This window comes from Paenibacillus sp. JT22N12 (genome assembly GCF_056269365.1).
On record NZ_JBWDNU010000004.1, the window covers coordinates 173015 to 230685 of the forward strand.

The 57671-nt window shown below is 53.5% G+C and carries 48 protein-coding genes (1 of these 48 cut by a window edge); 41 read left to right on the forward strand and 7 right to left on the reverse strand.

Annotated elements, in window-relative coordinates; all coding sequences use genetic code 11:
- Positions 1-114: 114 nt before the first annotated feature.
- The 4 genes from pdaA (at position 115) to AC0YOA_RS16435 (ending at position 5044) form a co-directional block, all read left to right on the forward strand.
- On the forward strand, positions 115-906 hold the full coding sequence (gene pdaA, locus AC0YOA_RS16420) for a delta-lactam-biosynthetic de-N-acetylase (protein ID WP_210044975.1): 792 nt from the start codon (positions 115-117) through the stop codon (positions 904-906).
- A gap of 513 nt (positions 907-1419) precedes the next feature.
- Positions 1420-2409 carry an ABC transporter permease gene (locus AC0YOA_RS16425; RefSeq protein ID WP_475787505.1) on the forward strand — a complete coding sequence of 330 codons (990 nt, stop codon included), beginning with the start codon at positions 1420-1422 and terminating at the stop codon, positions 2407-2409.
- Positions 2410-2426: 17 nt separating this feature from the next.
- Complete coding sequence (locus tag AC0YOA_RS16430) at positions 2427-3338, forward strand: carbohydrate ABC transporter permease (RefSeq protein WP_210044973.1); 912 nt, start codon at positions 2427-2429, stop codon at positions 3336-3338.
- A gap of 113 nt (positions 3339-3451) precedes the next feature.
- Positions 3452-5044, forward strand: coding sequence for a type 2 periplasmic-binding domain-containing protein (locus AC0YOA_RS16435; protein WP_475787506.1), 1593 nt, complete (start codon positions 3452-3454; stop codon positions 5042-5044).
- A 233-nt stretch (positions 5045-5277) separates the two neighbouring features.
- On the opposite strand, the gene AC0YOA_RS16440 is transcribed toward AC0YOA_RS16435, so the two are convergent.
- Positions 5278-7596: a helix-turn-helix domain-containing protein gene (locus tag AC0YOA_RS16440; RefSeq protein WP_475787507.1), complete on the reverse strand. Its 2319-nt coding sequence runs from the start codon at positions 7594-7596 to the stop codon at positions 5278-5280.
- A 246-nt stretch (positions 7597-7842) separates the two neighbouring features.
- Between AC0YOA_RS16440 and AC0YOA_RS16445 the strand changes: the two genes are divergently transcribed.
- The 25 genes from AC0YOA_RS16445 (at position 7843) to infC (ending at position 37416) form a co-directional block, all read left to right on the forward strand.
- Positions 7843-8688 (forward strand): SDR family oxidoreductase, encoded by an 846-nt coding sequence (locus AC0YOA_RS16445; RefSeq protein ID WP_475787508.1) that lies wholly within the window; start codon positions 7843-7845, stop codon positions 8686-8688.
- A 160-nt stretch (positions 8689-8848) separates the two neighbouring features.
- Positions 8849-9751, forward strand: a complete 903-nt coding sequence (locus AC0YOA_RS16450; RefSeq protein WP_475787509.1) for a LysR family transcriptional regulator — start codon at positions 8849-8851, stop codon at positions 9749-9751.
- Positions 9752-9859: 108 nt separating this feature from the next.
- Entirely contained in the window at positions 9860-12145 is a 2286-nt protein-coding gene (metE, locus tag AC0YOA_RS16455) for a 5-methyltetrahydropteroyltriglutamate--homocysteine S-methyltransferase (RefSeq protein ID WP_475787510.1), read from the forward strand.
- Between the two features lie 606 nt (positions 12146-12751).
- Positions 12752-14563, forward strand: coding sequence for a sensor histidine kinase (locus tag AC0YOA_RS16460; RefSeq protein ID WP_475787511.1), 1812 nt, complete (start codon positions 12752-12754; stop codon positions 14561-14563).
- Complete coding sequence (locus AC0YOA_RS16465) at positions 14556-16181, forward strand: response regulator (RefSeq protein ID WP_475787512.1); 1626 nt, start codon at positions 14556-14558, stop codon at positions 16179-16181. Before AC0YOA_RS16460 ends, AC0YOA_RS16465 begins: the two co-directional genes overlap by 8 nt.
- A gap of 163 nt (positions 16182-16344) precedes the next feature.
- Entirely contained in the window at positions 16345-17691 is a 1347-nt protein-coding gene (locus AC0YOA_RS16470) for an ABC transporter substrate-binding protein (protein ID WP_475787513.1), read from the forward strand.
- Between the two features lie 35 nt (positions 17692-17726).
- Positions 17727-18608: a carbohydrate ABC transporter permease gene (locus AC0YOA_RS16475; RefSeq protein WP_210044964.1), complete on the forward strand. Its 882-nt coding sequence runs from the start codon at positions 17727-17729 to the stop codon at positions 18606-18608.
- Between the two features lie 29 nt (positions 18609-18637).
- Positions 18638-19474 (forward strand): carbohydrate ABC transporter permease, encoded by an 837-nt coding sequence (locus AC0YOA_RS16480; protein ID WP_210044963.1) that lies wholly within the window; start codon positions 18638-18640, stop codon positions 19472-19474.
- Between the two features lie 75 nt (positions 19475-19549).
- Positions 19550-20653 (forward strand): Gfo/Idh/MocA family protein, encoded by a 1104-nt coding sequence (locus AC0YOA_RS16485; RefSeq protein ID WP_475787514.1) that lies wholly within the window; start codon positions 19550-19552, stop codon positions 20651-20653.
- A gap of 112 nt (positions 20654-20765) precedes the next feature.
- Positions 20766-21608 carry a phytanoyl-CoA dioxygenase family protein gene (locus AC0YOA_RS16490; protein WP_475771213.1) on the forward strand — a complete coding sequence of 281 codons (843 nt, stop codon included), beginning with the start codon at positions 20766-20768 and terminating at the stop codon, positions 21606-21608.
- A 111-nt stretch (positions 21609-21719) separates the two neighbouring features.
- Positions 21720-22088 (forward strand): hypothetical protein, encoded by a 369-nt coding sequence (locus AC0YOA_RS16495; RefSeq protein WP_475787515.1) that lies wholly within the window; start codon positions 21720-21722, stop codon positions 22086-22088.
- A gap of 94 nt (positions 22089-22182) precedes the next feature.
- A complete protein-coding gene (locus tag AC0YOA_RS16500) occupies positions 22183-23541 on the forward strand; it encodes an MATE family efflux transporter (RefSeq protein ID WP_475787516.1) in 1359 nt (452 codons plus the stop codon).
- A 373-nt stretch (positions 23542-23914) separates the two neighbouring features.
- A complete protein-coding gene (locus tag AC0YOA_RS16505; protein WP_475787517.1) occupies positions 23915-25084 on the forward strand; it encodes an ROK family protein in 1170 nt (389 codons plus the stop codon).
- A 16-nt stretch (positions 25085-25100) separates the two neighbouring features.
- Entirely contained in the window at positions 25101-26099 is a 999-nt protein-coding gene (locus AC0YOA_RS16510) for an asparaginase (RefSeq protein WP_475787518.1), read from the forward strand.
- 24 nt (positions 26100-26123) lie between these two features.
- Positions 26124-27782 carry a peptide ABC transporter substrate-binding protein gene (locus tag AC0YOA_RS16515; protein WP_475787519.1) on the forward strand — a complete coding sequence of 553 codons (1659 nt, stop codon included), beginning with the start codon at positions 26124-26126 and terminating at the stop codon, positions 27780-27782.
- A 76-nt stretch (positions 27783-27858) separates the two neighbouring features.
- Positions 27859-28794: an ABC transporter permease gene (locus AC0YOA_RS16520; protein ID WP_475787520.1), complete on the forward strand. Its 936-nt coding sequence runs from the start codon at positions 27859-27861 to the stop codon at positions 28792-28794.
- Between the two features lie 7 nt (positions 28795-28801).
- Positions 28802-29719, forward strand: coding sequence for an ABC transporter permease (locus tag AC0YOA_RS16525; protein ID WP_210044956.1), 918 nt, complete (start codon positions 28802-28804; stop codon positions 29717-29719).
- Positions 29720-29739: 20 nt separating this feature from the next.
- Positions 29740-30750 carry an ABC transporter ATP-binding protein gene (locus AC0YOA_RS16530; RefSeq protein WP_210044955.1) on the forward strand — a complete coding sequence of 337 codons (1011 nt, stop codon included), beginning with the start codon at positions 29740-29742 and terminating at the stop codon, positions 30748-30750.
- Entirely contained in the window at positions 30750-31775 is a 1026-nt protein-coding gene (locus AC0YOA_RS16535) for an ABC transporter ATP-binding protein (RefSeq protein ID WP_475787521.1), read from the forward strand. Before AC0YOA_RS16530 ends, AC0YOA_RS16535 begins: the two co-directional genes overlap by 1 nt.
- Positions 31765-33246 (forward strand): dipeptidase PepV, encoded by a 1482-nt coding sequence (gene pepV / locus AC0YOA_RS16540; RefSeq protein WP_475787522.1) that lies wholly within the window; start codon positions 31765-31767, stop codon positions 33244-33246. Before AC0YOA_RS16535 ends, pepV begins: the two co-directional genes overlap by 11 nt.
- 387 nt (positions 33247-33633) lie before the next feature.
- Complete coding sequence (locus tag AC0YOA_RS16545) at positions 33634-34002, forward strand: GntR family transcriptional regulator (protein WP_210043703.1); 369 nt, start codon at positions 33634-33636, stop codon at positions 34000-34002.
- Positions 34002-34895: an ABC transporter ATP-binding protein gene (locus AC0YOA_RS16550; RefSeq protein WP_475771278.1), complete on the forward strand. Its 894-nt coding sequence runs from the start codon at positions 34002-34004 to the stop codon at positions 34893-34895. The genes AC0YOA_RS16545 and AC0YOA_RS16550 overlap by 1 nt, the downstream gene beginning before the upstream one ends.
- Positions 34895-35575: a hypothetical protein gene (locus AC0YOA_RS16555; RefSeq protein ID WP_475787523.1), complete on the forward strand. Its 681-nt coding sequence runs from the start codon at positions 34895-34897 to the stop codon at positions 35573-35575. The genes AC0YOA_RS16550 and AC0YOA_RS16555 overlap by 1 nt, the downstream gene beginning before the upstream one ends.
- 194 nt (positions 35576-35769) lie before the next feature.
- Positions 35770-36834: a metallophosphoesterase gene (locus tag AC0YOA_RS16560; protein WP_475787524.1), complete on the forward strand. Its 1065-nt coding sequence runs from the start codon at positions 35770-35772 to the stop codon at positions 36832-36834.
- A gap of 96 nt (positions 36835-36930) precedes the next feature.
- Complete coding sequence (gene infC, locus AC0YOA_RS16565) at positions 36931-37416, forward strand: translation initiation factor IF-3 (protein ID WP_475787525.1); 486 nt, start codon at positions 36931-36933, stop codon at positions 37414-37416.
- A 283-nt stretch (positions 37417-37699) separates the two neighbouring features.
- Here infC and AC0YOA_RS16570 read toward each other — a convergent pair whose 3' ends face one another.
- A complete protein-coding gene (locus tag AC0YOA_RS16570) occupies positions 37700-37915 on the reverse strand; it encodes a hypothetical protein (RefSeq protein WP_475787526.1) in 216 nt (71 codons plus the stop codon).
- Between the two features lie 78 nt (positions 37916-37993).
- A complete protein-coding gene (locus tag AC0YOA_RS16575) occupies positions 37994-38707 on the reverse strand; it encodes a FadR/GntR family transcriptional regulator (RefSeq protein ID WP_475787527.1) in 714 nt (237 codons plus the stop codon).
- A 238-nt stretch (positions 38708-38945) separates the two neighbouring features.
- Here AC0YOA_RS16575 and AC0YOA_RS16580 point away from each other — a divergent pair, with 238 nt between their 5' ends.
- Positions 38946-40361, forward strand: a complete 1416-nt coding sequence (locus AC0YOA_RS16580) for an FAD-binding oxidoreductase (protein ID WP_475771226.1) — start codon at positions 38946-38948, stop codon at positions 40359-40361.
- Positions 40354-41706, forward strand: coding sequence for a (Fe-S)-binding protein (locus tag AC0YOA_RS16585; protein ID WP_475787528.1), 1353 nt, complete (start codon positions 40354-40356; stop codon positions 41704-41706). The genes AC0YOA_RS16580 and AC0YOA_RS16585 overlap by 8 nt, the downstream gene beginning before the upstream one ends.
- A gap of 493 nt (positions 41707-42199) precedes the next feature.
- Here the strand turns inward: AC0YOA_RS16585 and AC0YOA_RS16590 are convergent, their stop codons facing one another.
- Positions 42200-42859, reverse strand: coding sequence for a GntR family transcriptional regulator (locus AC0YOA_RS16590; protein ID WP_210043633.1), 660 nt, complete (start codon positions 42857-42859; stop codon positions 42200-42202).
- A 327-nt stretch (positions 42860-43186) separates the two neighbouring features.
- On the opposite strand from AC0YOA_RS16590, the gene AC0YOA_RS16595 reads away from it, so the two are divergent.
- The 4 genes from AC0YOA_RS16595 (at position 43187) to AC0YOA_RS16610 (ending at position 47106) form a co-directional block, all read left to right on the forward strand.
- Positions 43187-44305: a mandelate racemase/muconate lactonizing enzyme family protein gene (locus AC0YOA_RS16595; protein ID WP_475787529.1), complete on the forward strand. Its 1119-nt coding sequence runs from the start codon at positions 43187-43189 to the stop codon at positions 44303-44305.
- Between the two features lie 17 nt (positions 44306-44322).
- Positions 44323-45108 carry an SDR family NAD(P)-dependent oxidoreductase gene (locus AC0YOA_RS16600; protein ID WP_475787530.1) on the forward strand — a complete coding sequence of 262 codons (786 nt, stop codon included), beginning with the start codon at positions 44323-44325 and terminating at the stop codon, positions 45106-45108.
- Between the two features lie 114 nt (positions 45109-45222).
- Complete coding sequence (locus tag AC0YOA_RS16605) at positions 45223-46263, forward strand: zinc-dependent alcohol dehydrogenase (RefSeq protein ID WP_475787531.1); 1041 nt, start codon at positions 45223-45225, stop codon at positions 46261-46263.
- A 342-nt stretch (positions 46264-46605) separates the two neighbouring features.
- On the forward strand, positions 46606-47106 hold the full coding sequence (locus AC0YOA_RS16610) for a hypothetical protein (RefSeq protein ID WP_475771231.1): 501 nt from the start codon (positions 46606-46608) through the stop codon (positions 47104-47106).
- A gap of 262 nt (positions 47107-47368) precedes the next feature.
- On the opposite strand, the gene AC0YOA_RS16615 is transcribed toward AC0YOA_RS16610, so the two are convergent.
- The 3 genes from AC0YOA_RS16615 to AC0YOA_RS16625 all read right to left on the reverse strand — a co-directional run bounded on the left by AC0YOA_RS16615 (position 47369) and on the right by AC0YOA_RS16625 (position 49473).
- Positions 47369-48181 carry an MBL fold metallo-hydrolase gene (locus tag AC0YOA_RS16615; RefSeq protein ID WP_475787532.1) on the reverse strand — a complete coding sequence of 271 codons (813 nt, stop codon included), beginning with the start codon at positions 48179-48181 and terminating at the stop codon, positions 47369-47371.
- A 302-nt stretch (positions 48182-48483) separates the two neighbouring features.
- The gene (locus AC0YOA_RS16620) at positions 48484-49176 is read right to left on the reverse strand and encodes a PspA/IM30 family protein (RefSeq protein ID WP_475787533.1); all 693 of its coding nucleotides are present in this window, start codon (positions 49174-49176) and stop codon (positions 48484-48486) included.
- 63 nt (positions 49177-49239) lie between these two features.
- Positions 49240-49473: a PspC domain-containing protein gene (locus AC0YOA_RS16625; protein ID WP_210043595.1), complete on the reverse strand. Its 234-nt coding sequence runs from the start codon at positions 49471-49473 to the stop codon at positions 49240-49242.
- Positions 49474-49719: 246 nt separating this feature from the next.
- Between AC0YOA_RS16625 and AC0YOA_RS16630 the strand changes: the two genes are divergently transcribed.
- The 6 genes from AC0YOA_RS16630 to AC0YOA_RS16655 all read left to right on the forward strand — a co-directional run.
- Positions 49720-50322 (forward strand): carbohydrate-binding family 9-like protein, encoded by a 603-nt coding sequence (locus tag AC0YOA_RS16630; RefSeq protein WP_210043586.1) that lies wholly within the window; start codon positions 49720-49722, stop codon positions 50320-50322.
- A 297-nt stretch (positions 50323-50619) separates the two neighbouring features.
- Positions 50620-51582 carry a sugar-binding transcriptional regulator gene (locus AC0YOA_RS16635; protein WP_475787534.1) on the forward strand — a complete coding sequence of 321 codons (963 nt, stop codon included), beginning with the start codon at positions 50620-50622 and terminating at the stop codon, positions 51580-51582.
- A 31-nt stretch (positions 51583-51613) separates the two neighbouring features.
- Positions 51614-52900 (forward strand): tryptophan synthase subunit beta, encoded by a 1287-nt coding sequence (trpB, locus tag AC0YOA_RS16640; RefSeq protein WP_475787535.1) that lies wholly within the window; start codon positions 51614-51616, stop codon positions 52898-52900.
- Positions 52839-53654 carry a tryptophan synthase subunit alpha gene (trpA, locus tag AC0YOA_RS16645; RefSeq protein WP_475787536.1) on the forward strand — a complete coding sequence of 272 codons (816 nt, stop codon included), beginning with the start codon at positions 52839-52841 and terminating at the stop codon, positions 53652-53654. The genes trpB and trpA overlap by 62 nt, the downstream gene beginning before the upstream one ends.
- Before the next feature lie 483 nt (positions 53655-54137).
- A complete protein-coding gene (locus tag AC0YOA_RS16650; protein WP_475787537.1) occupies positions 54138-57005 on the forward strand; it encodes an S-layer homology domain-containing protein in 2868 nt (955 codons plus the stop codon).
- Positions 57006-57215: 210 nt separating this feature from the next.
- Positions 57216-57671: the 5' portion of a guanylate kinase gene (locus AC0YOA_RS16655; RefSeq protein WP_210043570.1), read on the forward strand. It continues 132 nt past the right edge of the window; 456 of the gene's 588 nt are visible here — the first part of the coding sequence; it begins with the start codon at positions 57216-57218; its stop codon lies off the right edge, out of view.

Below are 57671 nucleotides of genomic sequence, written 5' to 3' on the forward strand. Positions count from 1 at the left end.
GATGGCTAATCTATGTTGGATGAGGGCATATTTTCCGGCTGCCGTGGCATAATACCGCTGTACATACCATACGGACAGCCTCTTACACGGGCCTGTTCATTAAGGCGGGATTTCATGACAAAACGATATGCAGCAGGTGCAGGCGCTTTTCTCATCGCAGCCATTGTTCTCTTTGCAAGCATAGGAGCCGTATCCGCCGCACCGGGCGGAACATTCCATTTTGGCTTCAAGAAAAGTGTAAAGGGCGCGCTGCCCTCCATCAGGGAAGAAGGGTTTCAGAGCCTTCTTCAAAAACAGGATGCCATCTTCCTGGGAGATACGGCAAAGAAAGAGCTGTATCTTACATTCGATAACGGCTATGAGAATGGCTATACGGCAGGAATTCTGGACGTGCTGAAAGAGAAGCAGACGCCGGCGATCTTCTTCGTCACCGGCCACTATATTAAGGATCAGCCTGAGCTGGTCAAACGGATGGCCGCCGAAGGGCATCTGATCGGCAACCATTCATGGAGCCACCCGGATATGAGCACGATCACAAGCGAGCAGATTGCAAATGAACTCGCGCGTGTGAAAAGGGGTGTGACGGAGCTGACAGGGCAGGAGGAGATGAACTATCTTCGCCCTCCACGCGGCATCTTCAGCGAACGCGTGCTCACAGCGAGCAGGGAGCAGGGCTATATCAGTGTCTTCTGGTCTGTGGCCTACAAGGACTGGGATACGAAAGCACAAAGGGGCTGGAAGCATGCCTATGACAGTGTCATGTCGCAGCTTCACCCGGGCGCAGTTATCCTGCTGCATACCGTGTCGGAGGATAACGCCAAGGCGCTGGGCAAAATCATAGACGATGCCCGTGTACAGGGGTACACCTTCAAGCGTCTGGATCAATTGGCTGCAAAAAGCTATTAACGGATATCGAAACTTAAGATATTACAATACGGGCATCCTGCGGGATGTCCTTTTTCTGTGTGGCAGTCCGCGGCGCATATATTTTTACGCTTCATGGACCGGGGGAAATTGCTTTATTTCTAAGATGAAGAAGCTTGACTTATCCGCCAAAGGACGGTACCAGCCGCTTCATCCTGGGATGAAGGGAAGCGTTTGGACCTTGAGAAAATTCAAAAATAGCGGCAAAATACGCTGGAATCGTTTACTTATCCTGTGCCGCAGTGCAATATGTCAAATATGAATATATCATTTATGCGTAAATTCTACATATTCCATCTCGATAAAGCGCTCTCAATAATCCTTATGCCATATGGCTTCGGGTGTGTTTGGACATGACAATTCATATTCTACATATTTACCGGCCCTGGCCGGTCTGTCTACAATTTGATTGCCGGCATCAGTGCGGTGCAGGTATATATTCCGGCAGAAGTACATGACACACAGGATCAAATTAGAAACGAGGGGATGGATGCCATGAAACGAAATGACCAGGATGCTCTCGCGTTCGAGACCGCCGCTTCCAAGGAGGCTGTTCTCCCGCTCGAAGCGGGGCAGCTGAACAGGAGAAACCGGAACCGGATTTTGCGGAACTGGGAACTGTATTTATTTATGACTCCCGCACTGCTTTATTTTATTATTTTTCATTACATACCCATGTACGGCATTCAGATCGCTTTCAAAAATTTCATTCCCACAAAGGGAATTGCCGGAAGTCCATGGGTCGGCTTCGATCACTTTGAACGCTTCTTCCATTCGTATTACTTCCGGGACCTGCTGTGGAACACCTTCAGCATCAGCCTCTACGAGCTGGCAATCGGATTTCCGCTTCCCATTATTCTGGCGCTGGCCTTCAACGAAGTGCGCAGCGGGTTTTTCAAGCGATCTGTGCAAACGATTACTTATGCGCCGCATTTCATTTCGGTTGTCGTGATGGCGGGAATGATTATTACCTTCCTGTCGCCGACCTCGGGCATCATTGTGCGTATTGTTGAGGCGCTTGGTTTCCAGGCGGCTGACTTTCTGACGGACCCGGCCTGGTTCAAGACGGTTTATGTCCTCTCCGGAGTCTGGCAGAGCGCAGGCTGGGGTACGATTATCTATCTTGCCGCCTTGTCCAGCGTTGACCCGCAGCTTCATGAGGCCGGCATCATGGACGGCGCAAGCCGCTTTAAACGAATGCTGCATATTAACATTCCAACCATTGTGCCAACCATCACGATCATGCTGATTTTGAATATGGGGAATATTCTGGGCGTTGGCTTCGAGAAAATTCTGCTGCTGCAAAATCCGCTTAATATGAGCGCTTCGGATGTCATATCCACCTTTGTCTACCGCTCGGGTCTGGTCAGCGCCCAATACAGCTTCTCAACGGCTGTAGGGCTGTTCAATTCGGTGGTCAACGCCATCCTGCTCATTGCCGTCAACCGGATCGCACGCCGTACCAGCGAAACAAGTCTTTGGTAAAGGAGGAGGTTTGAAGCATGCTTTCAGGTGTGAAAGAAACAAGAGCCGACAAGCTGTTCGTCCTCATGAACTACATCTATCTGTTCATTGCGCTGATCGTGGTGCTGTATCCCGTTCTGTTCATTATCAGCGCGTCGGTCAGCGATCCGAAATATGTCAGTTCGGGCGAAATGTGGCTGCTCCCCAAGGGTCTGAATCTGGACGGGTATAGCCGGGTATTCGGAAACTCCAAAATCTGGAGCGGTTACCTGAATACCGTCATCTACACCGTGCTCGGAACAGCGCTGAATCTGTTTGTTACGCTGCCTGCGGCATACGCCTTGAGCCGTTCCGATTTCGCAGGCCGCGGATTGTTCATGGGCCTGATCCTGGTCACGATGTTCTTCGGCGGCGGACTGGTGCCCACCTATCTGCTGGTGAAAAGTCTCGGCCTGATGAATACGATGGGCGCCCTGATTCTGCCCGCTGCCGCAAGCGTTTGGAATATTGTCGTGGCGAGAACCTTTTTCCAGACCACGGTCCCAAGAGAGCTTCAGGAAGCCGCCCATATCGACGGCTGTACGAACACGGGGCTGTTCCTGCGCATCATCCTGCCGTTGTCGGGACCGATTATTGCCGTGATGGCGTTGTTTTATGGCGTCATGCATTGGAACAGCTATTTTAATGCCCTGATCTACCTCAACACGGAGTCCAAATATCCGCTGCAGCTTATTTTGCGCCAGATTCTCGTGCTTCAGGAAATGTCCGCCGAGACAACCGGTGCTGCGGTCAGCGGAGATATGGCGGCAGCGATGAATAATAAAGCCGAGGTGGCTTCGCTGGTGAAATACGCGGCGATTGTTGTGTCCACGCTGCCGATTATAGCGGTCTATCCTTTCCTGCAGCGCTATTTTGTTCAAGGCGTGATGATCGGCTCGGTAAAAGGCTAGCCCGGACCATCCTCTCCGGCACCGGCCGGGAGATGAATGACGGCTGCTAGGGAGTTATTTTATGCATTAGCAGTTTGGCCAGATCACATATGTTTAAGGAGAGGGGTTTAAGTATGCGGGCATTTAAAAAAAGCACAATTCTGATCGTTACGGCTGCGCTTATCATCACATTGGCCGGCTGCAGCTCATCGGATTCCGAGACCGGAGGGGCTTCGCAAGAGTCGGAGCTGGTTCACAAGGAAGGCTTCCCTATTGTGGATGATCCATTAACCTTAACGATGATGGCCCCCGACGTAGGGATTCAGAATTGGAAGGATATGCCTGTTATTCAGGAAATGGAGAAGCTGACGAACATCCGCCTGGAATTTCTGAATGCGCCCAAAGACAGCTTCGAGACCAAAAAAAATCTGGTGTTCGCCAGCGGTGAATACCCTGATATTTTCTTTGCCGCCGGTCTGACTCCCGCGGAAGAGCTGAATTATGGAAGCCAAGGCATCCTCATTCCGCTTGAGGATTTGATCCCTCAGTATGCGCCGAACGTGAACAAAATTCTCGAGGACAATCCTGATATCCGCAAATCCATTACCGCACCCGATGGACATATCTACTCGCTGCCGAAGGTTGATCTGGCTCAGCCGTGGTACCGCAATCCGCTCTGGTACAACGGCGATTTTCTGAAGGCGCTTAAGATCGATAAGCTGCCCGAGACGACCGAGGAGCTGTACACTTATTTGAAGCGCGTCAAGGAAGAAGACCCGAACGGAAACGGCAAACAGGACGAGATTCCGCTGTCTCTGGTCAAGCTTAAGGAAATCCGCGCATGGCTGCTCGGGGCCTTCGGCATCTATGAGGACAAAATTTATGTCGACGATCAGAGCAAAGTGCATTATACCCCGATGGAGGAAGGCTACAAGGCCTATCTGACCTATCTGAACCGCTTGTGGAGCGAGGAGCTGCTGGACCACGAGACCTTCTCCCAAACCGCGGATCAAAAAAAGGCAAAAGCCGGTAACAACCAGATCGCGCTCTTCTCGGACTGGCATGCTTACTTCACCCTGGGCGGAGAGCCAAGCACCGACGATCCGATGTTCAGCCCGGTCAGGAGCGACAGCGTCGATAAGCCTGCCATCGCCAGGAATAAGGGCGTTACAGGCGGCGCTTACGCCATTACCAACACCAATCCATCGCCCGAAGCCAGTCTGCGCTGGGTGGACTACATGTACGCTTACGATGGCGCCGTATTGTTTGACAAGGGTCCTGAAGGAACGCTTTGGAAATATACCGATAAAGCTGCACACACCAAAGAATGGCTGCCTGTTCCCGGCGGAATCGAACGGGAAGACTTCCGTGCCACTCTTACGCCAAACTACGGGATTCCGACTCCCGGCATGATGACCGGAGAGATCGGCAAAGGCCTGGCGACGGATTTTGACAGATGGGTGGAGAAAGAGTCCCAGGAAAAGCTGCTTGACCGCGGAGCGCGCATTCCTTTCCCTGTCTTGTTCCTGACGCCGGAAGAGCAGGCCGAGGTTACCAGTCTGCAGTCTGATCTTGACACTTATGTCGAGCAGATGGAGGCCAGGTTCGTTACCGGACAGGAGCCGCTGAGCAGTTGGGATTCCTATATCGGGACGATCCGGAAGATGGGCGGCGAGCGTATGGCCGAAGTGTATCAAACGGCGTACGACCGCTGGAAAGCGAACTAGCCGAAATGTAAGGAAAAAGCCAGCTCCCTAGACTCTGCTCAGAGGCTAAGGAGCTGGCTTTCTTAAAATATAAGAAAGGTTAAAATTCCTCCATACTTTGCTTCTATTTCTAAGGGAAGAACCTGCTGCGCCGCCAAAAGGACGGCGGCAGCAGGTTCTTCTTGAGCCTTATAAAATGTAAAGGTTTCATACCCCTCAAGGATACCCGCTTGCTTACCGGTAACCGGCAGGCTTCAGCCGCCTTCACCTGTTCTCAGCTTCCTGTATTGGCCGGGTGTATATCCGGTTTCCTTCTTGAACTTGCGGATAAAATTGGGCGTATCCAGATACCCGACCTGCTCAATGACATCCTTCAGGGGAGCATCGCTGCTGACCAATAGACGCATCACCTCTTCCATGCGGAGCCGCCAAATGTACTGGGAGAAGGTGGAGCCCGTCTTGTCCTTGAAGCTGCGGCTTAAGTACGAAGCCGAGATGGAGAATTTCAATGCCAAATGCTCCAGACTGAGCGTATAGTCGGCATACTGCCGGTCGACATAGGAGACGATGTCGTCCAGCAGCGAATGCTGCTGGATTTCGGCTTGACGCTCAACCTGTCCGCAAATTTGGGCAGCCAACGCTTCCAGCTTGCGTTCCAGCTCCTCCAGCGTTTCAAAAGCGGTCAGGTTCGGAATATCGTGGATAATGCCGTTCATTCCGAGCTCAGAGGCGTTCTTGAGCAGCGCGTTCAGCACATCGAAGCATATGCAGCGCATCAGGGCAGCCGATAGCGTCTGAGTCCGCAGATCCGCGATGATCGATTGAATCATCTGAAACGCCACCGTTTCATTGCCCTGTTTGAGGCTTTGCTCCAGCTTCAGCAAAGATTTTTTGGATATCCAGAAGGTCTCGGACTCCGGGGCGCTAAGCTTCTCAAAATAAGTAACGCTTCCAAGCTCCCCCAGCATGCGGAACTCCAGTGCCGTTGCTGCCTCGATGAAGGATTGGTTGAGCTCCCCGAGATTGCCGTACGGCGACCCCACTCCAATGGATGGCTGAAGAGATGACCGCTGAAGGATACTGCCGCGGATGTGGTCCACAATTTCTTCTATGCGATCCTGTGAGCTGCGGGCGGCATTGGGTGCAAGACTCATCATGACCGCAAATTGATCGGCCGGTGAAAAATCGATGCCGTAAGCACGGGCTTTCAGCTGCGGCATATCCAGGTCGTGCAGCAGCTGGTGGATGTCTCTGCGGTCCGGGCCCGCGGTGGAAGTGCCGGAGAACGCATCCCATTTCAGCAGCATGACCCAATACTCGCCCTGCGTTCCGGGAAGCTCCAGGCCAACACTCTTGATCAGCTGCTCCAGGTCGCGGTCATTCGGACTCCCGTGCTTGAGCAGCATCATCAGAAACTGGGTGCGCGCATAAGGCTCCTGAAATTGGATGCGGGCGCTGTAATCATGGATGGTTTGCCTGATCCAGTCCCATTCGCTGGTCGATTTGGCAGAATCGGACGTCCTGGAGCCTGTCTTAAGCCGCGTAAACTCCATCAGGTCCTTGACCGGATGATACTGGCGCTTTGCCAGCATGACAGCCGCCGTAATTCCCGTAAGCGCCACGATGAAGAACACCAGCAGAATGAGCGTCTGGATATGAAAGATGCGGCTGAAAAACTGGCTGCTTGGCATCGTCGTCACATAAGTCCAGCCGTTCTCTTCCGACTGCACGGCGACGACCGACTGCTGCTTGCCGTCCAGCATGAGGCTGTGGATACCTGCATCAAGAGAGGAAAGTACGCTTAACTCATTGCCCGGAATGGCTTCACCGCGCCGGTTCTTCGTCAACACCCGGCCCTGATCATCGAAAATGTAGCTGTTGCCGGAAAATTTATTGAGGATGGAGTCCATCACGCCGGTCAGCTTCTCTTCTTCCATCAAATAAACGACGGTGCCGTACGGATAGGGGTCATTCGGTTTGATCGGCACCAGAAGCGCCAGCATGGACTCCTGTCTGGAATTGACAATTACCTGCCCGGCGGGACGCATGAGCGGATGCTCCGCATCATTGAGATCCTGGAGCACCTGAGCGGCAGGCCAATCCGCAAACTTGTATTTCTGCCTGAAGATGGTGCTGACATCCGTCATCCCCTCCGAGGAGTAAATCACCGAATCGTCGTGATAGTAGAGGAACAGATTGTCGAGAATTTGGCTGTTGGCTTTGTAATTGGCCAGTGTGTCGATCGCTTCCTTGCTGTAGTAGGGATGGCGCACCATGTAAGGTGTGAGATGCACGTCAAAGGATATCCGGCTTGCGGTCTCCAGAAGCTCAGCCATCCGCGCGTCAATGTTCATCCGAACCTGGTTCAGCTGGTTCACATTGGATTGCTCGATTTCCGAACGCAGATTGTCGACGGCATTCTTGTATACAAAAATGGTTACTCCGGTGAGCGGAATCAAGAAAATAAGGATGTAGGACAAGGCATAATTCAGCAGAAGCTTGGACTTGAAGTAATTCCAGTTCATCCGGCCTGGGGCAAATCCGGACAGCTTGCGGAGCGGTAACCTTATCAAATGTACTCCCCCGGTCTTATAAATGTAGTAGGATTACATCCTTTGTAAGCTATGAAAGCGTTATATTTTTCTTTTTTTATCATTATGCAACAAAAAGTGCGTCAGGAAAAGGAAAAGCCCTATAAAGACTGCAATTGGGTGCAAAATCGCGGGTATCTGACATTTGACTTTTCTGATACTCGGACCATGGGATTAATGGTATAGTAGCTGCAAGAGATTGATACGGGAACGAAGGAGATCAATCATATGCAGACAAAGCAGAAGGTTATGATTGTTACAGGGGCCAACTCCGGTATGGGGCTGGCGACCGTTGTCGCCTTGGCCCGCGAGGGCATCCGCGTCATTATGGCGTGCCGCAGCCGGAAGCGGGGAGAGGCTGCGCTCCAGGATGCGGTTCGCCAGAGCGGCTCGCAGGATATTGAGCTTATGCTTTGCGATCTGGGCTCGGCTGCCGGCATCCGCGAATTTGCGAGGGTTTTTCTGGCCAGATATGAGCAGCTGGACGGACTGATCCATAATGCAGGGGTGTTTCCGATCAGGCGGGAGACCACTGCGGACGGGTTTGAGCTGGGAATCGGCGTCAACCATTTGGGGCATTTTCTGCTGGCGCATCTGCTGCTGGATGCGCTTGCCCGTGCCCCGCAAGGGAGAGTCGTGGTGGTCTCCTCCAATGCGTACAAAGCCGGCCATATCCATTGGAGCGATCCGCATTTGACGAAGGGCTATGTTTTCTGGAGAAGCTATGCGCAGTCCAAGCTGGCCAACATTTTGTTCACGAAGGAGCTGGCGCGGCGGCTGAAGGAGACGAGGGTAACGGCGAACTGTCTGCATCCCGGCGCAGTTGCGACACAAATTGGCGTGAACCGCAATACCGGCTTTGGCAGGCGCATACTGGCCATGATGAAGCCATTCTTCCTCACACCGGAGAAGGGGGCGGAGACGGCGGTATATTTGGCGACAAGCGATGAGGTTATGTCGACAAGCGGGGAGTATTATTACCGCAAAAAGCCGGTCCGGCTGACAGCCAAAGCGGCCGATCCGGAAGCGGCCAAGCGTCTGTGGGCATGGAGCGAGCGGGAGCTGGGGCTCTAAGAAGCAAAGGCATTCGCGGCCAAATGGAGCCATTCCCTCCGGAATAGGCTTCTTTTTCTTTTCTGCGCCGGCTTCTTCCCTTGAAGATGGGAAAGGTGTAAGACAACAGAAACCGCGGTAAAATAGAGGTACCCAGTAATGAATGAGAGGATGATGACCGATGACGCTGCAGCAGCTGAGGTATGTGATTGAGGTTGCCAACCGCGGTTCCATGAATGAGGCCGCCAAGCGGCTGTTTATATCCCAGCCCAGTCTCTCCAACGCCATCAAGGAGCTGGAGGAGGAAATTCATCTTACGATTTTCGAGCGCACCAACAAGGGCATCTCGCTGTCCAAGGAAGGGGCGGAGTTTCTCGGCTACGCCCGCCAGGTTATCGAACAGGCTGAGCTGCTGGAGAACCGGTATCTCAATGCCAAGCCCTCGCCGCAGCATTTTTCGGTGTCTACCCAGCATTATGCCTTTGCAGTGAACGCTTTTGTGAAGCTGGTTCGCGAGTATGGACAGGATGAATATGAATTGGCGCTGAGAGAGACCAAGACGCATGAAATCATCCAGGATGTCAAAAGCCAGCGCAGCGAGATCGGCATTTTGTATATTAATGAATTCAATGCCAAGGTTATCAGCAGGCTGCTCAAGGACGCAAATCTGAAGTTCACCAGTCTGTTTACGGCCAAAGCGCATATTTTCATCAGCGTTAACAACCCCCTGGCCAAGCACTCCATGGTTACGCTCGACCAGCTTCAGGACTATCCGTACCTGTATTTTGAACAGGGGGAGTATAATTCGTTTCATTTTTCCGAGGAAATTCTAAGTACGCTGTCGCATCGAAAAAGCATTCGTGTAAATGACCGCGCGACCCTCTTCAATCTGTTGATCGGCTTGAACGGCTACACGATTTCCACAGGGGTGCTGAGTGCGGATCTGAATGGCAACGAGATTATTCCTGTTCCGCTGGCAAGCGACGAGACGCTCCATGTCGGATGGATCAGCCACCAGAATGCCGCGCTCTCGAAGCTCGCCTCCGCTTATATCGAAGCGCTGCATCAGACCATATCCGAGTAAAATTGTTTGGTATAGCTTCAGGCTATAGCCAGCTATAGTTAATGGGAGTTACGCTATAGCTGGAAAGGTATGTTATCTTTCTCGTATCGAGAGGAGAGAACAAATCTTATGAAAAGCGGCAATCTGGGTTATCCCCGCATCGGGCGGGGTCGGGAATGGAAGAAAGCGCTGGAGGCCTATTGGTCCGGCAAGCTGGAGGAGGAGGCTTTCCATGCGGAGCTGAAAGCGATCCGTCTAAGCAATCTGAAGGCCCAGCAGGACCGGGGAATCGAAGTTATTCCTGTCGGGGACTTCACGTATTACGATCATGTGCTGGATACGGCGGCCATGTTCGGCCTCGTTCCCGGGCGGTTCGGCTATGAGGGGGGAGAGCTGAGCCTGTCCACCTATTACGCCATGGCACGCGGCAATCGCGAGGCTACAGCCTGTGAGATGACAAAGTGGTTCAATACGAACTATCACTATATTGTACCGGAGCTCACGGATATCAAACCTGTTCTGACCCGCAACCGTCTCCTGGATGCTTACCGCGAGGCGAAGTCGGAGCTTGGCATCGAAGGAAGACCGGTCCTCGTCGGCCTGTTCACCTTTCTGAAGCTGTCCAAGGGCTATGCCCGGAATGAGCTTGACGGCTGGATCGACCGTCTGCTGCCGCTGTACGCGCAGGTGCTGCGCGAGCTGGAAGCGGAAGGCGTGCAGTGGGTTCAGGTCGATGAGCCGATTTTGTCCACAACGCTTGAGCCGGGGGATCTGGCCCATATCGCCCGTATATATGAGAGGCTCACACAAGAAGTGCCAGGCATCAAGCTGCTGCTGCAGACGTACTTCGAGTCCGTCGACGACTACAAGACTGTCATCTCGCTTCCTGTTCATGGCATCGGTCTGGATTTTGTGCATGATGGCGGGCGTAATCTGCAAGCCGTCCGCGAGCATGGCTTCCCCGCGGACAAGGTTCTGGGCGCGGGGCTGATCGACGGCAGAGGAATCTGGAGAGCCGATCTGCAGGCCAAGCTGGCGACGTTGAAGGCGCTTGGCGAAGCCGTGTCAACCGACCGTATTCTTGTGCAGCCTTCGAGCAGTCTGCTGCATGTTCCTGTTAGCGCTGCGCAGGAGAGCGGGCTTGAGCCGACGCTGCGCGAAGCGCTTGCCTTTGCCGATGAGAAGCTGGAAGAGATTGTGCTGCTGACCAAGGCGGGCAATGAGGGCGTTGAAGCGATTGCTGCCGAGCTGGCGGAAGCGGACCGCAGCCGCAAGGCGCTGCAGCAGTCGCCGTCCCGCGCCCACAAACAGGTGCATGAACGCATCGCCGCACTGGCATCGCAGCCGTCGGCAAGGCCAAGCAGCTTTGAAGTCCGGAGCGAGGTGCAGAAGCAGAGATGGAATCTGCCGCTGCTGCCGACGACAACGATCGGAAGCTTCCCGCAGACGCCCGAGGTTCGCAGCGCCAGGCAAAAATGGCGCAAAGGGGAATGGAGCGGCGCACAGTACGAGGCGTTCGTCAAGGAACAGATCAAGACGTGGATCGACATTCAGGCGGAGCTGGGACTGGATGTGTTCGTCCACGGAGAATTCGAGCGGACCGATATGGTGGAGTTCTTCGGCGAGAAGCTGGCCGGCTTCGTTTTCACTGGATTCGGCTGGGTGCAGTCCTACGGCTCCCGCTGCGTAAAGCCTCCCATCATCTATGGAGATGTGGAACTGGTAACGCCGATGACGGTCGAAGAAACGGTCTATGCCCAGTCGCTGACGGAGGTTCCGGTCAAAGGCATGCTGACAGGTCCGATCACGATTCTGAACTGGTCCTTTGTCCGTGACGACAAATCGCGCGAAGAGGTGGCTTATCAAATTGCGCTGGCGCTCCGAGGCGAGGTGGAGGCGCTCGAAGCGGCGGGCATCGGCATGATCCAGGTGGATGAACCTGCGCTGCGCGAAGGGCTTCCGCTCAAGCGCAAGCAGTGGGCCGATTATCTGGATTGGGCCGTGCGGGCATTCCGCCTGTCCACCTCAACAGTGAAGGACGAGACGCAAATTCACACGCATATGTGCTACAGTGAATTTCATGATATTATCGACTCGATCAGCGCGCTCGACGCCGACGTCATCTCGATTGAGACATCACGCAGTCATGGTGAATTGATTGGAAGCTTTGAGGCGTACACATATGACAAAGGCATCGGCCTTGGCGTCTACGATATTCACAGTCCGCGCATGCCGTCGGTCGGGGAGATTGGCTCGATGATCGACCGCGCCCTGCGGGTGCTGGACCCTGCCCAATTCTGGATCAACCCGGACTGCGGCCTCAAGACGCGCAAATACGAAGAGACGGTCGCTGCGCTGCGCAATATGGTTGAGGCGACCGAATTGGCCCGCAAGAAGTACGCCGTCAAGGCGTAAGGAGCGGCTATCCCATTTAAGCTTCCCAAGCGTCACTGTGCCAGTCTTGATATGGGAGGATTCACAGGTGAGAATGAACCTGCCTGCTTCATAGAAATTTAATTTTATCCAGCAGGGCTTCCTGCTCTTACTATAAACAAAGGCGTGTCTCTTCGGAGACGCGCCTTTTTTCAAAGCACAAGATTGTATAAAATCCCTCCATCTTTGCTTTATCTGTGTGAAGAAACCTGCTGTGCCGTCAAAAGGACGGTGACAGCCCGGCCGTTTCTTCTTGAATATCAGAAATCATAATATGTGGCTTCTGCTTTTCTGAATTTTAAATGGAAATAAACGAACTTGCCCGCCATATAACTGCCAAGCCGTTTTTCTCTAATGCCCTTAAATAACATATCAAGCCAATGCTGCTTGTATGATTGGGTGAAAGGGCTTCCGGTGTACGATCCTTTACTCGAATTTAACGTGGTTAAAGAAGGAAATCACGGGAGGGGAACCGAAGTACTAGCGGATCTTCCATGGAAATATTGGGCGATTGCATTCCAGAACTGCAAGCGCTATCATTTTTGTGTATGATCCATCATCCCCGAAATATTGCTAGGAGGCAGAACAATGATGAGGTTATGGTCGCTGCTGGCGATGCCGTTTCGCGGGTTGCTGATCCGCAACAAAATTATCGCGGTCTATATACCGCTGATCATTGTTCCGCTGTTTGCGCTGGGGTACTTCACAAGCCATTTGTTTACCGGCTCCCTGATCGACAAGACGAAGCAGAATGTACGGGATGAATCCGCACTGATTCTGATCCGCATCGATTCGATGATCCACAATTCGGAGAGCAGCGCGAACATTATGATGGAGGATTTCAATCATATCTATGAGAACTACTCCGCCGCCTCAACTCCATTCGAGGAAAATCAGCTGCGCATTCAAATCCAGTCGCAGTTCGGGGTTGATCTGCTCAATTTTCCGGATATCGATTCGGCTGCCTTCATCGATACGCAAGGCCGGCTTTACACCTCATATTTCCCGTCCAGGGAGAAGGACAAGGAGGTATTCACGAGCGGCCTGCTCGACAAGATTGACGATCTGCCGGGTTATGGCACCAACAACTGGTTTCCCATGCAGCTCCGGGACTATCTGGTTACCGACCCGAACGTCCCGGTGCTCTCGATTGGCAAGCAGATTATCGATCTGAAATACGGCCGTTCGATCGGCATTCTGATCGTGAACATCAAGGAAAGCGCCATTTCCAACGTATATGCCGATATGGGCGAGAGCGCGAACGAGCGCTATATGATTATTGACACTCAGGGTACGGTCATCTCCTCGTCCGACAAGTCTGAGCTGTTGAAACCGATGCAGGATGAACGTCTGCGCAAGCTTGTTCTGTCCAGGGATTCGTTCTCGGAGACGCTCCGCACACAGACAGGGAAGAATCTCGTGACGACCACGGATTACGGAAAAATGGGCTGGAAGCTCATCAATATTGTGCCCCAGAAGGCGATTACGGCGGACATCCGCAAAAATAGCCGGATGACGGTTCTTATCGGCGCGGTATGTCTGGTCTTCGCCCTGCTGGGAGCGGGCATTCTCTCGCGGGTAATTGTTCAGCCGCTTCAGAAGCTGGCGAAGGCGATGCGCCGGGTAAGGGAAGCCGAACTGAACGTCTCGGCACGGATCGATACGGCGGATGAGATCGGCCTCTTGGCGTCGGTCTTCAACTCCATGATCGCCCGTATGAAGGAACTGCTCCAGCGGGTGGAGGAGGAGCAGCGGAGAAAGAAGGAATATGAGCTGGCGCTTATCCATGCCCAGATCAAGCCTCATTTTCTGTACAATACGCTGGATCTGATCTATCTGCTGAATGATCTGGGGCGCAGCCGCGAGGCGCGCGACACGACCAAATCGCTGGCGGACTTCTACCGCGTTGCGCTCAGCAAAGGCAGCGAGATGATCACCGTCGGCGAGGAGATCAGGAACGCCAGAGATTATCTGTCCATTCAGCATGCCCGTTATCCCGATGTGTTCAACTTTGATATCGACCTGCCTCCGGATATGCTGGGGACGATGATTCCGAAGCTGTCGATTCAGCCTCTAGTGGAGAATGCGATCTATCACGGTCTCAAGCTGAAGGGAAGTCCGGGGCATCTGCAGATCGGAGGATTCCGCGACGGGCAATCGGCGGTAATCGTCGTCAGCGATAACGGCGTCGGCATGCCGGAGAGCAGGCTGGGCGAGATCTGGAACCGCTCCACCGGAGACGACAAGCCGGTCTCGTTCGGTATATTCAGCGTGCATGAGCGGATCCGTCTTTATTTTGGAGAGGAATATGGGGTATCCATCGAGAGCCGGGAGCATCTGGGCACCGAGGTCAGAATCCGGATACCCTTGGAGAGAAACCGGAGGGATTGGATTGTATAAGGTCATAATTGTCGATGATGAGCCGTTGTTTCGGGAATATTTGCAGAAGAAATTCAATTGGACGGCACTTGGCATGACCGTCGTTTGCGAGGCCAGACACGGCATTGAGGCGCTGGAGCTGGCGGAAGAGCACAGGCCGGATATTGCGCTGGTCGATATTAATATGCCCTTTATGGATGGGCTGGCTCTGTCCGAACAGCTCAAGCTGCGTTATCCGGATATATCCATTGTGCTGGTGACCGGACACAATGAATTCGAATATGCCCGCCAAGCGATCCGGATGGGAGTCAGGGACTATCTGCTCAAGCCCTTCGACGAGGAGGAGTTCGTGGTAACGCTGGGCAAGGTGAAGAGCTTCATGGAGGCGGCGCGCGAGGAGAAGGTCAGCTCGCAGGATCAGTCCGCCCTGCTGCGCGAGAGCTTCCTGCTCAAGCTGATCAGCCGGGACAGCGACATGAAGCGGGAGGAAATCGAGACCGCAATGGCGCGGTTGAGGGTATCTCTGCCTCCGGGGCGCTGCCTTGTAGCCGTGACCGAGATTGACCGGTGGCGCGCGCCTCAGTCCGGCATGACGGTGGCGGGTCCACACGGGCCGGACAATCCGGATGACCAGTCCTTGTGGAGGCATACGGTGGACAATATGCTCCGGGAGCTGGTCGCGGCTTGCGGCGAGCATTATCTGTTCCACGATGCCGAGGGCCGCAGCGTCTCGATCATCGTCTTCGACGACGACGCGGAAGGCAGAGCCTTCGACGGACAGCCCTTCGAGAGGCTTGGGCAGATGGTCGAGCGTCATTTCAAATTTACGGTTACGGTTGGTCTGGGCCGGTTAACCGACGATTACATGGAGCTGCGCCAGTCTTACCGCGATGCTCTCCTTGCTATTCGCAGCAAGCTGACAGCGGGCCAGGGCGGGGTCATCTGGCATGAGCGGCTGGGCGGCGATCCGGGACGGTTCGAATTCTTCTCCGTGGAGCTGCAGGAGAAGCTGATCTATCATCTGCGGATGAAGGACCGGGCGGGGGTCGAGGAGGGTCTTGACCAGGCGTTCGCCGATTTGGGCAGAGCCCGGGTGACGGTGGATAACGCGCTTACCGGCCTGATGGGGCTGGTGTCGCTGATCCTCTCGTTCGCCATCGAATCCGGTCAGGAAATTGACGAACTGTTTGGTCCCGGCTTCGCGCCTTATCGTGAGCTGCGGCGGATGGCGACGATCGGGCAGTGCCGGGAGTGGATGACGGAGCTGTACCGCTGTGTCATGGAGTCGAGCTTCGGCCATCGGTCTTCAAAGTCGCATAAGCTTTACGAGGCGGCGAAACGGCTCATTCATGAGCGGTTTGCCGACTCCGAGCTGTCCATTGACGCGATCGCCGGAGCGCTGTATATCGATTCCAGCTATTTGCGGAAAGTATTCAAACGGGAAGGGGGCATGTCGGTGTCCGACTACCTGACCTATGTCCGCATGCAGAAGGCAAAGGAGCTGATCGGCGTTGGAGAGCTGAAGCTCACGGTCATTGCCGAGCAGGTCGGATACAGCGAAGCCGGCTATTTTAGCAAATGGTTCAAGAAGCATTTCGGTGTGACGCCTTCCGAGTACGAGAACAGGAAACGGCGGTGACCACTGGCAGCGGGTGAGTTGGCCCGTTTTGTACAGATTCGGCCCGATTATTCCGTGTTCTCCCTGAGGTCCGGATTCTATAATGGGAAAAAGCCGATGAAACCGCTTGCATGATTGGAATACTCCTGGCTTTTACAATTCAAACGGAAGAAGGGGAAACGATATGAGAAACAAACGTTTCAAAGCATTAGCAATAGCAGCCATGCTGCTGCTCGCTTTCTCTCTATCCGCCTGCGGCAGCGGCGGCGAGAAGGCGGCGGAGAACACGAATACGCCCCCACCGGACAATGCGGCGGCACCGGCCGACCCGGCTGCTTCTGCGGCGGATGAACCAGTCAAGCTGAGAATCTATGCTGCGTACTTCGATGACGACACCAAGAAGCCTTACGATTACGCGGTAGCGGAACTGAAGAAAGAGATGCCGAATGTCGAGCTGGTACTGGACCCGGCCATGCAGGATGATGGACAAAAGCTGCGGACCTACGCGGCCTCGGGCAATATGCCGGATATTTTCCAAGCTGATTTCAAGACAATGAAAGCGTTCGCAGAGTCAAAAAATATCGAGATGCTCGACAACGCTGCACCGACGGCGCAGTTCAAGAGCGACCTGAATCCGGGCAATGAGCCAATTATGATCGCCCCGGACGGACATATCTACTCCTATCCGTTTGCCGGCATCGAATTCCAATTGCTGTATTACAACAAGAAGCTGTTCGCCGAAGCGGGCGTAGAAGCTCCAATCAAGACTTACGATCAGTGGAAGGACGCCATTCAAAAATTCAAGGCGAAGGGCATCGTGCCAATGGCCATTTTCTCCAAAGAGAAATGGATCGGCAATTCCTTCTACAAGGGTCTTCTGACAAGGGAAGAGCCGCAGGGCTACGCCGCACTCACCGGGACAGAGCTGCCGGATTCCTTCAAGCTTGCGGCGCAGCAGTTCAACGAGCTGAAGGAAGCCGGACTGTTCGACGCGAATGCTACGAACACGAACTATGACCAGGCATCCTCGATGTTCTATACCGGCAAGGCGGCAATGTTCGTTAATGGTCAATGGGAAATCTACAGCTCAGACAAAAACCTCGGCGCAGACGTGGACTGGATGTACTGGCCGGCCAAGGATGAGGCAACCTACGACGCCGCCAAATTCAATATGGACGGTTCGGGTGAGCCAGGCGGATTCTCCATCGCGCCGACGAGCAAGAATAAGGATACCGCGATTGAGGTTGCTGCGTTCCTGGCCCGCAAATACGCGGAATACAAGTATACGCAGCTTGGCAATCCGATCGTCTCGGTGAAGATCGACAAACCGATCGTCGCCAAGCCCCCTGCCATGATGCAGCGTCTGATCGATGAAACGCTGCCGAATATCAAGAACTTCGCGAAGCTGAACGAGAATATCAAGATCAATACGGCTATCGATGATAATACACAGAATTTGATCGTCAAAGGCTTCAGCGACCAGGATTTCACGAAAAACTTGAACCGGGTACTGGCTGACGCCAATAAATAACGGGGGAACTAACCAATAGATTGGAATGAGCAACGATGAGAAACTATTTTGGCAACAAATGGGCGATTGCCGCATTTGCCCTGCCGGCGCTGCTGCTCTATTCGCTGGTCGTCTCCTATCCGGTGGCGCAAACCCTGTACCGGAGCTTCTACGACTGGGACGGGATCGGAGAGGGAACCTTCAACGGATTGAGCAACTACGTCGAGCTGTTCAACGATCCTTTGCTTGTCACCTCGCTCCGGAACGGCGGATTGTTCGCCTTGGTGCTGGTTGTCTTTCAGATCGGGCTGGGCACTATCCTGGCCCTGGTCTGCTCCGATATCAAAGTCAAGGGACGGAAGGTGCTGAAGGTCGGCTACTTCATTCCGGTTGTGCTGTCCGTCACAGTGGTCTGTCAGCTGTGGATCGCTATTTATGATCCCACCAATGGATTGGTCAACCGATTGTTCGATATCCTGGGGATTTCGTACCGTCAAAACTGGCTCACCTCGCCATCCGTCTCGATAATCGCGATTGCCTTCGTCAATGCATGGCAGTTCATGGGCTATCAATTCAGCCTACTCTATGCGGGAATCAAGTCGATTCCGGAGCAGTATATGGAGGCTGCGATTATCGACGGCTGTACGAAATGGCAGGCGCACCGCAAAATCACGATTCCGCTGATGGCGGAAACATTCAAATTTTGTCTGATCGTCGCCATTACGGGAGGGATCGGAGCGTTCGTCCAGATGCTTATCATGACAAGCGGAGGGCCGGGAACAACCAATTACACGCTGACGTACATGATTTACCGCTACGCCTTCAGCGAATTCGATTATGGCTATGCCTGTGCGGTATCTGTATTTCTGGTTGCGATCAGCCTGCTTGCCACCGTCATCATCAACCGGTTATTCCAACAAGAACGAATAACCCACTAATTCGGGAGAAGGGGGCTGACGGTAATCTCATGCTTACCAGAATCAGGACCGGACAAACGCTGCTGCAGAGTCTGCTGTGGATTTATTTTCTGATTTCCGTCTATCCGCTCTTTTGGATGGTTTCGTATTCGCTTAAAAATAACGATGAAATCTTTGTTACGAACCCGTTCGGCATACCACTTCATCTACATCTGGAGAACTATGTTAATGCGTGGACGCAGTTTAATGTGCCCCGCTACTTTCTGAACAGTCTGGTCGTCTCGACGGTGAGCACCGCCGGCATTCTGATCCTGTCGGTGATGTTCTCCTACGCGGTGGCCAGGATGGAGTGGAGGCTGCGGGAGAGCGCGCGCATCTATATGCTGATCGGGATGTTCATCCCGCTGCAGGTCATTATGATTCCGCTGGCCATTCTGGTGAAGAATTTTCATCTGGCGAACACGTACGGCGCTCTGATCGTGCCGTATATCGCCTTCGGTCTGCCGTTCTCGTCGCTTATCTTCTACGGCTTCATGCGGAGTATTCCGGTGGAGCTGGAGGAATCGGCGTGTATGGACGGAGCCAGCATTTACAGAACTTTTTTCCGTATTATCGTACCGATCGTAAAGCCGGCAGTCGCGACCATCGCCATCTTTCAATTTCTGGGGGCGTGGAATGAATTCTTGCTGGCGTATATTTTGATTTCCGACGAAGCGATGAAGACGCTGCCGCTAGGGCTGCTTTTCTTCCAGGGACAGTACAGCACCGACTGGGGCGGAATGGGCGCCGTCATGACGATTGCGAGTCTGCCGATGGTTATTGTCTTCTTGTTCTTCAGCGATCAGGTAGAACGGGCGCTGACAGTCGGTTCCGCTGTCAAAGGATAGGATCTGTACCCGGATGAGCCTTGTTTGTGACAGTAGAGAAGAATCGAGAAGAATCGAAAAGGATGTGACGAAAGGATGAGTAGACCACTTGGTATCGGCGTTGTCGGTGCGGGAGCCATTGCGACAAGAATAATGGCACACCTCGGCCTGCCGGATGCGGCGGAGAAAGTCAGGCTTGCCGCCGTATGCGATCCTGTTCCGGAAAGAGCGGCTGCGGCTGCGGCCAAGTTCGGGGTAGCTGCAGGATATGAGAGCTATGAGGAATTGCTGCGGGACCCGAATGTGGATCTGGTAACGATCTGCAGCCCGATCGGCCTTCATTACGAGCAGGGCGTTCAGGCGATCGAGGCAGGCAAGCATGTTCATTTCAATAAAACGATGACGACGACGGTAGTGGAGGCGGACGATCTGATCCGCCGGGCGGCCTCCGGGAATGTGCGGATCGTGGCCTCGCCGGGGATGATGATCAATCCTGCGGCCAGACGCAAGCGCAAGCTCTATCTGGAGGGGGCGCTTGGACAGCTGTCCTGGGCGATTACGGGCACCGCAATGGGAGACGGCTCCTATCATCTGAGCGAAGAGGTCCGCACAGGTGACGACGTGCTCAGCAATGTGAATCCCGGCTGGTATTTCCGCAAGCCGGGCGGCGGACCGATGTATGACGCCACGGTCTATCCCTTGCATGATCTGACGGGGATTGTCGGACCGGCCAAGCGCGTCACCGCCCTGTCGGGTATCGGCATACCGGAGCATTTGTTCGGCGGGGAGCGGATCCTGACGGAGATGGATGACTCTACGATCCTGCTGATTGATTTCGGCAATGCGTTCCACGCCGTTGTGTACGCGACGATTGCCGGCTCCGTTACGGAGTGGACTCCAAATATTTATGGAACCAAGGGGGCGATCATCGGCTCCAAATTCGGCGATACGGATCTGAAGCGCGAGGACGACCGCCTGCCGCATGTATCCGACGCGCACAACGGTCTTCGCGAAGCGCATGTCTATGAGGATATTATGCAGCTTGTCGACTGGATACAGGAGGATATGCCTTCCGTGGCATCCGCCGAGCATGCGCGTCATGTAATCGATATTATCGAATCGGGCTACAGGTCGGCGCAGACCGGGCAGACCCAGGTGCTGACCACGACCTTCGAGCCGCTGCCTCTGTCCGACTTGTAGGATTTGCAGGGTACACCGGACCAATTTTTCAGTTAGCGGCCAGGAGAGCTTATCACGCGGGGCGGAATCCTCCTTACAAACCTCATTTCATTCAAAGGGTGGTAATGAAACGATGAAAATCAGCCAAGCCGAGATTGACAGCGGCCGTCTTTTGCCGGAAACGGTGGAGCTTGCCGTCAATCTGATTGAAGTCAACGGATATGTCATATTCGAACGGGTACTGCACGCCGAGAAGGTGGAGAAGCTCTATACCCGCTACATGGAGATTCTGGAGCCCTATCTGGAGGAGCATGGCGAGGAAGTTTACAATCCTAACAACGGCTTCAATGACGGAACGAACCATATCCGCCTGTATTTGCCCTTCGAGCAGCCCTTCATCGACGAATCCATCATCGCGCATCCGTTCGTTACGGCAGTGCTGGACCGCCTGCTGGGAGAGGACTGCATCCTGCATTATCTGGCGACCAACACGTCGCTGCCGGGCGGACGCAACAGCCAGCCGGTGCATGCCGACACAAGCGCCCATTTCGGTGACCGCTGCGGGGTGAACCTGCCGATCTCCAATCTGGTCGTCAATTTCCCGCTTGTCGATACGGACGAAACGAACGGGCCCATGGAAATCTGGCCAGGCGGCACGCATCTTCATCCGGATTTCCGCTACAGCCGCAGCGCCTACAGTAAAGAGAAGCTCGCCGAGCATATGCATTTCATCAAGGCGCTTATGCCTGCCGGCTCGATCATGATACGCGACGACCGAATGTGGCATCGCGGTACGCCGAACCGCTCGGACCGGCCGCGGCCGAATATCGCGATGATCTATGCGCCGGCGCCGAACGGGAAGCACAGCGGAACGATCCAGATTCCATCGGACACCTACGAGAATCTCCCGGAACGCGCCCGCAAGCTGCTGCGGTTTGAGAAGATCGGCTTCCCGGTCATTGAGCCGTTCCATTAGGCGCTGGCGGGATTACATTTGCAAAACTATAGTAAGAGGCTGCTATTGAAGCGGGAAAATACCTGCTTCATGAGCGGCCTCTTTTTCCTATGAGCCTGCTGACTGGAAAAGATGCACGAACATGGTCGATTAATCCAGCTTGCCGAAGATCCTGGTGATCTTGGCGACCGCATAATCCAGATCCATCAGATCCTCCTCGTCAAGTCCGCTGATCCGCTCGCTCCACTCGCAATGGACATTCAGCCAGCGCTCTTCCGCAATAGCAGCTGCTTTGGAATCGTTAATGTGGATAATGAAGTTTATCTGGAATACGCAGAATATCTGAAGGAAGCGAACAATCTCCGGCTCGATGAATGTTTAGGAAGGTTAAGCAAGAAAGCGTGCCTGTCCATCGTTTCCTCCGGATGCAATGCGGCAAGATTGGGCTCCATCATGGCTGCGCATTCCCTCCCTTTTTGTGCTGATGACTTTGCCCATTAATATACACAAATTCTCATCACTATTTCAGCCGGAATTGTGATACGATAGCGATTGCTGAAATGAATGACTCCTTAGGAAAGAACCAGGTGATGATATGGAATCCGGTATGAAGCTGTTCAAGCTGACATGGCCGATATTTTTGGAATTATTTTTGTTTATGCTGATGGGTACGGCCGATACGTTAATGCTGAGCGGCGTCTCCGACGATGCGGTGTCGGCGGTCGGGGTCGTGAACCAATATATGTTTATCTGCATTCTGATCATGGAAGTGATCGGCAACGGAGCTTCCATTGTTGTGGCTCAATATATCGGTGCGCGCAGAATGGCGGAGGCTTCCAAAATCGCGGGATTGTCCATTACGCTGAATCTGTTAGTGGGGCTTGCGGTCAGTTCTTGCCTGTTTTTGTTTGGTCCGACGATATTGGGTGAGATGAATTTGCACGGGCAGGTGCTTGTCCATGCCAAGACCTATATGAGCATTGTCGGCGGATTTCTTTTTGTGCAGGCGCTCATCAACGCGTTCTCCAGTGTGATCCGGACGTATGGATTCACCAAGGAATCCATGGTGGTCTCGCTAGGCATGAATGTCCTGCATATCGTATTCAATTATGCGCTCATATTCGGCCACTTTGGTTTTCCGGAGATGGGTGTCGCCGGCGCGGCGGTATCCACGGTGGCCAGCAGGGCCTGCGCGCTCGTTGTGTTTATCTGGATGCTGTACCGGGTGATGGAGGTCAGAATCGCTTTTCGCTACTATCTGACGTTCTCCAGGGAATATATCCGCAAAATGCTCAAGGTGGGCATTCCGGCGGCGGTGGAGCAGATTACCTACCACTGCTGCCAGATGGTGTTTCTCTATTATGTTACCTTCCTGGGCTCTAATGCTTTGGCCTCCAGGCAGTATGCGATGTCGATTTCGCAGTATGTGTTCCTGTTCAGTATCGCGATCGGGATGGGTACCTCCATCGTAGTCGGCCGTCTTATCGGAGCCGGACGCCAGGAGGATGCGTACCGCAGAGTTCTAAGCAGCCTGAAATGGAGTGTGGCGATTACGCTGCTGGTGGATGTGGCCGTCATTATTTTCCGCGTTCCCATCGTGGGACTGTTCACCGATAACCATCAAATTATCCTGCTGGCTTCGCAGGTCATCATCTTCAGCATGGTGCTGGAAAGCGGGCGGTCCTTCAACCTGGTTCTCGTCAACTCGCTGCGGGCTGCGGGCGATGCCAAGTTCACCGTATATATGGGTTTCCTGTCCATGGTCTGCATGAGCCTGCCGCTTGGCTATCTGCTGGTGTTCAAGCTGGATATGGGTCTGCCCGGCGTATGGCTCGCCATTGCGGCTGATGAATGGATCCGCGGCATCATTATGTGGTTCAGATGGAGAAGCAGAGCCTGGGAGAAACAGGCGCTGGTGGAGCCGGCGGAACAGCCGGCGGCGCTTCAGTCGTAGTCCAGCCCGGGGCTCTGGCACACGCGGCAATCGTAATCGGCGGAGGAACCGGCAGCCTGTGAGGCGGCCGGTTTTTGCTTTTTCCTACGATTATCGTTCGATGCGGTTAGACGTTCCGGAGAGAAAGTGTCATATAAACTAACGCTAGATTAAAAAATATATAACATAAATATTACATACCAAAGAAAAGGAATTGACGAATGGAAATAGGGCTGTTACTATTGCATTATTAACATGATGTTATTAATTATTAGCGAACATGCTCTGTGATTGTCCAACAGGGGGGCAAAAAATCGGTTTATTGTGGAAATTTATTTTTTTTCGGCCTAATTAATAACACCGTGTTATTAAATGGATGGAGGTTGTTTTGGGAGTGGATATAAAGCAAATGGTGAAGCAGGACCAAGAGGTAATCAAGCTGCATAACAAGCAATTGGTACTCGAGGTCATCCGCAAACACCGGCCTATCTCCCGCGCAGAGATATCCAAGGCAACAAAAATGAGCGCCACTTCAATCGGTCGTATCGTGAACGAGCTAAGCGGGGAAGGTCTGGTTAAAGAGACGTCACTCACCTCCACCGGCGTAGGGCGCAAAGCGATCAAGCTGGACATTGAACCGGGCGGAAGATATTCCATTGGTGTGGATATCCAGAAGAAGCGTATCCTGATCGGCGTTATGGACTTCAGCGAGAAGCTCGTATTGACGGAGCAGGTCGTCCATACCGCCGAGGAGGCTGCGCCGGAAGCAACGGTTGCGCTTATCGCACAGACCGTCCGGCAGTGTCTGGAGGATCGGGGAATAGAGCGCTCCAAGGTTGCCGGCATCGGGGTCGGGACACCCGGGGTGATCGATCATGCCGGAGGCATTGTCCTGTTGTCCGCGACATTGGGATGGAGGAACATTCCCTTGTCGGCGATGCTTTTTGAAGCAACCGGCTTCAATACCGTGATCGACAACGATTTGAAGGTGAAGATTCTAGGGGAGTACTTGTTCGGCTCAACCAAAGGCCTGGATAAGACCGTGCTGATTAATGTCGGTACCGGGATCGGGGCTTCCCTGATTATTAACGGAGAGATCTTCCGCGGGGGTTCCAACAGCGCCGGGGAGCTGGGCCATACAACCCTGGATCCGAACGGCAACTTGTGCTCATGCGGCAAAAGGGGCTGTCTGCAAACCTACATCGAGGAATCCGCTCTGCTCGCCGAAGCCCGCAGAATCAAGCCGATCGAGGATATTATGCAGCTGTTTGAAGCCGCGAGGGCCCAGGAGACGTGGGCAATGGAAATTATGCACCGCACATCGCTTTACATCGGGATCACGATCAATAATATTGTCTGCCTGTACAACCCCGACACGGTCATTATCAGCGGAGACCTGGTGGAGAATTACGGAGAAATTCTGGAGCTGATTCAGGAACAGTGCAGGACCGTGATTTGGGAGCAGTTCAGGGACTCGCTGAAGGTGATCGCTTCCGAGCTTGCGGGGCAGGCGATCGTGATGGGAGCCGGCGCACTCGCTTTACAGTTAGACAAACAACCTTAAAGAAAGTGTGAGAAAAATGAAATTGAGCGCTTTGGTCGAGCAGTACCGCGGCAGCGTACTGGAAAATGTTCATATGGGTGTTCTTTGCGGCGTGAATGAATTTGGTGAGGTCCTGTACGAGGTCGGCAACGCGGACCATCCGGCATTTCTCCGTTCTTCCGCCAAACCGTTCCAGGCCATTCCCGTTATGCAGGGCAAGGTTGTCGAGACATTCGGATTGGCCGGGGAAGAGGCGGCGCTCTTCGCAGCCTCGCAAAGAGGCGAGAAATACCAGATAAGCGCGCTGGAGTCCATTCTCCGGAAAACGGGCATATCGGAATCGCAATTGATTACCCACCCCACGATTCCCCTGAACGACGAGCCGAAGCTCGATTACCTGATGAAGGGCCTGCCTCCAAGGCGCATCTGCCACAATTGTTCCGGCAAACATTTGGGCATACTTGCCTTATGCAAGGTGATGGGATATCCGACCGAAAATTACGGTGACATCCAGCATCCCGTGCAGCAGCGCATTTTGAAGGTTTTGTCCGAATTATCGGGATGTCCGGTTGAAGATATTCATATCGCTGTCGACGGATGCGGCTTTCCCGTATTCGCCTTGCCTCTGAAATTCAGCGCAAGCGCCTATCTGAAGCTTGCCTGTCCGGATCTGATTGCCGATGAATCGGTCCGCGAGGCGGCTATTCAAATTACGGGTTATATGAACGCCCACCCGGATATGGTCGCAAGTCACGGTTTCATCTGTTCCGAATTGCTGCGGGATCCCAATATTGTAGCGAAAGGCGGAGCGAAGGGCTTCTATGCCTTTGGTCTCAAAAAAGAGCGGATCGCTTTCGCGCTCAAGGTCATTGACGGCTCGGAGAACCCTTGGCCGATCATTGTCGCTTCAATTCTGGAGCAAATCGGATACTCGAATAAAGAGACGATTCGCCGCATGTATAAACTAACCCCTATAGAAATCCGCAATGATAACGGCATTATAGTCGGCGAGAACAAAGCAGCCTTCCGGCTGTAAAAAAAACATCATGAGGTGAACGGAATGAAGAAGAACAAATGGTTAGCTTCGCTCAGCTTTGTCTTGATTCTTACGGTCGTTCTGACAGGCTGCAATTTCTCGGGAGGCAATACGAATTCGCCGTCCACAGGAACGGATACGAATGATACGAACGCTGCGCCGCCTGCCGCGGCTCAAACCTTGAATTTGTATGTCGAGAACGAGATGAAGGATTTGAACCAGCTGTCCGCTTCCGACGATATTTCCTGGACGATTCTGAACAATGTCGGAGAAGGCCTGTACCGTCTGGATAAAGATAATAATCCGGTAGAGGCGCTGGCTCAAGGAGTCAGCATCTCGGATGACAAGCTGACTTACACGTTCACGCTCCGGGACGGTCTCAAATGGAGCAACGGCACGCCGATTACGGCGGCTGACTTCAAATATGCATGGCTGGCTGAAATGAACGCCGAAACCTCCAAGAACGGTTATGCTTTTATCATGACCGATTACATCACCGGCGGCGAAGAATACGCAAGCGGCAAGGGCAGCGCCGATCAAGTGGGCATTCAGGCCAAAGATGACAAAACCCTGGTCGTTCAGCTGAAAAAACCGACTCCTTATTTCCTTCGCTTGACGGCGATGTCGGTCTTCTTCCCGCTGAATGAAGAATTCGTGAAGTCCAAAGGAGCAGGCTACGGATTGGATCCGCAAAGCGTGCTGTATCAAGGACCGTTCGTTCTGACGAAATTCGATCCGGCTTCCGGAGCGACCCTTGAGAAAAACAAAGATTATTGGGATGCGGCAAATGTCCATCTGGATAGTGTAAATGTCCGCGTGATTAAAGAACAAAGCACTGCGCTGAACGCATACAAAGCCGGAGATCTGGACCGTGTCCTGCTCAGCGCTACCGATGTGGACAGCAATAAGGATAATGCGGAGTTCTCCCAATTGATTAATTTCCGGACGACCTATCTGCAGTTCAACCTGAAGGCGGACGGCGTGTCCAATGTGAATATCCGCAAAGCGCTGGAGCTTGCTTACGATACGAGCTCGCTGGCTGATAATGTCCTGAAGAACGGCGCTAAAGGCGCAGTCGGCATGGTTCCAGAGATGATGAGCGGCGATGGCGAGAAGACCTTCCGCGAGCTTCAAGGCGATCTGTTCAAGGTGGATGCCGCGCAAGCGAAAACCTACTGGGAGCAAGGCGTGAAGGAATTGGGTAAAACGCCGAAGCTTACGCTGCTCGTAGCGGATGATTCGGAGACCAGAGACGTCGCTACGTTCCTGCAAAGCGAGTTCAAAACGAACCTCGGCATCGATGTTGCCATCGATACCAAAACCGTAAAAGCGCGCAATGAGCTGATGGACAACAGCAATTATCAATTCGGGATCACCGCCTGGGGCGCCGATTACGATGATGCTATGACTTACCTGGATCTGTGGAGCAATCATTCACCGTACCGCGGCAACTACGAGAGCAAGCAGTATGACGGGTTGATTGCCTCCGCCAAAAGTGAAACGGATGATAAAAAACGTACCGATCTTCTGCTTCAAGCCGAGAAGCTACTGGTTCAAACCGATGTGGTTACGGCTCCGATCTATCACAGAGGGGTAGCGCAGTTGATTAAACCCAATGTGGAAGGTTTGATTTACCACCCATATGCCAACCCGGTTGAATTCAAATATGTAACGAAAAAATAAGGATTGCGCAAAGGATTATGAGGGAAGGGGAGGAGATTCTCTCCTTCCCCATTATTCGGTGCAAAGGGGTGAACAAATGAAGCGGTATCTCGTTGTCAGGATTATTTATTTGATTCTGACTTTATTTATCATTCTGACGGCTACCTTCTTCCTCATGAAGCAGCTGCCGGGAACGCCGTTCGATGAGGAGAAGCTGGCCAAGCTTCCTGTCGAGCAGCGTGAGATCATTTACGAGCGGTATGGCCTGAATGATCCGGTCATGGTGCAGTATGTGAAATATGTGGGCAATGTCGCCAAAGGCGATCTGGGCACCTCTTTCTTCTATACGGGGCAGCCGGTCAAAGACATTATTTTCAACCGCATCGGCCCGTCCGCGTTAATTGGACTGCAGGCGATTGTACTGGGGCTTGCGCTGGGTCTGATACTCGGGATGATTGCAGCCTATCGCCATAATACGATGTGGGATTACTTCACGACCGTTGTCGCTGTGCTTGGGGTATCGGTTCCCAACTTCGTGCTCGCTGCGCTGCTTCAATATTATGCAGGTCTCAAATGGGGGCTGTTTCCCGTCGCCTTCTGGGAAAGCTATTCAAGCTCCGTGCTCCCTTCGCTCGCCCTGTCCGTCGGGGTCATCGCGGTCATTGCCCGGTTCGTCCGGACAGAGATGATCGAGGTGCTGCAGCAGGATTATATTACGACAGCCCGGGCCAAAGGGCTTGGCCGGATGACGGTGCTGTTCCGCCACGCGATGCGCAATTCGCTTATTCCCGTTATTACCGTTCTGGGACCGATCGTCGTCGGTTTATTGACCGGCTCCCTCGTCATTGAGAACATCTTCGGAATTCCCGGCATCGGCAGCTTGTTTGTCGATTCCATCAAGATGAACGACTATTCGACGATTATGGGAATTACCATTTTTTATAGCGCCTTTTATGTACTTGTTATGCTGATTGTAGACGTGCTCTACAGTCTGATCGATCCGCGCATCCGTCTTGCGGGAGGAAAGGAGTGAGTGAAGCTTGCAGCACAATATAGACAGCTTGTTTGTTCCCGCCAAGGCGAAGGCGGAGGATCAGGAGAAGATTTCCCGCCCGCCTTTATCGGCCTTCCAGGACAGCTGGATACGCCTGAAGCAGAACAAAGCAGCCATGATCAGCCTGTTCATTCTTGCCATACTGGTCATTCTGGCGATTATTGGACCATGGTTGACCTCTTACAGCTATTTTGCGACGGACTACTCCGTTGCCTTCCAGAAGCCCAATGCCGAGCACTGGTTCGGCACGGATAAATTCGGCCGCGATCAATGGGCAAGAGTCTGGTACGGAACCCGGATATCGCTGCTTATCGCCGTACTCGCAGCCGCGCTGGATTTGATTGTAGGTGTGGCCTACGGCGCCATCTCCGCTATTGCCGGCGGCAAAGTAGACAACGTCATGCAGCGTATCGTTGAAATTCTTATTGGCGTTCCAAGCCTGATCATCATTATTTTGCTGCTCATGATCATGAAAGCGGATATATTTACCATTATGATTGCGATGTCCATTACAGGCTGGGTGAACATGGCCCGTCTGGTGCGCGCGCAGGTGCTGAAGCTGAAGTCGCAGGAATTCGTGCTGGCTGCAAGAACGCTTGGCACATCGGGGACGCGGATCGTGTTCAAGCACATGATTCCCAACACGATCGGGATCGTTGTCATCAATACGATGTTCACCATCCCGACCGCGATTTTCACGGAGGCGTTCCTGAGCTTCATTGGACTTGGGCTTCAGGCGCCGAAAGCATCGCTTGGCGTCCTCATTCAAGACGGCTTCCAAATGATTAACTCGCACTATTATTTGCTGATGATGCCGGTCGTTGTTATTGTGGCGTTGATGGTAACATTTAATATTCTCGGAGACGGCCTGCGCGATGCGCTTGATCCACGAATGAGAAAATAAAGGCGGAGAGGAGGAATACCATGGGTGCATTGCTGCAGGTTAAAGATTTGGAAGTCAGCTTCTATACCTATATCGGTGAAGTTCATGCGGTCAGGGGAGTCGACTTCTCTCTGGAGAAGGGTGAAACGCTGGCAATTGTCGGTGAGTCCGGTTCGGGCAAATCGGTGACCTCGAAAAGCATCATGGGGCTGCTGGCCCGCTCCGCCCGCATCAAGCAGGGGGAAATCCGGTTCGAAGACAAGGATTTGGCTTCCCTGCCGGAGAGACAAATGCAGGAGATCCGCGGTTCGGAGATCTCGATGATCTTCCAGGACCCGATGACTTCGCTCAATCCGACGCTAACCATCGGCAAACAGATCCTGGAAGTGATTCAGAAGCACCGGAAGCTCGGCAAGAGCGATGCGGTCCAAAGAGTCATGGAGCTGCTTGCCCTGGTCGGGATTCCGAATCCGGATAAGCGGATGAAGCAGTACCCGCATCAACTGTCCGGCGGGATGAGACAGCGCGTCGTGATCGCCATGGCGCTTGCCTGCGATCCGAAGGTGCTGATCGCAGATGAGCCGACCACGGCGCTTGACGTTACGATTCAGGCCCAGATTCTGGATTTGATGCGCAGGCTCCAGAGGGAGACGGGAACTTCGATCATTCTGATTACGCATGATCTGGGTGTCGTCGCGAATATGGCGGATCGGGTCGCGATCATGTATGGGGGAAAGATTGTCGAGACCGGAACGGTAGACGAAGTGTTCTACGAGTCCCGTCATCCTTATACATGGGGGCTTCTGGCATCCATGCCCAAGCTCCATGAGAAATCGGACGAGCTGATATCTATCCCGGGTACGCCTCCGGATATGATGCATCCGCCTGTGGGATGCCCGTTCGCCGCGCGCTGCGCACATGCGATGGAAGTTTGCTTTGCCCATATGCCGGAGCAGACGGAGCACTCCCCCACGCACCGGGCGGCATGCTGGCTGCAGGACCCGCGCGCGCCGAAGGTTGCCCGTCCGGCAAGTGCAGGAGGTGAGCAATAATGCCGAAGGATAAAAAAGTTCTGGTTGAAGTGGATCATTTGAAAAAATATTTTCACGTAGGCGGCGGACAGACACTGAAGGCGGTTGAAGACGTCACATTTGACATATACAAGGGGGAGACCCTAGGACTGGTCGGTGAATCAGGCTGCGGGAAGTCCACGCTTGGACGGACGCTGATCCGCCTGTATGAAGCGACGGGAGGCTCCGTCAAGTTCGCGGGGGAGCCGGTCCACGGCAAGAAATCGAAGGCTGAATTGAAGAAGCTGAGCCGCAGCGTCCAGATGATTTTCCAGGATCCCTATGCGTCCCTGAATCCGAGGATGTCGGTAGAGGATCTGATAGCCGAAGGCATGGATGCGCACGGATTGGCGAAGAACCGCACGGAGCGTCATAATAGGGTCATCGAGCTGCTGGAGCTGGTCGGACTGAACAAGGATCATGCCAAACGCTTCCCGCACGAGTTCTCGGGCGGACAGCGGCAGCGGATCGGCATTGCCCGCGCGCTTGCGGTAGATCCGGAGTTTATTATAGCGGATGAGCCCATCTCGGCGCTGGATGTGTCCATCCAGGCGCAGGTCGTGAACCTGCTGCGCAAGCTGCAGCGCGAGCTGGGTCTGACTTATTTGTTCATCGCGCATGACCTGTCGATGGTCAAGCATATCAGCGATCGCATCGGCGTTATGTATCTGGGCAATATGGTGGAGCTGGCGGACAGCGATGAAATATTCGAAGAGCCGCTGCATCCTTATACACGGGCGCTATTGTCCGCGATTCCCGTGCCCGACCCTCATCTGGAACGAAGCCGTGAAGAGCGGGTTCTGCTGCAGGGTGATTTGCCAAGCCCCATCGATCCGCCGAGCGGGTGCCGGTTCCGCACGAGATGTCCGTTCGCTACGGAAGAGTGCGCGAAGACGGTGCCGCAGTGGCGGGAGGCGCGTCCGAACCATTGGGTAGCCTGCCATCTGTATGGAGATGGAGAGATGGCACAGAACCGCCTGAAGCAGGAGGCAAGCGATGGACAATAATTCCGGCATCGATTGGTTGGATGAAGTGATGAGGAGCAAAGATCGGCTGCTGGCCGATCTTGTTGCTTTATTGCGCTACGAAAGCGTGAAGGATCCGGGTTCGAGCGCTGTGGGACAGCCCATGGGGAAAGGGATCTCCGAGGCGCTGCAGTTTATGCTGGATTTATCCGCAAGGGAAGGATTCCACGTCCGCAATCTGGAAGGCTACGCCGGTTATGCGGAGTACGGGCCTTCCGCTCCCGGAGCTAAGGAATATATTGCCTTGCTGAGCCATCTTGATGTTGTTCCGGCGACGGGTGCATGGTTAACTCCTCCCTTCGAGCCGTCCATCCGGGACGGCCGGATTTTCGCCAGAGGCGCAATTGATGATAAGGGGCCGGCGATGGCCGCTTTCTACGCGCTTGTCATTGTAAAGCGTCTGGGATTGCCGCTGAAGCATAATGTCCGTCTGATTTTCGGAACGGACGAGGAGCATGCCAGCTCCTGCATGCAGCGTTATCGGGAGCTGGAACCGCCGCCGCTGTGCGGATTTACGCCGGACGCCGAATTCCCGATCGTCAATGCGGAGAAGGGGCAGATCAACACCAGGCTGATTTTGCAGAGATCGGAACGCACGCCGGGTGCAGGTGAGCATTCAGAGCCGGAGGCAGGGATGTTCGAGCTGGTACGTTTCGATGCCGGCGGCATCGCCAATATGGTGCCAGAAGCTGCCCAAGCCACCGTGCGGGGGCAGAGACAAGAATTGGCAGCGATGGCGGCAGCTTATGAGGTTTACTGCGCCAATGAGGGGCTGACCGGCAGAACTGAAAGCAGCGGTGGGGAGATGGTTTTCTCGATGGCCGGGAAATCCGCTCACGGCATGGAGCCTCAGAAGGGCGTCAATGCGGGCCTTGAGCTGCTGCATTTTCTGCGGGGATACCGTTATCAGCCGGATGCGGAGTCGTTCGTCGCCTGTGTGGACGATTCGATGTACCACGACAGCTTCGGGCGTAAATTCGGAGTGGAGATGCAGGATGCAATCACGGGCTCTCTCACCATTAATACGGGTATTCTGACATTTGATCCGGAGGGCGAATCCTTCTTTCATCTGAATTTGCGTTATCCCGCTTGTGGAGAAGATAATTGGATTCTTCGGCAAATCGCGGAAAAGGCAGGCCGCTACGGGTTTATTGTCGATCAGCCAATTCTGAAGAAACCGCATGCGGTACCGGCTGATCATCCCATGATCCCGATTTTGCAGCGGGTATATCAGGAAGCTTCCGGTCTGGAGCCGGAGCTGCTATCCACCGGGGGCGGAACCTATGGCTCCCAGATTCCGAACGGCGTCGCCTTCGGCCCGCTGTTTCCCGGAAGAGCCTACATGGCGCATCAGCCGGACGAGTATATGGAGATTGAGGATTTGCTGCGGGCGACAGCCATTTATGCCCGGGCGATTTATGAATTGGCCAATATGGACGAAATCGGCGGCTGAACGGGAATAAACGAACGCATCGGAGAAGCGCCGCGGCGCAGTCCAATCAAGATCGGCAAGCGGAGATGCCTCGACGCGTGAGGAAAAGACGGGAAGATATCTGAACATGATATCTTCCCGTCTTTTTTTGTTGTCATATGTCCAATCATAAGTTGAGGAGAAAATCTTGATATTCTTTTAATTGCAGAGGATGGCGAGCTAATCGCTGTCCTCTCTTTTTATGCCCTGTATCCGCTGTGAAGCCATGCCTGGCAGGGGAGATTATTTTATAGCACCCGTGTGAAAGACCGGAAGCAGCCTATTTTTTTGAAAATCTGTTGACAGCAACATCTTTCAGTTATATAGTTAGTTACATGAGTAGTTAACCAGTTTGGTGGTGATAAAGAAATGGCATTTTTGATTGATGACAGCCGGCCGATATTTGTTCAGATCGCAGAACGGATTGAAGATGACATTATTGAGGGCGTACTGCCCGAGGAATCGCAGGTTCTTTCGACGAACCAGTTTGCCGCCTTTTACCAGATAAATCCGGCAACAGCGGCGAAAGGTGTGAATATGCTTGTTGACGATGGGATTTTGTATAAGAAGCGGGGGATTGGCATGTTTGTGGCAGAGGGCGCTCGTGCGAAAGTGATTGAGAAGCGGAAGGAACAATTTTTCGAAGAGTTTGTGGTCACGATGGTCCGGGAAGCGAAGAAGCTTGGCATCACGGCCGAACAGTTAACGGACATGATCCGGAAAGGGGACAATGCATGATGGGTAAAGTAGTCGAGTTGAACCGGTTGGTGAAGGCTTATGGAGATATGAAGGCAGTCAATAATGTCAGCTTCTCCATGGACGAAGAGAAAATCTACGGACTCCTGGGCAGGAACGGGGCCGGGAAGACGACGATCATGCATATGATCACCGCCCAGCTGTTCGCCACAAGCGGGGAGCTTAAAGTATTCGGGGAAGATCCTTACGAGAATAACCGCGTCCTCAGCCAAATTTGTTTTATCAAGGAAAGCCAGAAATATCCCGATGTTTACCGTATTATCGATGTGCTGAATATATCTGCGTCCTTCTTTCCCAACTGGGATCACAACTATGCGCTTTCACTTGCTGAGGAGTTTCGGCTTCCGCTGAAACGGAGAATGAAGAAGCTTTCCAGAGGGATGCTCTCCTCCGTCGGCATTATTGTCGGTCTTGCAAGCCGTGCGCCGCTCACGATATTCGATGAGCCTTACCTGGGCCTGGATGCGGTGGCCCGCAGCCTGTTTTACGACCGGCTGCTTGAAGATTATTCGCTGCATCCCCGGACGGTCATTCTGTCCACGCATCTCATCGATGAAGTAAGCCGCATTCTGGAGCATGTGATGGTGATCGATAACGGGAACTTGATTATTGATGAGGATGCCGAGGCGCTGCGCGGCCGGGCGTTCACCTTGGCCGGGCCAAAAGCTGCTGTTGAATCCTTCACGGCCGGCAAGGAAGTCATCCATCGGGAGCCTTTCGGCAATCTGGTCACAGCAACCGTAATGGGCCATTGGGATTCCGGGGAACGCAGGCAGGCACAAGCATTGGGACTTGAGCTTGCTCCCGTATCTCTCCAGCAGCTGATTATCTATCTGACGAATGGCAAAACGCAAAGAAAGGCGGTCGAAGTCTGATGAACCGAGTCGCAAGCGTTGTGAAAATGCACAGCAGGGATAAATGGTCGTGGTTTATCGTCCCTTGGCTGGTCATGCTTTCCAGCTTCGTAGTCAATCTGGGTATCAGTATTTTCATTGAAGAACCTCTCAAGACCGGTGGGCTTGCCTCCATTTACATTTATATGTTTGTAGCCGGTATTATTACGCTGGCACAGACATTTCCGTTCGCGCTTGGCATGAGTGTAAGCCGAACGGATTACTTTCTGGGAACCTCGGCCATGATCCTTCTGTCTAGCATCGGATCCGCTATTATGCTGTTTCTTCTTGGTCTTGTGGAAGGATGGACGGACGACTGGGGGAGCGATCTGAATTTCTTTCATCTGCCGTATATCACCGATGGTCCACTCATTAATCAATTAACGGTGCCGCTTGTCATCTTGTTGTTCATGCACTATCTGGGGATCGTGATCGCTGCGGTACACAAGCGTACCGGGAAAAACGGCATGTTTATCGTTTCAGGCATCGTGCTGGTGGTGGGTACCGTGCTGGGATTTCTGGCCAATTATCTGAACTGGTATCCTGCCATCTTTGAGTGGATGGGGAACCAGACCGCTGTCGACTATATCCTGTGGATGCTTCCTTTCATCGTTATATTCGCGGCTGTGTCCTATCTGCTCCTGCGCAAAGCGACGATATAATCTCCTGGTTTCCTGGAGCCGTCGTTTATAAAATGACCGCCATATGTGATTGCCGTCCGGTAGCTGCCGGACGGTATTTTTATTCCTGCAGAACAATACGCTCCGGAAGAATAGGTCAGCTGTACAGTAATAGTTTCCGGGAGGATGGATAAAGCTAAAGCATACACCCCTTTATTAAGGAGGGTTTATCGTTTATGCGGTTAATAACAGCACAGAGACGGTTTTCGGCATTATTGATCTGCTGTATGCTGGCCGGGCTTTTGACGCACGCCGTCTATGCGGAGGCAGGCGGAGGACTGGCGGGCCATAGTGACGGCTGGCCATCCCATTTTCACTTTTATGCCCGGAATTCTTCTTCAATGTCACGGGAAGCCGTGGAACAGAAGCCTTACGATTTCTCTTTTGTATGGATGTCCGACACCCAGTATTATTCCGAGAGCTATCCATACATCTACAAAGGTATCGTCAACTGGATCGTGAGTCACCGGCAGGACATGAAGATCAAATATGTGATCCATACCGGCGATATCGTCGACGATGCCGGCAAGAAAAAACAATGGGCCGAAGCCGACAAGAACATGAGAGTCTTGGAGAAATCAGGCATTCCGTACGGCATACTGGCCGGTAACCATGACGTGTCGCAGCGCAAGGGCGATTACCGGCAGTACCAGAGATATTTTGGCGAACGCCGGTTCAAGAAGCAGCCTGCCTTCAGCGGCTCCTACCAGAATAACCGCGGCCATTATGATCTGGTTTCTGCAGGCGGCGTCGATTTTATTCTGGTTTACATGGGGTGGGGGATCGGGGAGCCGGAGATCGTCTGGATGGATGACGTAATCAAGCGGTATCCGGGACGCAAGGCCATACTCAATCTTCATGAATATCTGCAGATCTCCGGAAGCCGATCACCGCTTGCAGATGAAGTGTATGAGCGGGTTGTAAAGCCGAACAAGAATGTATTTGCCGTATTATCCGGTCACTATCACGCTGCGAAACAGCTGATTAATGCCATTGACGATAACGGGGATGGCGTGCCTGACCGGAAGGTATATCAGATATTGGCGGATTACCAGAATGCCCTGAAAGGGGGACTCGGCTATATCCGGCTGCTCCAGTTCAGCGTGAAAACCAATAAAATCTACGTCAAAACATACTCGCCTTATCTGGATGATTATAATTTCTACGATCCGGTGGACCATCCGGGCAAGGATGAATTCGCGCTGGATGCGGATTTAACCCCAATGGGGAAGGGGAGCTGAGTGTATTCAAGACCGCCGTAATCATTTGCGGGCCGCTTCCGATCCATTCTATAATAGTCATAAGGATGCTGAAATGGAGAAGGAGCGACCGGGTACATGATTGTGAATGAGAAAATCAAAGCGGCTGAGGTTCAGCTCACCGGCTTAAAGGGCGAGGATCTGGGAGTTGTGCCGACGAGCGAAGCGCTGGCCATGGCCAGGAAGCTGAAGGTGGATCTGGTATGCACCTCACTGATGAGCAGTCCGCCGCCCTGCAAGCTGATGAGCCGGGGATTGGCCAAGCAGGCAGCCGCTGCGGACAAGCGTGAGTCCACCAGAAAAGATCAGCCGGCGAAGCTGAAGGAGATCCGTCTGACGGCGGCCATCGAGGACCATGATTACGATACCAAGCTGCGCCAGAGCGAAAAGCTGCTCTCGTCGGGGAACGCTGTGCAGCTGGTTATCCGCCTGAAAGGGAAGGAAGGCCCCAAAGCCAAGGAGCTGCTCGAGCGGATGCTGAAGGATCTGGCTGCCTCCGGCAAGAAGGATACCGGCATTCAGGTCAGCGGCAAGCAGGCGGCAGTCCGCGTCAATCCTCTTTAGGACGCGGGTGAGCGGTGAAATCAAGAGATTGGGCAATATTGGGCTTAAAAATAAAACAAACAGCTTCAACCGTCGAGGTTGGAGCTGTTTGTGTTCGAGAAGCGCTTACTCTATACGACCGTTGCTGCATGTGGTGCCTTCGGGGGACGGCCGCAGCTCCTTCTTAAAATATAAAACAGGCCAGGTTTCCACTATACGCTGCTTATATTTTTGGAGGGAAGAAACCTGGCGGCGCCCCCAAAGGTCGCCGCTTCTTCTTGTGGAATGCGGAGTCTGCCTCTGTTTATTCCTGCCGGTCCCGCCTATCTTTCTCCACCCGGGGCTTTCCCTCAAAGCTGTGCTGAATGTTATCGACGATTTCCTCGACGGCTTCGCTTATCATATCGGTAACCGCGATGTCCTCGCGATCCCTCGGCGTGTTGATGCCTGCCTCTGTATTGGAGGTTGCATTATAATAGTCAGGATTGGTAATTTCATGCTCCGGTTTCTTCTTGTTCATGGGGTTCGCCACCTTGTCTGTATGTGATGGTAATAACTTACCCCAAAAAAAGCGGCAGCAATCTTGGCCTTGGTATACTCAGGACCGATTGGTCTTCTCATACAGTACCCGTTCCACCTTGGCGATATGAGATTCCATCAGCTGCGCAGCGAGGCGCTCGTCCTGGTTGGCAATCGCTTCATAGATGCCGGTATGCTCGGTAAGCAGCCGCTCCGCAGAACGCAGCTCGGCATAAAACCATAAAGCGCGCGTATCCTTCATGCTGTCATGCAGCTTCTCCGATAAGGAGCGGACAAGGTCGGTCAGGACCGGATTTTGCGCAGCCTCGGCAATTTGGAGATGAAACCGGACATCGGCCTGCTCGCCGGCCTGTTCATCGGACAAGTGCTCTCTCATGTCCTCTAGCGTTTCCCGCAAAAGCTGCAGATGGTTCTCCGAGCGGTGCTTGGCGGCAAGAGCGGCGCAGCCGGATTCCAGCACCTTGCGCACCTCAAGGATATGGCGCAGAGATTCCGCGCGGGACATCCATTCGGCTGCGTTATCCGGAGGCGGCGCTGGCTCAGGAGCCTCGGCCCTGATATAGGTGCCGCCGCCTTGACGGATATCCAGCATGCCCACAGCCTTCAGCGCGCTGAGCGCCTCCCGGATGGTAGAGCGGCCGACGCCAAACAACGCAGCAAGCTCCACAACGGAAGGCAGCTTGTCGCCTGGCATCCACTCTCCGGCGGCGATTTGCGCTTTCAGATCATTCATGACCCATTCGCTGCTTTTCAGCGGTCTTGTATTTGTCACCTGTATGTAGTCCTTCCCGTTGCTTCTTAAATAATAAGCAGGCGTGATCCGCGCTTTGACCCCTCAAGTGTCGTTCAATTCTCCTGAAGAGGGACACACGAGCCCTCCGAAACCTGCGCTTACAAATTATTGTACCCGTTTTTGATCCGGTATGGTATACTTTCGAGTAATAAAGTCATCAGATGACCTGATCAATTATTTTAATGCTGTTAAATGTTTCTTGGGAGGTTGTGGTTAAATGCTAGCTGAAGCAGTCAAGAAGGAGCTGCAGGCCATCATGGGCGACCAGTGGGTAAGGGACGACAAGGAAGCGCTCGTCACCCATTCGTACGATGGCACCCCGATGCTGCAATCGCTTCCGGATGGCGTGATTTATCCGGCCAGCACCGAGCATGTTTCGGAGACGCTCAAGGTGCTGAGCCGCCACCGTATTCCGGTGATCAGCCGCGGCTCGGGCACCAATCTGTGCGGCGGCACCGTGCCGGTGAATGGCGGCGTTGTAATGGTTATGCACCGGATGAACAAGATTCTGGAGGTTGACCTGCAGAATCTCACGGCGACTGTGCAGCCGGGACTGAATACGAAGCAGTTCAGCACGCATATCGAGGGGCTGGGGCTGTTTTATCCGCCGGACCCAAGCAGTATGGCAATCTCTACTATCGGCGGCAATATAGCCGAGAATTCCGGGGGGCTCCGCGGTCTGAAATACGGCACCACCAAGGATTATGTGCTGGGGCTGGAAGCGGTTCTGCCGAGCGGCGAAATCATCCGCACCGGCGGCAAGCTGATGAAGGATGTGGCGGGCTATGATCTGACGAAGCTGCTCGTCGGCTCGGAAGGAACGCTCGCCGTTATTACGGAGGCGACGCTCAAGCTGATTCCGCCTCCCAAGTACAAGAAAACGATGCTGGCGATGTTCAAGGATATATACGGCGCGGCGCGGACCGTGTCCAGCATCATCGAGAACCGGATCATACCGGCCACCCTGGAGATTCTTGACCGTCCGACGATACGCGTGGTGGACGATTTCGCCAAGCTGGGTCTGCCGCTGGATATGGAGGCGATTCTGCTGATCGAGCAGGATGGCGATGAAGAAACCGTCGAGCGGGATATTCAGCGGATATCCGAGATTTGCCGCGCCGAGAATGCGGACCGGACGGAAATCGCGGCGAATGAAGAGCAGGCGCTGAAGCTGCTGACGGCCAGAAGGAGCGCCTTCACCGCCCTTGCCCGTCTTCGCCCGACGACCATTCTGGAGGACGCTACTGTGCCGCGTTCCAGGATCGCCGATATGGTGCTGGAAATTAACAGGATTGCCGAGAAGCATAAGGTTCAGATTTGCACATTTGGCCACGCAGGCGACGGCAATTTGCACCCTACGGCGACGACGGACGCTCGCGATCAGGATGAGATCCACCGCGTGGAAGCGGCCTTCGAGGATATCTTCGAAGCGGCGATCCGCCTCGGCGGCACCATAACCGGGGAGCATGGAGTAGGACTGGTCAAGGCGCCGTTCCTGGAGTGGAAGGTCGGTTCTGCGGGAATGACCGTCATGAGCGGCATCAAGCAGGTTTTCGATCCGGATGGACTGTTGAATCCGGGCAAAATGTTCGCCAAAGCGGCGCGTAAGCGGGTGGTGATTGAGCATGGCTAAGCAGCTGCTGGAACCGGGAATGACGGTTTCCCTTGTAGAAACCCTGCAGAAGAAGCTGGATTACGATGAATTGATGAATTGCATGCGCTGCGGCTTCTGCCTTCCTGCCTGTCCCACTTTCAGGGAGACGGGGCTTGAAGCGGAATCGCCGCGCGGCCGGATTGCTCTGATGAAGGCCGTAGTGGACGGCGTCATGGAGCCGGATCATGCCTTTGAGACCCAAATGGATCACTGTCTGGGCTGCCGCGCCTGCGAGCCGGCTTGTCCGGCCGGCGTAAAATACGGGCAGCTGATCGAGCAGACACGCGATGCCGTGGAGGACCACACGGTCCGTCACCGCTGGTGGGTCAAGTCGGCGCGCAAGCTGGCATTCGAAGGCTTGTTCCCGCATCCCCGCCGGATGCGGCTGCTTGGCGGCGCACTGAAGGTCTATCAGAAGTCAGGCCTGCAGAAGCTGACGCGCAGCACCGGAGTGATGAACATGTTCCCCGACCATATGAAGAATATGGAGAACATATTGCCTGAAGCCTCAAGCGCCGGAGTCGTCAAGGAAATTGGCGTCCGCCACCCGGCCAAGGGCGAGCGGATCGCAACCGTCGGACTCTTCCGGGGCTGCATTATGGACGTCATGTTCACAAAGACGAATGTGAACACAGTACGGCTTCTGACAGAGGCAGGATTCGAGGTTGTCATTCCTGACGAGCAGACCTGCTGCGGGGCGCTCCATGCCCACAGCGGCGAGGCTGGCGGCGCGCAGAAGCTGGCGATGACCAACATCCGCGTATTCCGCGAGGCGGGCGTGGAGTGGATTGTGTCCAACGCCGGAGGCTGCGGGGCGCTGCTCTGCGAGTACGACCATCTGCTGCATCATGATCCGCAGTGGAAGGAGGATTCTGCCTGGTTCGCATCGCACTCGGTGGATGTCGCGCGCCTCATTGTCGAGCACGGCCGATTGCCGAAGTTCGAGCTGAAAGAGGATGAGTCTGCCCGCATCACCTATCAGGACTCCTGCCACATGCGCAATGTCATGAAATCCTCCGACGCCCCGCGCAAGCTGATGCGCAGCGTGGATGGCGCGCAGTTTGTGGAAATGGTGGAGTCGGACCGCTGCTGCGGTTCGGCGGGCATATACAATTTGACGCAGCCGGATATGGCCAATCAAATTCTGGACCACAAAATGGAGCATGCGAAGAATACAAGCGCCGGCTACATGATCACGAGCAATCCCGGCTGCCTCCTGCAGATGAAGCTGGGTATCAGCAAAAGTGGATTGGATAAGGAAATGCAGGCCGTCCATTTGGTTGATTTTCTGTACGAGAACATGACGCCAGGCGGGAACGGGTAACCGGTTCTTGCATGGTTGCTGTTTCAATGCAGGCTATAAGCTAGTGAAAGCGGTATTCCGACCCGGGAATCTGCGAATGCTCCCCATTTTTCGCTTCAAGAGCAGCACCAAGAGCCTCCAGCTTCATCGTATAGATGGGTTGGAGGTTCTTTTTTGATTTTTCGCATCATAGATGGTCTATATTCAAGGTTGATATTGATTTGCATAAATTCATGAGTTAACTCTCCTGAGAGAAATCCAGCATTCATTGCTCCAATGAGGAAAAATCGGCTTACAACGGTTCGACGAGGGAAATTGGCGACTCTAAGCCGGAAAAACCTGCTTGGAGGCAGCAGGAGGGGATAGTAAGAACAAACCTCCTCATATGCGCAGCAACGCCAACTCTGAGCAGTGCTGGTGTTCCGGCAAGGTATGCCGAAAGCAGCAGCAGACTGCCGCAAGTTCCTTACTTCACTGCACAGAAGACTACATAGTCAGCCAATCTTGGTCCATTTTACTTCGTAAAACAAAGCAAATTTTCGTCGCCCTCCAGATGCTTGAGGACCGCCTGCTGGATTTGCTCGGGATCTTTGGTTCTGAAGGCATCCAGAAGGGCTTGATGATCGCTTTCGATATGACTCAATTCATAAAAAGGAAGATTCTTGGAAAAATGCAGACGGATCTGGTTGACGATGCTCTGCCAGGTCAGCATTACGGTACGTTCTGTCGCCATGTCCAGAATGGTCTGGTGAAAAAGCAGATCCAGATCCACGAGCCTTGAATTCTTGCCTTGTTCCACAGCGTCGCGCATCTCGCCAATGATCTCCTCGAGTTTCGCAAAGAAGGCATCGTCCATTTTATCCAGATAGCGCCGAACGACGAACGATTCAATATGGAAGCGGATGGGAATCAAAATATTTTGAACCTCTTCGGCATCCAGATCGGCAACGACGGTTTCTTTATAAGGAAAAGAAATCAGCAGCCCTTCCCGCTCAAGCTGCCGGATCGCTTCACGGATGGGACCGCGGCTGACGCCCATCTGCTCGGCAATATCCATCTCCTTGATTCGCGCGCCGGGCTGAAGATGCCCGTTCAGGATCGCTTCCCGCAGGTCGTTGGTCACTTTTTCCCGCAATGAGGTATTGGCTTGCTGTTTGAACGTGAATTCAGCCATGTCAGTAAATTCCCTTCTAATTTTCAACAAAATGATCGGATAACATGTAGTATACTTCGAAACCGGGAAAAAATCACGAGGTTGAAAATTGTCAACAACGCCGCAAATGTAGTTAACCAAATATTGTTGACAATATTTAAATAGAGGACTTAATATAATAACAATGGATATAAGTGTTCTATGCAAGCAGACTAACATCTGGTCAGGGTCATAAGATTAATCCGCCAAACAGGTAAGGGCATTAATAGTTAACCCGTAACCAATAATTTATCTCTTGATATTTACAGCCAGTCATCCATCCCAAATAAGGAAGTGCGGTGAGCATCCATGAAAATTACAGAGGTTGAATCCATTTATTTGAGAATTCCTGATCTGGACGCAAGCAAATGCGACGGCACACAGGATACATTAATGATCCGTATCCACACGGATGAGGGTATAACGGGACTGGGCGAGGTTGACTCTGTTCCACTCGTGGCGAAAGCGGCAATTGACGCTCCGCCTTCTCATTCGATTGCAACGGGCTTGAAATCACTGCTCATCGGGGAGAACCCGCTGGAAATCGACCGGCTCTGGGATAAAATGTACCGGGGAACGATTTATTTTGGCCGCAGCGGACCGGCTATTCATGCGATGAGCGGCATTGATATGGCGCTATGGGATATTATGGGCAAGCACGCGGGCCGCCCGGTCTCCGAGATGCTTGGCGGCACGTACCGCTCACAGCTCAAAGCCTATGCCAGCTCGCTGATGCCGGACACGATCGGGGAAGCTGTCAGGCTCGCCGGCCAGTTTGTCTCCGAAGGCTACCGGGCGATGAAGTTCGGCTGGGGGCCGATCGGCCGCGATGCCAAATTCGACGAGCGGCAGATCCGCTCCATCCGTGAAGCTGTAGGCGATGATATTGATATCATGATCGATGCGGGGCTTGCCTGGGATTTGAAGGGTGCGCTGAAGATGGCCGAAATCTATGAGAAATACGGCGTGTATTGGCTGGAGGAGCCGCTTCACCCCGAGGATATCGCGGGTTACCGGGCGCTGTCGGACCGCACTCATTTGCATATTGCCGGCGGCGAGCAGGAGAGCGGCGTTGCCGCCTTCCGCCGGCTGATAGAAGACGGTCATCTGGATATCGTTCAGCCGGACCTTGGACGCTGCGGCGGTCTGACGGAAGGCAAACGCATTGCCTATATGGCGCATGAGCGTCACAAGAAGGTCGTTCCGCATGCATTCAAGACAGGAATTCTGGTCGCGGCAAGCACGCATTTTGCAGCTTCGATACCCAATGGCTTCATGATTGAGCATACGGTGTCCACCTCTCCGCTTTCGAGGGAGCTGGTTGCGGAGCCGATTGTCTTCAAAGACGGTTATGTGCAGGTGCCGAAGCTTCCGGGGCTTGGCGTTACGGTGGATGAAGCGGTTGTCGAGAAATACCGTGTGAAGTAAGGAAGGCGACAAGGGCGATGGCGAATATGCGCAGATTTGAAGGCCAGGTTGCGCTCGTAACGGGAGGAGCGACTGGAGTCGGATACGCCACGGCCAGCCGGCTTGCTTCCGAAGGGGCAAAGGTTGTTATTACGGGCAGGCGCGCCGATCTGGGCGAAGCGGCCGCCCGGACTTTGACGGAGCAGGGGTTCGCAGTGGAATATACCGCGGGAGACGTCTCGGATGAGCTGTCGGTGAGCGGCATCTTTGCCCATGTGGAGCGTACCTGCGGCAGGCTGGATATTCTGGTGAACAATGCAGCGGCGTTTCAGCCAATCCGTTTTCTTGGCGCGGACCGGGCAGCTTGGCGCAAGGTGTTCGACATTATCGTAGACGGCACCTATTTCTGCACGCAGGCAGCGGCCCAGCTGATGATAGCGAACCGTATTCAGGGCCGCATCATCAATGTCTCTTCCATCAACGGCGCCCGTGCGCTTGAGGAATCGTCGCACTACAATGCCGCCAAGGGCGCGATGGACCAATTAACCCGCAACACGGCGCTTGAACTGATGGACGAGGGCATCCGCGTGAATGGTGTCGCGCTTGGTTTCATTGACACGCCGATGTCGGTGGTGGACGGGGTTAAGGAGCATGAGACGGAATGGTTCCAATCCATTTATGCCGCACGCGGCAAAATCATCCAAAGACGTTCCGGGCAGCCGGAGGAAGCCGCCGGAGTCATAGCTTTTCTCGCGTCGGAGGACGCCTCGTACATATGCGGTGCGGTCCTGCCGGTAGACGGCGGGTTGTCGGTCACGTTTTGACCGGACCATACAAAAATGAGCTTGTAACCCTGTTGTTTATCGGGCATATCCGCCCGTATTATAAATATTGAACGCGATGTTGATACGGATTGCTCGAAGGAAGGAGATAATCGAATGCAAGCACTTATCTATGAAGGTCCCCGATTGATGAATATGAGAGAAACGGAAGAGCCCGTGGCCGGTGAGGATGAGGTCGTGATCCGGGTTGCCTTTTCGGGTATTTGCGGTTCGGAGCTAAGCGGGTATCTGGGCAAAAACTCGCTCCGCAAGCCTCCCGTCATATTCGGCCATGAATTTTCCGGCACCATCGCCTCGCTGGGCAGCCGGGTCGAGGCATCCGGTCATTGGGCTGTGGGCCAGCGTGTAACGGCGAACCCGCTTGTCACCTGCGGACAGTGCGGGAAATGCCTGAGCGGCAGGCAGCAGCTGTGTGTGTCGCGCAAGCTGTTGTCCGCCGCGCTTCCGGGGAGCAATGCGGAATATGTGAAAATTCCGGCTGCTTTCCTCCATGCGCTGCCTGGCGGAATGAGCCTTCAGAAGGCGGCTATGGTCGAGCCCGCCGCATGCGCGGTCAGGGCCGCAGAGCTGGCCGATGCGAAGCCGGCATCGACGGTGCTGATTCTGGGCATGGGGCCGATCGGCCTGCTTACCCTGCAAGCTGTGCTCCAATACGGCGCAAGAGAGATTATCGCCGTTGATATGAACGAGGAACGTTTGGCGATTGCGCGCAAGCTTGGGGCAGCGCACCTGATCTGCCCGTCGCGGACCGATACGCTGGAAGAGGTCATGCGTCTTACAGGCGGAGCAGGCGTCGATACAGCCATTGATGCGGTAGGAGCGGGATTGACGCGCAGGCAGTGCCTGCTCGCATGCGCATCGGGCGGACGGGTTGTGTTTACAGGCCTGCATGAGGAGGAATCGATGCTGCCGGTGAATGTGGCGATCCGCAGCGAAATTTCGCTGACAGGGTCTTTTGCTTATTCGCAGCTTAATTTTCGCACAGCCCTGAGCTGGGTGCATGAGGGACGGATGGGTCTTGCGGACGGCGTTGTCGAAGCGCCTCTTGGCGAAGGGGCCAAGTGGTACGAAACCCTCTTGAACCAGCCCGGCCATGTGTCCAAAGTGCTGCTGGTTCCAGGAAGCGTCCGCGGGTGATCGCACATGGCTGCCAGCGTCAAGGACGCGTGGAGCTGAGTGTCCATTTGACGTTGTCAGCCGGGATAAACGGCAAGCTGCGCCATTATTGCCACCGTGTATGAAGGGCCTGCATCCATGGGTCATTCCGGTGAAGTGGTTGGACAGCCGTCATGCAATGCCACACAAGCGTGCGGGGAGCTGCTTGCGGTGCGGAAAAAATGCGGAGGCTGCCCGGGGCCGGATGACGGAATAAGAACTGCAACTCAAGCAGCGGGAGCGCCATGCAAGCTTTCGTAGGAACGCGGCTCTGTGTTATACTTACAAGCAAAATTGAACCGTGATCCTGGAGGCTGTAATGGAATGCTTAGTTTTGAAGAAAAGCTTGCGATAATTGAATCCTTTCCCCAGCTGGAGCGAAAAAACGTCTCGCTGGGACGTGTGAATTTCCACTTTGAAGAAAGCGTCCATGACAAGAAGATCGTTGTTTATCATCTGCATCCGGGCGGCAACGGGTTTGTTTATGCGGGACTGCTAAGGGGTTATGAGACCGATGAGCGGGGCTTCGCGAATATTCGCGAGAGCTCGGCGGAGGAGCTGCGCTCCCTGATAGACGAGTCGATCCATTCGCTGTCCATGAAAGTGCCGCAGGCGCCCCAACCCAAAAGCCGAAGGAAGCAGGCTGCGGCAAGCCAAGAAAGCGGGCAGGCGGGCAGCTGGAAGGGGCCGGATGATCAAACTCTGGATCTGAGGCTGGAGGACGATCTGTGGTATGTCTACGCCGGACTGAATCTTGAAATGGTTTTTGAAACCTATGATGAAGCGGAGCAGTATTTGCAAGAGGAAGGCTTCGAGCCGTCATAAAGGGACCAAAAGCCCGGTGCATGGAGCTCAAATAGGGGTTCCATGATACTTTGCTATAATTTCCGGGGGAAGAAACGGCTGCTCCGTCAAAAGACGGGAACAGCCGTTTCTTTTTAGCATCTAAGAAAGTAGAAGATTCCTTTTACTTTGCTTATATTTCTAAGAAAAGAAACTTGCTGCTACGTCAAAAGGACGGCAAGAAAAGTTTCTTTTTGTTTTGCCTTGTTTAAACAAGCGGCTGAACGGGGCAGACTGCCGCCGGTCACTCGCGCAGCAGCTTGATGTTGTTCTCATGCCGGCGGGTCAGACTTAAGGAATAGCGGTAGCCCTGCCGTTCCACAAACCGTTCAAAAGGCTGCCGGTTGCCGGAAACCGCCTCTGCTTCAGCCAGATCCAGATAGGCGAGGGAAGCTTTCACGCGCCGCTCCATCTCGGCCTGCTTCTCCGTCACGGAGCCGTGACCCGGAATCATGACGCGGACCGATCCGCCCGCAACCAGACGCTGCATGGTGTTCAAGGTCTCGCGGTACTCGGGGAAGCTGTAATAGACAAAAGGGAACTCGATGTCGGAAGCATAGTCTCCGGCGATAAGCAGTCCCAGCGGTTCAACAACGGTCAGGATGCCGTCCGGGTTATGACCGTGTGCGATGTAGAAGGTTAATTGGGTATTGCCGATATGCAGAGTTTGACCTTCTTCGCGGATGACATAATCAACAGGAGGGTAAAGCAGTTCATAAGGCCGGTCCAAATAAGCTTCATCGTCATAAAGCTGAACATCCCGGATCGCCTGTTCCTGATCGGTTTGCTCGGCAAAGGCTTGTCCGGCGATCGTAATGGCATCCGTGAAGGCTCCATATCCGGCGATGTGGTCAAAGTCGGAGTGGGTGAAAAGCAGGTAAAGCGGCCGGGAATCCCTGATTTCATCAATATGATGGCGCAGCGCCTGAATTTCGGAGGGCAGATAGCCAGGATCAACGAGCAGCACCAGATCATGTGTTTCAATGATGGTGGTGTTCATTCGGTACATCATGCTGCTGTAAACCGAGATGAAGCTTCGTTTATAGATAATATTCATGTCATACTCGACCTCCCCGATCATAAGACAACAGTTCCCCCGTTCGCGTGTTTTGGTACCCGCAAGATGATAGATTGATTAACCGCTTACGCTGGTTCTTCTATTTTACATGCTGCGATGGGATGTTGCTACACTTTATGCATGCGTAACATGCACGAAGCCTCCCTTCGGAGGGGCACGATGACTGCTGTGCTTCTCCGGGGGAGGCTGTTTCCTTACCGCTTCTATATGATCGCTATAACTGCAATTATAGCGGAGTATGCACGCCTTGGGGTCTTAGGCGTTTTCAAGAGGACGATTCGTCAAGCCTGCGTTCTCTTGCGAAGCTGTTCCAGCTGCTCATTGATGAGTGAATCCTTCGTCGACTGCTCCTCGGAATCCGAAGGATATGAACCTGCGGCGCCTGCTGCTGAGGCATAGCCGTAAGGTGTTTTTTTCACCTGGGAATAAGCTTCCCATTGATTGATTTTGTCTTCCATCCGCTGAAAGCCGCGCGCAGCGGTGCCTTCCTCAAAGCCATAGCTGAAGCTTGGCGTGGATGTATGGGATTTGGCCTGCGTTTGCTGCATGCGGGCAACCAGATCGTCGCGTTTCTTCTGCATGACTTTCAGCTCAGCCTTGGCATCTTCCAGCCGCGGCTTCAGCTCGGCAATCCGGACCTTGGCATTTTCCTGCCACGCTGCGGCCTCATGTGACTTCTCCGTATAATGCAGCTTTGCCGAAAGCGCTTCGCGGGCTGCCGTCTCATAACCGTTTGTCATCGCTTCAAGCGCCTTCGCATCATACATGTCCGCAATCCGGGCTGCTTCTTCCGCCTGCTGTCCATGCACGCGGACCGCAGCCTCCTGCTTGTGAAGCTCTGCCTGCAGGCCGTCGATTTCACTTTGCATATTGCGTACGTAATGATTCAGCATCATGCCCGGCTCTTCCAGCTTATCCATCAGCTCATTCGCTGCTGCTTTTGTCATATCAAATAGTCTGTTTAAAACTCCCATTGTTCATACACTCCCTTATCATGTTTGGTTTTGAAATCCGGTTTTCTTGCCGACTCGCTCTGCTTAGTTGTATGGATTGTAATGAAAGTGGTTCATGTTCATGATCGGATTCTCGGGCTCTTTTGGAATGATAAAGCTCGCAAGCAGATAGATCAGGAAGATGGTGCCAACGCTGAAGCATGCCGCTGCAACCAGGATGACTCTGAGAATCGTGGGGTCAATGCGCAAATATTGACCAAGGCCCCCGCATAATCCGGCAAGCTTCCGATCTGTTCTGGAGAGATAAAGTTTGTTCATGTGTGACAAACTCCTTTCTTATTTTAAAGGCGATTTTAGATTCTCTTCTTTCGATAGCTTTATTGTAGCTCCCTGCCGGAATGTCTAAAACAGTCCTGCGGCGGTTTTTCATGCTGGGCTTAAGTCGGGGACCCTATCCGACTCAAGGGGCACACGAGGAGAAATTTATCATTTACAGCCAGGCGCGCGATCTGGCATGATGGGATCAACTGAATTGGAAATCAACCAAGGAGAGGGGCATGAATAATGGAAACGCAAAATTCGTACAGCTGTCAGGAGCTCGGAGAATCCGGGGTGGTTTGGGAGAAGATAGAGCGGATTGCGCTGTCGGATGTCGTATCAGGCGGGGTTCCCCAGGCACTTACTTATGTGCAGATGCACTGGAACGCTGAGGGGCTGTACATACGCTTCACAAGTCAGGATGATTATGTGGTTTCCGACTTCACGCAGCATGATGAGCCGTTATATGAGCAGGACGTGGTGGAAGTGTTTATCGACGAGGAAGGGGACGGCAAGGAATATCTGGAGCTGGAAGTCAGCCCGCATAATATTGTCTTCGATGCCTATATCACCAATGATCTGAAGGGTAAGATTGAGGCCCGCACGGAATGGCATTTCGATGGCTTGGTGAATAGTGTGAGGACCCAGGAGGGCGGATGGACGCTCTATGATATCCATATTCCGATGCGGAATTTCAAGCGGCCGATAGCTGCCGGAATGAAATGGCGGGTGAACTTTTACCGGATTGACGACAAGCCGGATGGCGTACGTGAGTTCAGCGCATGGCAGCCGACGGGCAAAGTGAATTTTCATATGCCGGGCAAATTCGGATGGTTGGTGTTTGTTTAATCATTCTTCTGCCATAACGTCCCCAAGAATAGCCTCAGGAACCCCTTTTTCTTCTGATAAAGGGTTCTCGAGGCTGTTTTTTTGTCCTTAAAACATGCAAACGTTACTGCCCCTATAATGCCTGTCAGGTTTGAGGGATGAGAAAACTCAACACGGTCACTGAGAGGACGGCAAGGTTTTTTTCTTGCTTAATGTTCCGGGTTTACAACCGGCGGATGCAGCGGTATACTTGCATGTACATAAGTGTATTTAATGTACAAATGTACACGGAGCTCAATCAGGAGGCATCGAAGGCAAATGTCGGAGATCAATCATGAACGTTTTCGGCTGCTGGTGAAGATCTGTCAGCTTTATTATGAGGATGGCTTGAACCAGCAGGAAATCGCCAAACGGCTTGGTATTTCGCGTCCGCATGTCAGCAGGATGCTGACGGCTGCCAGGAATGAAGGTATTGTGCGCATCTCCATCAACAACCCCTTTTCAACCGAGCAGGGGCTTGAGCGGGCTTTTATCGAAACCTTCGGTATCCACGATGCGCTCATTGTCGATTCGGCGGAAGCGGAAGGGGATAAGCTGTATGCGCAGCTTGGCCGAACAAGCGCTGCCTTGATGGAGTCGGTGCTGAAGGACGGCGATATCGTGGGCGTGATGGCTGGCAGAACGGTAGCAAGCGCTGCAGAGGAGATGGATTATTTTGCGCGGGAGGAACTGCAGTTTGTGCCTCTCGTCGGCGGTTGGGGTCCGGCAGGCGCTTCATGGCATGCCAGCTCCAACACGGTGGCTTTTGCGGGGAAGTTGAAGTCCAAATACTGGATGATGCATGCTCCCGCTGTTGTGGCCAATGAAGCGACAGGCCGGCTCCTGCGGCAGGAACCGGAAATCGACAAGGTGCTCCAGCTAGCGCGGCGCTCCCGTGTCGCGGTTGTCAGCATCGGCGAAGTGGGTAGGCAGGCAACCATGGTCACCTCGGGCAGCTTCAGCGCGGAAGATATGGCAGAGCTGCGGAATAGCGGTGCGGCGGCGAACCTGTGCGGTTCTTTTCTGGATGGAAACGGACAGGAGATGTTGTTTCCCGGGAGCGGCCGGTTCATCGGACTGTCTGCCGGCGAGCTGAGAGGCATTCCCAATGTTATTGCGATTGCCGGGGGCATGAGCAAGGTCGAAGCGATTACAGCTGTGCTGCGCGGCAAATGGATCGATATTCTGGTGACGGACGCGGCGACGGCAAGAGCCGTTATGGAGTTTCATCACAAGCATTGAGTACAGGAGCAGGAAGGGGAAATGAATTCAAATGATGAAGCATGCAGCGGGTTCTATACCCGAAGCGGCCAATTCTCTGTTCACGGAGAACGGCTATTACGGTTCCTATGGCGGATCGTTCATCCCGGAAATACTGGTTCCGGCCTTCGCGGAGATCAACCGGCATTTTGAACAGATCCGGCATGACGAGGCTTTCTGGCAGGAGTACTGCGCGCTTCTGGCCAATTACTCCGGACGGCCAACGCCGCTGACCTATGCGGACATGCTGAGCGTGCATTTTGGCCGGGCGAAGATCTACATCAAGCGGGAGGACCTGAATCATACCGGGGCGCATAAGCTCAACAATGCGCTCGGTCAGGCCCTGCTGGCCAAGCGCATGGGCAAGACGCGCATCATTGCGGAGACGGGAGCGGGACAGCACGGGGTGGCGACGGCAACGGTTGCGGCGAAGCTGGGCTTGTCCGCAACCATTTATATGGGGCGCGAGGATATGGAGCGTCAATATGCCAACGTCTTCTGGATGAAGCGGCTGGGAGCCGAGGTGGTGGGCGTCGATTATGGCTCCCGGACCTTGAAGGATGCCATTAATGAGACGCTGCGGGATTGGGTATCGAGCTTTGAGACGACCCATTATGTACTGGGCACTGCATCGGGGGCCCATCCGTTTCCCGCTATTGTGGCCTTCTTTCAATCGATCATCGGCATTGAGGCGAAGGAGCAAATCCTGCGCTCAGCGGGGCGGCTGCCGGACCGTGTGTATGCATGTGTTGGCGGCGGCTCCAATGCGCTGGGGGTATTTCAGGCTTTTTTCCCTCATGATGAAGTGAAGCTTGTCGGTGTGGAGGCCGGGGGCCAAGGCAAGGAATCGGGCCAACACGCTGCCCGGATTGCTTACGGCGAAGGAAAGTCCGGAATTGCGCAGGGCTATAAGACAATGTTTCTGCAAAATGGAGACGGCCAAATGAACGATACGTACAGCATTGCCGCTGGTCTTGATTATGTCGGGGTCTCGCCGATTCTGGCTGATTTATCCGAGAAGGGGCGCGTGCGCTTCACGGCTGCGACCGATGCGGAAGTGGTGGAGGCGCTGCAGCTGGTTATGAAGACGGAGGGGCTGATTCCGGCACTGGAGTCGACCCATGCTTTTGCCGGGGCATTCCGGGATATTGCCGAAACTTCGAAATCGGATATCTTCATCATCAATATGTCCGGACGAGGCGACAAGGACATCTTTAACATAGCGGAGGGATTGCAGGATGAAGAATGGAAAGCTTTTATCAAGCGGAAAAGCAGAGGGCTTGAAGACCAGTCTTGCTGAACGGATCATCAAGGGGCGCGCTGACAAGGGAATCCAGCTGATGACCCATCAAATTCTGGGCTATCCCGATTTTGACGCCAATTACGAAATGATCCGTTTGTTCCATGAGAGCGGTGTGGATCTGGTCGAGCTTCAGCTGCCCTTCTCGGAGCCGATCGCCGACGGTCCCGTATTCCTCAAAGCCAATCAGGCCTCACTGGCAAGCGGCACGACGACCCGGCAGTGCATGGACTTTGCCCGGCGTGTGGCGGCGGATTTCCCGGATATCTCCTTCCTGATCATGACCTACTATAATATCGTGATACAATACGGTACGCAGGCATTTGTGCAGGAATGTGCGGATATGGGCATTCGCGGTCTGATCGTGCCCGATGCCTGCCCGGAGGAAAGCGGATCCTTCCTGGAGGCCTGCCGCGAACATGCCGTGGAGCCTGTTCTGATCGCAACGCCTTACACATCGGCTGACCGCCTGCGTTATCTGTCGGAGCAGACGGGAGGCTTCCTGTACTGCGCGGCGCGCAAGGGTGTTACCGGCTCGAAGACATCCTTTGGCGGGGAAACCGATCACTTCCTGTCGCGGGTCAACGGCTATGCGAAGACGCCAATCGCTGTCGGCTTCGGCATTCAGAGCGCTGCAGATGTGGCTTTCCTGCAGGGGAAATGCGACATTGCCATCATTGGGACGCAGCTTCTTCATGTGCTGGAGCAGGATGGGCTTCCGGGCGTGGAGAGGTTTCTGAACTCGCTGCAATAATCTGGATGTATCGTTTGTCCCCGTATATACATAAAGAAGCTCGGGCTGCCAACGGGCTTCTTTGGTATTTCACAAGCTATGCGGCAGCTGCAGTGGTCCATTCAGATGGAATCAGGATTGATTTTCATTTGCTTGAGTGGCGGTCCTCTGCAATACGCCGAATTTGACTTCAAGCTGGCCCGATAAGCCCGGCTGGTATCCCGCTTCCGATGCTGTACAAATTCTCATTCGTCTTTCTTTGCCGGAGGGATAGGCTGTAAGACACTATAAAATTGGGTATATCGACATAGTATTCTAAATTTCATCTAAAAAATGCAAGAATCGTGTTGAAAATAAAATCATACATGGTAATATTAGCCTATTGAAAACGCTCTACTTCTAACTAATTTGCTATAAGGGGTGGTTTCTGAAGACTAGTCAGAGTTAGTTAGCGGGGCATTTTACAATCCAACAACCAGATAGAAATAAAGGGAGAGAATGAAATTGGGACTAAGATTATTACATAAGAAAATTTCCGCTGTGCTTGTTTGCGCTATGATCCTGTCTGTCATTTCCACTCATTATGCATTTGCTGCCGCTGAATCCGGCGGGACACTATCAGATATCAATCAGTCTTATGCAAAAGCTGAGATCACCGAATTGGTTAACAGGGGGATCATCTCCGGCTTTAGTGATGGGACCTTCAAGCCCGCCGAATCTGTCACAAGGGCGCAGCTGGCAAAGATTTTGTCGCTGTCGCTGAACCTGGAGGAGGATGCAGCCGCAGCTGCAGGATTCAAGGATGTCGCTGCATCCAAATGGTATGCCGGTTATGTGGGAGCGCTGGTGAACTCGGGGATTTCCCAGGGGACCTCCGCCACTGCTTTTTCTCCCGACAAAACAGTAACCAGAGAGGAACTGGCGGTTTTCTTCATCCGTGCTTTCGGCTGGGAGACGGCTGCCAAATCATTGAAGCTGGATGAGAGCCTGTCAGATCTGGCCAGGGTGTCGGACTGGGCTCAAGCCTCGGTGTCCTTTGCTTATCGGATTGGATTCATTAAGGGGATTGCGGGCAAGGACGGCTCGTTCCGCTTTAACCCTTCGGGTATTGCCGACCGTCAGGCATTGGCGCGGCTGGCTTTCGAGTTTATCGTGAATAAAGCGGGTTACGCGGACAAAGCTCTGCTTTTGAACCCGGATAAGCCTGAGGACACAACTACGGACGATACTGCGCCACCCAAAGTCAAAGACGACTCCGGTTTTGTTTATTGGGGCCCCGGCAGCGGCAATGACGGAAAACCTGACGGCAGCAACAACGGAGGGGACAATGGCGGGGACAAAGACGATGACAGCGATAACGGCGGCGACCAGGGCGGTGATAACGGCGGCGATCAGGGTGGCGACAACAACGGCGGCGATGACGGAGAGGATCCGGCAGCGATGGACATTACAGCACCAGGTGAATATTCACTGGGCAATGTTACCGGCGATGTCACAATCAGCTCGCAGGATGTGGTCTTGAAGAATACAACCGTTAACGGGGATCTTTGGCTTCTTGGCGATATCGGCAGCGGCAATGTTACGCTTGACCATGTCACGGTTACTGGTGATACCTTCGTAGAAGGCGGCGGGCCTAATAGTATTCATGTAGCTAACTCGATTCTGGCTACTGTCTTCGTGAATAAGAGTGACGGAAGTATCCGCCTTGTGCTTGAGGATGGAACGAACGTTCAGCAAATCCAGCTTGTTTCCGGCGCTATTCTTGAAACAACAGCAGCTGTAGGCGATATCGGCCCAGTGGACATTAGCAGATCCATTCCTCATAATGCCGCAGTTACGTTGAATGGGGCGTTTGACTCGGTCATGGTTCATGCGGAGCAAATTGCCATTACTCTTGCTGCCGGATCCACTGTCGGCGACTTGAATGTATTCGAGCAGGCTTTGAATACTTCTTTCCATTTGGCAGAAGGCTCGACAGTTTCGCACTTGATCGCGGATGCGATTGTTTCCTTTACCGGACAAGGTTCGGTCCAGTCGGCACAATTGAATGTGGAAGGCATAAGCTTCGACGGACTATCCGGCAAGCCTGTCATTGAAGCAGACCCGACGGTCATCAGCACCACATACACGCCCGCGGAGTTTTCCCTTTCTGCTGTGGGAGCAACCCGTCAAATCGTATTAACCGGCGTTAAAAATGACGGAAATAAAGACATCACGTCCTTCGCAGGGTGGAGCAGCGACGATCCTTCTGTGGCGCAGGTAGTATATGGGGATGTTAAAGCTGTTAGCGAAGGAATCACCTATATTAAAGCCGATTACGGCGATTTTCATATCCAGGTGCCGGTCACGGTCTCTGTTTATAAACCCGGAGAGGCTTATCCAACCCTCTCATCCATTCATGTAACGAACGGAACCATCAATGTAGATTTTAACGGTTATGTGGCTGATGAGACTGCGGCTGATTTTGCCGTAACGGCTGTATTGAATGGTGCGGATTATGAGCTGAACAATTTGCAGTACACTGAAGGACAGTTCACGTTTGATCCGGTGGACAGCTATGGCTCGACCTTGTATGTCACTGTGGAGTCCAATGCGGATAAAATAAGATTTGCGGGAAGTCAGAGCGGTTCGGTCAAATTGACCGGCTTTGGCGGACATATCAAGAATGTTGCCGGAGAATCGGTTGCAGGACTTGATATTATTTTCCGCAAGGGCTTGGACAAGACGGATGGCGACATTGCCGGCACTGCAACAACGGACGCTTACGGTAATTATTTCATATACCTGCAGCCAGGCATCTATACGGGTGAGCTGGGGGGAGAAGGAACCGGTTATATTAAAACGTATTTGATCGGGGTAGCAGCCGTTAATGTGAAAAACACAGATGAGGATCAAACCGCAATCGGAGTGCCTAATGCTTCGGAGACGAGAATTGTATTGACATGGGGAAAAGATCCCCATGATCTTGATTCCCATCTTCTTGGGCCAACATTGGATGGCGGACGATTCCATACCTGGTACGCAGAGAAGGAGTATGAGCATGAAGGTGAAACCATTATTGACCTGGATTTGGATGATGTCAGCTCCTATGGACCGGAAACGACAACAATTCGCCGGGATATCAATGGAACCTACAAGTTCTATGTTCATCATTTCTCGGGTACCAGCACATTGAGAGCATCCGGCGCCAGGATTGAAGTGTTCAGAGGCGCTGTGACTGAACCGACACAGGTCTATACAGTACCGGAGGGCACCGGCAGTGAAATCTACTGGATTGTGTTTGAAATGACAATCGGAGAGAACGGCCAAATCGCATTCGAAGAGGTCAATGAATTAACGAATGCCGATCCGCTTACCAATCCGGGGACTTGAGAAAAGAATCACTAGAATATTCGAGCGTGTTCTCCAGAGCTTTTGGATAACACGCTTTTTTATGATTCGCGGCGAGTGGTTCCATGAATGTGTGAAATATGAATGTATTCCTTGCGATGGCGGGACCGTTATCCTCTTCTCCATGGAAATGAAGGATTTTCCAGCTCCTCGCTGAATATAGGTAATATAGAGTCAAAGGAGGTAATGAGGATGGCAGATTCCCAAGATCGCGCTTTTATATTTGTATTTACCGGACCGGATGGATCGGGGCGTAAAACAATTGCAGATAGCGTAGGTTCTACCCTTGGTCTGACAAAGGTGCTGTCGTATACGACACGCAAGCCCAGACCAGGGGAAGTCAACGGTCAGGATTACCATTTCATTACTCCGGAGCTGTACGAAGAGCTGGATGCAAGCGGTGATTTTATTGAAAGTGTGACGATAAATTCGAATCTCTATGGACTTCGGGGCAGTGATATCCAGCGCAGCTTCAAAAATAATGGAAGCGTCTACCTGGTGCTTAATCCCGAAGGTGCGGAAATGCTCAAACAGACCTATGGCAATCAGTTGATCCGTTTATTCATTTACGCCGATCGTCAGACGGTTGAACAGCGCCAGCAGCAGAAGGGAATCGGCGGGGAGGTCATCGAGCAGCGCCTGGGCCGT

Bases quoted from the DNA above. Each gene is read 5' to 3' on its own strand.
- pdaA (WP_210044975.1), top strand. From the start codon at position 115: ATGACAAAACGATATGCAGCAGGTGCAGGCGCTTTTCTCATCGCAGCC.
- AC0YOA_RS16425 (WP_475787505.1), top strand. From the start codon at position 1,420: ATGAAACGAAATGACCAGGATGCTCTCGCGTTCGAGACCGCCGCTTCC.
- AC0YOA_RS16430 (WP_210044973.1), top strand. From the start codon at position 2,427: ATGCTTTCAGGTGTGAAAGAAACAAGAGCCGACAAGCTGTTCGTCCTC.
- AC0YOA_RS16435 (WP_475787506.1), top strand. From the start codon at position 3,452: ATGCGGGCATTTAAAAAAAGCACAATTCTGATCGTTACGGCTGCGCTT.
- AC0YOA_RS16445 (WP_475787508.1), top strand. From the start codon at position 7,843: ATGCAGACAAAGCAGAAGGTTATGATTGTTACAGGGGCCAACTCCGGT.
- AC0YOA_RS16450 (WP_475787509.1), top strand. From the start codon at position 8,849: ATGACGCTGCAGCAGCTGAGGTATGTGATTGAGGTTGCCAACCGCGGT.
- metE (WP_475787510.1), top strand. From the start codon at position 9,860: ATGAAAAGCGGCAATCTGGGTTATCCCCGCATCGGGCGGGGTCGGGAA.
- AC0YOA_RS16460 (WP_475787511.1), top strand. From the start codon at position 12,752: ATGATGAGGTTATGGTCGCTGCTGGCGATGCCGTTTCGCGGGTTGCTG.
- AC0YOA_RS16470 (WP_475787513.1), top strand. From the start codon at position 16,345: ATGAGAAACAAACGTTTCAAAGCATTAGCAATAGCAGCCATGCTGCTG.
- AC0YOA_RS16475 (WP_210044964.1), top strand. From the start codon at position 17,727: ATGAGAAACTATTTTGGCAACAAATGGGCGATTGCCGCATTTGCCCTG.
- AC0YOA_RS16480 (WP_210044963.1), top strand. From the start codon at position 18,638: ATGCTTACCAGAATCAGGACCGGACAAACGCTGCTGCAGAGTCTGCTG.
- AC0YOA_RS16485 (WP_475787514.1), top strand. From the start codon at position 19,550: ATGAGTAGACCACTTGGTATCGGCGTTGTCGGTGCGGGAGCCATTGCG.
- AC0YOA_RS16490 (WP_475771213.1), top strand. From the start codon at position 20,766: ATGAAAATCAGCCAAGCCGAGATTGACAGCGGCCGTCTTTTGCCGGAA.
- AC0YOA_RS16495 (WP_475787515.1), top strand. From the start codon at position 21,720: ATGCACGAACATGGTCGATTAATCCAGCTTGCCGAAGATCCTGGTGAT.
- AC0YOA_RS16500 (WP_475787516.1), top strand. From the start codon at position 22,183: ATGGAATCCGGTATGAAGCTGTTCAAGCTGACATGGCCGATATTTTTG.
- AC0YOA_RS16510 (WP_475787518.1), top strand. From the start codon at position 25,101: ATGAAATTGAGCGCTTTGGTCGAGCAGTACCGCGGCAGCGTACTGGAA.
- AC0YOA_RS16515 (WP_475787519.1), top strand. From the start codon at position 26,124: ATGAAGAAGAACAAATGGTTAGCTTCGCTCAGCTTTGTCTTGATTCTT.
- AC0YOA_RS16520 (WP_475787520.1), top strand. From the start codon at position 27,859: ATGAAGCGGTATCTCGTTGTCAGGATTATTTATTTGATTCTGACTTTA.
- AC0YOA_RS16530 (WP_210044955.1), top strand. From the start codon at position 29,740: ATGGGTGCATTGCTGCAGGTTAAAGATTTGGAAGTCAGCTTCTATACC.
- AC0YOA_RS16535 (WP_475787521.1), top strand. From the start codon at position 30,750: ATGCCGAAGGATAAAAAAGTTCTGGTTGAAGTGGATCATTTGAAAAAA.
- pepV (WP_475787522.1), top strand. From the start codon at position 31,765: ATGGACAATAATTCCGGCATCGATTGGTTGGATGAAGTGATGAGGAGC.
- AC0YOA_RS16545 (WP_210043703.1), top strand. From the start codon at position 33,634: ATGGCATTTTTGATTGATGACAGCCGGCCGATATTTGTTCAGATCGCA.
- AC0YOA_RS16550 (WP_475771278.1), top strand. From the start codon at position 34,002: ATGGGTAAAGTAGTCGAGTTGAACCGGTTGGTGAAGGCTTATGGAGAT.
- AC0YOA_RS16555 (WP_475787523.1), top strand. From the start codon at position 34,895: ATGAACCGAGTCGCAAGCGTTGTGAAAATGCACAGCAGGGATAAATGG.
- AC0YOA_RS16560 (WP_475787524.1), top strand. From the start codon at position 35,770: ATGCGGTTAATAACAGCACAGAGACGGTTTTCGGCATTATTGATCTGC.
- infC (WP_475787525.1), top strand. From the start codon at position 36,931: ATGATTGTGAATGAGAAAATCAAAGCGGCTGAGGTTCAGCTCACCGGC.
- AC0YOA_RS16570 (WP_475787526.1), bottom strand. From the start codon at position 37,915: ATGAACAAGAAGAAACCGGAGCATGAAATTACCAATCCTGACTATTAT.
- AC0YOA_RS16580 (WP_475771226.1), top strand. From the start codon at position 38,946: ATGCTAGCTGAAGCAGTCAAGAAGGAGCTGCAGGCCATCATGGGCGAC.
- AC0YOA_RS16585 (WP_475787528.1), top strand. From the start codon at position 40,354: ATGGCTAAGCAGCTGCTGGAACCGGGAATGACGGTTTCCCTTGTAGAA.
- AC0YOA_RS16590 (WP_210043633.1), bottom strand. From the start codon at position 42,859: ATGGCTGAATTCACGTTCAAACAGCAAGCCAATACCTCATTGCGGGAA.
- AC0YOA_RS16595 (WP_475787529.1), top strand. From the start codon at position 43,187: ATGAAAATTACAGAGGTTGAATCCATTTATTTGAGAATTCCTGATCTG.
- AC0YOA_RS16600 (WP_475787530.1), top strand. From the start codon at position 44,323: ATGGCGAATATGCGCAGATTTGAAGGCCAGGTTGCGCTCGTAACGGGA.
- AC0YOA_RS16605 (WP_475787531.1), top strand. From the start codon at position 45,223: ATGCAAGCACTTATCTATGAAGGTCCCCGATTGATGAATATGAGAGAA.
- AC0YOA_RS16610 (WP_475771231.1), top strand. From the start codon at position 46,606: ATGCTTAGTTTTGAAGAAAAGCTTGCGATAATTGAATCCTTTCCCCAG.
- AC0YOA_RS16615 (WP_475787532.1), bottom strand. From the start codon at position 48,181: ATGAATATTATCTATAAACGAAGCTTCATCTCGGTTTACAGCAGCATG.
- AC0YOA_RS16620 (WP_475787533.1), bottom strand. From the start codon at position 49,176: ATGGGAGTTTTAAACAGACTATTTGATATGACAAAAGCAGCAGCGAAT.
- AC0YOA_RS16625 (WP_210043595.1), bottom strand. From the start codon at position 49,473: ATGAACAAACTTTATCTCTCCAGAACAGATCGGAAGCTTGCCGGATTA.
- AC0YOA_RS16630 (WP_210043586.1), top strand. From the start codon at position 49,720: ATGGAAACGCAAAATTCGTACAGCTGTCAGGAGCTCGGAGAATCCGGG.
- AC0YOA_RS16635 (WP_475787534.1), top strand. From the start codon at position 50,620: ATGTCGGAGATCAATCATGAACGTTTTCGGCTGCTGGTGAAGATCTGT.
- trpB (WP_475787535.1), top strand. From the start codon at position 51,614: ATGATGAAGCATGCAGCGGGTTCTATACCCGAAGCGGCCAATTCTCTG.
- trpA (WP_475787536.1), top strand. From the start codon at position 52,839: ATGAAGAATGGAAAGCTTTTATCAAGCGGAAAAGCAGAGGGCTTGAAG.